This is a genomic window from Planococcus sp. S3-L1 (assembly GCF_030063085.1).
GTDB classification, from domain to species: domain Bacteria; phylum Bacillota; class Bacilli; order Bacillales_A; family Planococcaceae; genus Planococcus; species Planococcus kocurii.
On record NZ_JASISN010000004.1, the window covers coordinates 229,837 to 275,664 of the forward strand.

Genomic DNA, 45,828 nt, shown 5'->3' on the forward strand with positions numbered 1-45,828 from the left:
CAGCGCACGTTCACGGGCACGAGCTTTTGTTAGTCGCTCATGACGCTGAACACCTTCCATAATTTGTTTACCGACTTTCATCGTTGGGTTTAGTGAAGTCATGGGATCTTGAAAGACCATCGAAATTTCCGAGCCACGCAAGTTGGTAATTTGGCTTTTCGACATCTTCAACAAACTTTCACCATTATAAACAATGTCGCCTTTTGTCACTTCGGTAGTAGCTGTTGGCAACAACTGCATAATCGATTTGGCGGTTACGGATTTCCCCGAACCCGATTCTCCTACAATCGCTAATGTTTCCCCTTTTTTCAACTCGAAGTTTACACCTCGTACAGCTGTCAGTTTACCGGTTTGGGTTTTAAACGCTACATGTAAATTATCAACCGTCAAAATAGTATTGCTCATGATGGGCCCTCCCCTACTTTCTCATTTTCGGATCTAATGCATCACGCAGTCCATCACCAAGCAGATTGAAAGAAATCATAATAATGCTGATCACTAACGCCGGGAAAATCAATTTATAAGGAAAATAACGCATCGATTTATAGCCGTCTTCAATCAATACACCAAGCGACGCCAGTGGTGCCTGCAAGCCAAGACCGATAAAGCTTAAGAATGCTTCAAAGAAAATAGCAGTCGGAATGGTGAACATCACGGTAACAATAATTGGACCCATCACGTTCGGCAACAAATGCTTTGAGATCAAACGCGGATTTGAAGCGCCCAGTGTTCGCGAAGCCAAAACAAATTCCTGCCCTTTTAATTGCAGCACTTGGCCACGAACCACACGTGCCATTCCAACCCAGCCAGTGATGACCATCGCCAAAATAATAGAGGTAATGCCCGGTTCTAGCACCAAGATAAAGAGAATGATGACAATCAAGTTTGGAATCCCCATGAGAATTTCGATAATGCGCTGCATCACATTATCAATGCGTCCTCCGTAAAAAGAAGAAATACCGCCATAAATGACGCCAATCACTAAATCCAAAAAGGCTGCCACTAATGCTATAAACAGCGAGATTTGTGTCCCTTTCCAAACGCGTGTCCACAAATCTCGACCAAATTCATCTGTTCCAAACCAATAATTAATCTGGACATCACGTTCGGCATATTGATCGACACCTTGGGAATTCTGACCGTTAAATCCAAGCCATTCCAAGCCTTGCACTTTCGGCGGCATATTGGAATGCACTAAGTTTTGTTCGCGATAGGAAAAGTCATTCATTCCAGGTCCGATTAGCGCTAAAACAATTAGTAATACAAGCATGATCAATGAAATCATTGCACCTTTGTTTTTAATAAGACGCTGAAAAGCTTCTTTCCAAAAAGATACTGACGGTGTACCAATTTCTTCACTTTTTCGTTGATCCAGTGGTGCTTTGACAAATAAGTCTGACGGAATTTCATCATAAGCATACTGGTTTTGCACCTGCAAATCTTGATGTGAGGGGATTTTCGAAGGTTTTTTTGTCATGCTGAATCCCCCTTGTAATTGATGCGTGGATCTAAGAAACTATAAATAATGTCGACCACAAAGACCACAAAAATAAACAGCGCACTGTAGAAAATAGTGATTCCCATAATGACGCTATAATCCAATACCAAAATCGATAACGTAAACTGCTCACCAAGTCCCGGTACAGCGAATATTTTTTCAATAACCAAGGTACCTGTCATAATCGATACGGCAAGCGGTCCAAGCATCGTCACAACCGGAATCAGCGCGTTGCGGATAACGTGCTTGACGATAACTTGTTGTTCTTTCAAGCCTTTCGCTCTGGCAGTAATAATGTAATCCTGACCGATAACTTCCAGCATTTCACTGCGGATAAACCGAGCGACAGTTGCAGTAACCGTTACCGATAAAGCAATCGACGGTAACAGTGTACTGGAATATCCTTCCCACAAGGCAACCGGTAGCCATTCCAATTTCACACCAACATAATACTGCAGCAACGCCGCAAAAACGAATGACGGTATCGACATCCCCAATACAGCCAAGGTCACGGAACCATAATCCAAAATAGAATTATGTTTTAAGGCTGAAACGATTCCGAGAACCAGTCCAACAATTGCACCAAAAATTAATGCTTGTAAGCCAATAAATGCCGATGGACCAATCCGATCGCTGATCATACTCGTCACCGTTCGTCCTTCGTGTTGGAACGAATAACCCAAATCACCTTGAAGTAAGTTTCCAATATACTGTATGTATTGAATGGCGACAGGTTGATCCAATCCATACTTGGCATTTAAAATCGCTAATTGGCTATCCGTTAACTTTTCCGGATTAGTAAACGGTGTACCGGGTAACAGCTGCATCAAGAAAAAAGTCGCTGTCACAATAATGAACAACGTAAGAAGCATAAAGCCAATCCGCTGCAATAAATAACGTTTCATAAGAACACCTCAGTTCTATAATGTGAAAGAAAAGCGCAAGCACCCATGTAGCTCTGCCGGGCATAAGACGCTCTGGCGAAGTGGCGTGTTTTCAGCCGCACAGCTAGAGGGGCTTATGACCCAAAGAGCTGGGTGCTGGAGCTAGACAAGAAAAGCGCAAGCACCCGTGTAGCTCTGCCGGGCATAAGACGCTCTGGCGAAGTGGCAAAGGCGGTAATAACGCCGAAATGCTAAGCAATCTTAGAGCCATTAAAAATACGAGGATGTCCCGTTAATCGGCTACACCCTCGTATCTATAAGCTGCAAACCTGTTTTATTCTTCGATCGTCACCCATTTATAAGAGAATGAAGCTCCCGTTGGATGCACCAATAGATTTTTGATTTTGCTTCTCATTAAGACAGCAGCACCTTCTTGATAAAGTGGTACGATCGCTGCGTCTTCTTCTAATAGAATTTTCTCAGTATCTAATAGCATTTGGTAACGTTTTTCAAGGTCCGTTTCCGTTCTTGCTGCTGCTACTAGTTTTTCCAATTCAGGATTTGAATAATCCATACGGTTAGCCGATCCACCTTCTAACCACATATCCAAATAAGTCATCGGATCGCTATAATCTGGGCCCCATGAAGATAGAGACAAATCGTATTCAATGGCTTTTTCGATTTCCAAACGCTGAGCGAATGGCACTGCTTTGATATCCAATTTAAGTCCTGGAAGATTGTCTTCCAACTGGGCTTGAATGTACTCAGCTACTTTTTTATGGTCTTCTGAATCGGCAATGTTAATCGAGATAGCTACTTCTGTTGCTCCTGTTTCTTCTAACCCTTTTGTCCAAAGCTTCTGAGCTTCTTCTACTGCTCCTGTATTGAAATCTCCATTCAAGTCACGGAAATCTTCACCCGATGGTGACTTGAAAAAGCCTTTTGGAACCACGCCATTTAATGCAGTAGAACCGTTTTTCAAAATAACATCTGTTAAGCTCGCTTTATCAATCGCCATATTTACTGCCTGACGAATGTTTTTATTGCCGAGTACTGGATGATTATGATTAAAGCGAAGGAAAATAATTTCCGGCTCTAAAATCGTGTCAAAGTTCGCGTCGTCTTTGTTTTGATCAACTGCCTCTGAACTCAAGACAATACGATCCACTTTGTTCGTTTCGTATAAGTTAATACCTGCTGCAGGGTCTTTGACAACATAAGCGTTGACTGCATCAAGTTTAACCGTGTCTGCGTCCCAGTAGTCTGCGTTCTTTTCGTATTTCCACCCTTGTTCATGCGTCCAGTCAACTAATGTGAATGGTCCATTGAAAAGGATATTCTCTGCTTCTAGTGCATATTGATCGCCTTGCTCTTCAACAAATTTTTGATTTTGCGGCAAGAATGTTGGGAACGTCATTAGTGACTGGAACAACGGGTTCGCTGCTTCTAATGTAACTTCCAATGTTTTCTCGTCAATTGCTTTAACTCCTAATTCTTCCGCATCCATTTCTTCATTCATGATGGCTTCAGCATTTTTGATTCCAGCTGTTACGAACATGAAGTTATACGGGCTTGCATCTTTCATAACGCGTTTCCAAGCATATTCAAAATCTTGAGCGGTAACCGGATCACCGTTACTCCAATTAGAATCGCGCAAAGTAAACGTATGAACGCTTTGATCCTCGTTCTCTGTGTGATCTGTTACTAACGCTTCAATTGGTTCATTGTTTTCATCTTGACGATAAAGACCTTCATTAACGTTATTCAATACAGTAAAGGCGATTCCATCGTGTGCTTTTGTAGAATCTAAGGTAGGAATGTCTGCTGTGGTCGAAATATTAAGTACTTGTTTAGCTTCTCCTTCTGTTGCATTTTCTTCTTTCGAACTTTCCGAAGAATTGAAATTACACCCCGATAAGAATAAAACAAATGCAATCAGAATCATGAAAATTTGCGCGTTTCTCGTTCTCCCCATTTTCCTACCCCCATTTTTTTGATAATTCTATTTAATCATAATTGTTATTGCATAAATAGGCAACAAGATGTTTAAATTTTCAAAAATATAAATTACGTGGTAATGTTTAGATATGAAAAGAAAGGATCAATACCTATGAATTTCAAAGCTATTTTATTGCTAACGTCATTGAGCATATCAATGCTGTTATCTTTTTTTCTGTATAAAAGTTGGTCTCTCATTAACTGGGCCAATGCTTTGTTTTTGGTTGGACTGCTATTAATTATGATCTATTCGATGATGATTTTAATCGAAGGTCAGTTTTTCACAGCTTTCTTAACGAGTACTCGAAACTTTTTTGCAAAAATAAATAAAAAAGATCAGGTGATTCAAGAAAGCGAAAAACGCTCTCTCATTCCTGTCACTTATCGCAGAGAATTCCCGAACCGAAAATCTTTTTTGCAAATTGGTTTGTTTTTTTGTATTGGCAGTCTGTTGGTTTCCTTCTTTTAATCTCCATGCAAAATCGATGGAGAAAGCGTGTCCGGTCGTATCGGAGAGTTCAACATTATCGGCAACGATTCAATAAAACAGGCGGAGAAAAAGAAGTTCTTTTTCTCCGCCTGTTTTATTTTAGAAGCCTATGAGACAGCCCCATTTTACGGCACAAAAATTTTGTTGGGAACTATTTTTTTAATGCTAGACCTATCTGCTTTATAACCTTCTTCAAATAATCCTGACTGTGCGGAACTAAATCTTTTAAGCCAATCTGCTTCTTAAATCTGCTACTTTTACCCGCAACTGTGACAAATCCTTCGACCTCTACTTCTTCCTTCTTACCCATAACTAATTCAGCCAGTTCTTCAAATTCCACCTTCGCTATGCCAGAAACTTCTTCTGCCTGCAACTCAAACGTAGCGTCATTGTTGTCTTGCTTCCGGTAAAAAAAGCAGTGACAGCGCTCATTGTCGGTAAAGTTCAGCAGGTTTATTTGATCTTTGATCATTCCAAGAGAAGTTAGTTCTGCAAAATCGACTTTGAGTCCAAGTTCTTCCTGAACTTCTCGAACGCCGTCTCGAACCGCTTCGTCCGCCATTAAATGACCCGCTGCCGTAATATCGAATAATCCTGGAAAGTCTTGCTTATCTTTACTACGCAACTGCAAGTAAACGATATCTTTATTATTCTCACGACCTACCACCCAGCAGTGAAAAGTTTCATGCCAATACCCTTTTTCATGCACGGTCTGGCGTGTAGCAACTCCTTGTGCAATTCCATTCTCATCGTAAATACGTATTTTTTCATTTTCCATTTTCATGCTCCCTTTTCTTCATTGTACAATAAAAAACCCGGCCATCTATCGGGCCGGGTTGGTTTAGTTCGCGACAATCGCTTCCACTTTCGATAGAAACTGTTTGGTTCGATCTTCTTTTGGATTTTCAAAAATCTGTTTGGAAGTACCTTGTTCTATAATCAGCCCTTCATCCATGAACACGACGCGGTCGGCAACTTCTTTTGCAAAATTCATTTCGTGCGTCACGATGACCAAGGTCATGCCTTCTTCTGCTAAACTTTTAATAACCAATAGCACTTCACGTACGAGTTCCGGATCGAGTGCTGAAGTTGGTTCATCGAAAAGCATCACTAAAGGATCTAACGCAAGAGAGCGAGCAATCGCTACACGCTGTTGCTGTCCACCTGACAATTGTGCTGGGTAATGATCAGCCCGATCAGCTAACCCGACTTTGGCAAGCAGTTCAATAGCAATCGCTTTGGCTTCTTCAGGACTTTTGCCATGTATAGCAATCGGACCTTCCATAATATTTTCAATCGCTGTTTTATGAGGAAACAGATTAAATGATTGAAAAACAAAGCCTGTTTTCTTACGCAATTCCCTAATTACTTTTTTGCGGTGACGATCAATTTTGCCTCCCGCGTTTACTTTGTATTCGCCAACTTGAATAAGCCCTTCTGTTGGCTCTTCTAAAAAATTCAAGCATCGCAACAAAGTCGATTTCCCTGATCCACTGGGTCCCATAATGACGACCACTTCGCTTTTATCAATGGTTAAATCGATTCCTTTGAGCACTTCGTTAGCTCCAAATTTTTTGACCAGTCCAGTAACTTTTATCATATGCCGATCAATCTCCTTTTATCCCGTCTTTCCCATTAACAGTGAGCAGACTTTGTGCAACCACATGTTATCTGACCAAGTATTTGGATGATCGAATTTCCAAACGATCCAATAATTTCGTGAAAAATGAGATCAATATCCAGTAAATCGCTGCAGCTACTAAATAAATGGTCAGTGGCTCGAATGTTTTCGCTATGATCAAGCTCGACATCTGCAACAATTCTGTCACCGTAATAACAGACACTAACGACGTATCTTTGATTAAAACAATAAACGAATTGGATAATGTCGGAATCGCAATCCGCAAGCTCTGCGGCAGGATAATTCGCTTTAATGCTTGAGAATAGGTCATTCCCATTGACATAGAAGCTTCCATTTGCCCGTTGTCCACTGCCAAAATAGACGCTCTAAATGACTCTGATAAATAAGCGCCTGCATTTAAACTAAGCGCTAAAATACCGGATGAAATCGGATCTAAGGCGATACCAACTTGAGGCAATCCATAATAAATAACGAAAATTTGTACCAATAACGGGGTTCCACGCATTAAAGACACATAAACATTCGCAATTTCGTTTACTACTTTTACTTTTAAAATACGAATAATGGCCGTCAAGAAGCCGATAACTAACGCAATCAGAATTGAAATAGCTGCGAGAAAAATCGTCATTCCTGTCGCTTTGAGCAACGATGGCAATGAATCAATCACAATTGTAAAATCCATAAATCCTCCCATTAGACAAGAAGTAACACGCTATTCCTTTTCAACGAAAGTTTCTTCTTTATACTCAATCTCAATGCCTAATTGGCTCAATTCAGTTAAAAAAGGATGGAATCGTTCCTGAACGATTAAACCTTCGATTGGAATAACGCCTGTCTCTGTTATTTTTTTAGTGGTAATCCATTGTGAAATGAGTAACGCTGGAATAGCAGTCGTTTTAGCCATCGATGTTATTTTCCGTTCGTGATCGTATAAATCAATCATTTCCCACGTATGTTTTGTTGAAACTCCGTGCTTGATGCCGCTTACTTCTACTCTTAAAACAGTAATATCTTCAATTGAATGGCCTGACATTTTTGGTATCAAAACTTTCTGAGCGAATAATTTTGGACTGATGACTGTATCTTCAACAGCAACTGGCGTTTCATCCAGAAATCCGAGTTCACTTAATACCCTCATTTTGTCCCAATGCCCAGGGTACCGAACAGTTCGCTCTACTAGGTTTTCTACTTTTCCTTGAAGCATAAAGGCCGTACTGTGGGCGTCTGTAATGACTGTTTCACATAAACCCACTGGCTCAGAAAAAGTCATTTCTACCAAGTCGGATAGCGGAGCCAATTCCACAATTTTTCCGTTTCGAATGATCGTTGCTGGTTTTGTATAAAGTCCAAGTAGACTTTCTAAACGGTAGACGACCTGATACCCTAAAGGCGGATCCGGGTATCTCGGAATTCCGCCACAGGCTAGCATTGCTTCTTGTGCTTCGTCCAATAGTTCAATTCCTTGTGCCGCCAAGAAATTGGTGATGCCGGGTGCGACTCCGCAACCTGGGACGATTAAAACCCCTGCTTGCTGTGCTTGTTCATGCAACGCCAATTTTTCTGGAAAATGAGATCCCACCAAATCAACTAAATGACATTTTGAAGAAATGGCTGCCTTTATTGCGGGCAAGCTTAACGAGTGAGGAAGGCAGCCAATCGCCAGGTCAGCACCTTTTAGCACTTCAGCAATATCGGCTTCTGTTGCTAATGCGGCTACTTTACCAATTACTTGCGGATCGTTAGCGATAGCTAGACATTTGTCGATGCTTGCTTGGTTAATATCAACAGCTGTGATGGTTTTTACACCAGCATACTTAGCCAATTCTGTTACTACTGTTGTGCCAATCATGCCTGTCCCTAAAACGAAGATATGCATTTCTCCACCCCTCACTTATGGCGCTTATACAAAAAATATCAAAATTTGTGACAAAGAAATTGTTCCAGACAATCAATGAACGTTTAGTTTTCTAACGGTTCTGTTCCAAACCATTTTTTATAAATTTCATCGTATGTCCCATCTTCTTTCATTTCACTTAAAGCGGCATTGGCTTTTTCGATAAAGTCTTCGTTGCCTTTGTTAACGGCCATGCCGATTTCGTCTTTGTTTAAAATATCGCTTGAAATTTTAATCGGAAGATTTTGTTCTTTAATGTTGTAGCTAATCAGTAATTGATCATTGATGATGACATCTAGACGCTTATTCGTTAAATCTTGAATGTAATCGCCTACAGCTTTGTACAATTTCACGTCAGCGCCTTCTACACTATTCGCCACGTCTTCAAAAGTTGTTCCACCACCAACGCCTACTTTTTTTCCTTTGATGTCTTCAAGCTTTGTAATATCATTTGTGTCTTCACGTGTAATTAGCACTGATCCTGAAATTACATAAGGGTCGGTAAAGTCGACACTCTTTTTTCGCTCTTCTGTCACCGTCATTTGGCTAATGATGATATCGAATTTATCCGCTTTTAGTCCACCGATCAAACCGTCCCATTTGGTTGCGATAAAGTTAGCTTTTACACCGAGACGTTCTGCAATCTCATTAGAGATATCAACGTCAAATCCTTGGAATTCATCTTTATCATCGATGAAATTAAAAGGTGGATACGTACCTTCAAATGCTACATTTAATTCTTTAGATTCTTCCATTCGTTCCAGCACTCCGCCAGATTTTCCTTCTGTTCCACTTTCAGGAGCAGATTTTGACGTGTCTTCAGTCCCACATGCTGCTAAAAAGCCAAAAATAAATAAGAAAATAATAGCACTGATCGTCGTTTTTTTCATTTTCATTCCTCCATCTTCAAATTGGCTGTCTCTGTTGATTAGTACATAAACGAGAAGATTAAAGCACGTGCGGTGACAAAACCTGTATACGCATAATTACCCGTAACAATCGCCCTGTTTACTTCCATATTTTAGAAACGATTGTCCTCTTATTATTGTCTTAATAAGGAGTAAAGTCAAACAAATTTCAGATTTTTAAGAATATTTTGCATAAAATAAAAAACTTTCACAACTAAGCTGTGGAAGTTTTAATTTTCTTCATAATGGTCGAATGTTGTCTCATCCGGTGCTACATGTTTGATAAATAGCAAATCTTCTTCTGTTACGTCTGGAACAAAAAACTCTGTTCCCCAATGCTCAGAAGTGAAAACAAGCTGGTCCCCACTGATCAAGAATACTGAAAACCATGCCAATCTCTTTTGGTCTATGAGATGACGTGTCAGCAGAAATTTCATGATATCTGCTGTTAGAAAGCCTGTAAAAATCGTCATACCTTGTTTTTCTTTACTTTCGAACAATCCCATTAAGTCAGAAGTGATCTCTCTTATGGCCGTCACTTCCTCAGTAAAGCAATGAATTTCAAAAGTGTCGGACTTAGCTAAAAAATACTCCATCAGCAAGAGCCAGTAATCGTAATTTTCTGTAGCGGGTATACGCATAAACTCTGGGTCATCTTTAAATTCGGTCAATTCAAATTGCAATTGCTTTTTAGGTATCATGTTTGTGCCACCTCCCGCGTTCTCTCTTCGGTCTATTAGTTCTCTGTATTCAAGCGCCTAACCACTTTGCTGATTTCCTGTAAATGATCAATTTCTCCATCTGCATCCAAGCAGCTCCAATGCTGACTTTTTTTCCAAATCGTTTTCATGCCTATTGCTTTTGCAGCCTGTATATCATTTTTCGGATGATCTCCAATATAGACAGCTTCGTTCGGAGAAACACCGAAACGTGCCAGCGCTTTATAGAAAATAGCTGGATTGGGTTTGGCCATTCCCTCCCATTCAGAAATCAAAAGTTCTTCAAAATACTCCCTAATTTTTAGTGACAGAATATTATCTAACTGAAACTGTCCCCTGCCGTTGGTGATCATCCCTAAACGTAGCGACTGCTTCGCTAAGTTCTTGAGCACCACAGTCAAATTCGGAAACGGTATGCAATGCTTGTTAAAATTGGTTACATAGTCTTCTAATAAGGTTTGCCAAGTTATCCCTTCAATCTCTAACTCTTCAATTAATTGTTGATAAACACAGTCTTTCCAAACGTATCCTTTGGCATCTAATTCGATAAAGCGATTACTAAAAAGAGCCTTAGGTACATGCTTTACGTGTTCATCTAACCGGTTGTACTGTTCATCTACAAACGCTAACAGCGAACTATCCCGGTCCAATAATGTGCCATCCAAATCAAAAATAACCACTTTGATCATTCGACTTCTCCTGTCTCGCTACTTTCTAGATTCAGCTTCTCATAAAACCCTAAAGATGCTAATAAAAATGCTTTATCATACTTTGTTTTCTCATGAATTCTATCTATCCAATCCTCCAGATTTTCTAACGGCTCATCGTGATAAAGTCCCGTGTTTGTACTCAAAAAACTGTTCCAGTTATCAAACTCCCAGTGGCGCGTCTCTCCTTTTTCATACAGCCGAACTTCGACCAACGGCTCAGGAGAGATATGATGTTGAGAATACTCAGCTGCCGCTAAAAACTGGAGACGTTCCACTGGCTTTACCTTGTAGAGTTGACGGGATTGTTTGCCATTGGATCGGTAATAGACCATCTCAACCTCTTGACCAATCGACTTTACTTGCACTTCTGCTCCTGGAAAATACCCAGACAATTGACTGCTTGTAAAATTCTGACTGTCTCCATCTATTAAGATGGGCTGGATCCACTGATCGCCTAAATCACATAGAAATCTGCGTCCATCCCTGTCTTCAGCTATGATAGCTGCGTGAGCATCTACTGTTCCTAGCTTACTGCCTATTGGATAAGCGTTAACCCGTGCGTCTTCAAAAGCTGCTAACAGCCAAATTGCCAAGTCAAAACAATTCCCTGTGATACCGTATTGGTCATGGTGCTGTTTCATGAGCTCGACATCGCGTTGCTTTTGGTCGCCTGATCGCTGATAATACCAAGCTTTTGTCAAAGTCTCCATGGGAAATCCATCAAACTGCTGCCAAATTGAAAGAATCTCTGCGGGTGCTTTTATTTGCTTCACCTTCTTTTTCTTTTTTGTATGCTATTACTTCTCTATATTCTGTAGAAATTCCTGCTGTTAGAAGAACTAAGCTATTGCGAACTCGGTGTGCAAGTTTTCATATCCAGTCGATTGACATCAGCGATTCAGATTCAAGGGCTCTTTTGATCTTTGCTTTCACTTACAAAATGATCTTTTATTTTAGCTCGAAACTAGCTGATGGCATTGAACATCTAGTTGTTCTTCAGTAGGCAAAAGGGGCTATCCCAAAAAGTCATTGCTCATGACCTTTTGGGATAGCCCCTTTTCATCAAGTACTAGAGTTAATCCGTCAGAAAACTTTTTCGGTTGCGGATTTGGTAATGGTTTAGTTGCTTGAATAACTCTGAGGAAGTTCCTTGATCCACAGAAAATTCAACCCCGCATTCTACCACGTCGATACCTGTCGCTTTTCGAACAACAGTCCCTTCTATTAAGAAAGCGCTATCTACTAGTTCAAAACTACAGCGTACGCTTTCTCCCAAAGGAATATTAAGTACAGAAGAAAACACCAACCCTCCGGCACTAACATCATAAATTTCGACCGGCAAAAAACTACCTCCGTAAACTGAAACCTTGCCATTCAAAGCCTGGTTGAAAATAACTCGAAAAAATTCGCGACGATTTTCCGACATTTCACTCTCCCCATCCTCGGTCACATATACAAATTTACAAGCAGACCTTTGATTTCTCCTACTAGATCTAAAGTACCGATTCCTTCTTCTTCATTATTCAATACTTCGTCTTGAATTTCAATTAGTTTTTTATCGATTATTTTGATAATTCGTTGGGGTTTTAAGTTACCGCCTGATGTAAGACTTTGCTCATCTGATAAGTGTAAACCATAACTCACAGATTCTGAGACAAATTGCTTAACAGCTTGCTTATAATTCACTAAATTTTCAAGTGTACGTTGATTGGCTAATTTTTGACCTTGCGTATCCACATTACTCATCAACTGATTTAACGAATCATTTTGCAGCTTTGACTGAGATTTTCTCATGGCATTTGAGAAAAGTTCGTTCGGCTTGTTACCATTCGTTTGTTTCAACAGCCGGTCGTTTTGAATCGTACTCTGACTATCAATACGCATTTACAGCACCTCGTCTTCTTTTAAATTACTGTACTACTTATTGTTCATATTAAGGACAAGCTCTACTTCGCCAAAGTCGGCGTGAAGCACTTTAGCAATTTGTCTCGAAGAAAAACCTTGTCTAGACAGCTGAATGATTTTCTCTGTTTCTACAGTAGACTTTTCGGGACTGTCGATCTGTTCAATCTTGGTTTGTTCTAATCGTTCAACGCGTTCGACGAGTTGGGTTTCGCTGTTCTTTATGTAAGTAGTTAATTTATTGTAAAGTTCATTGTTTTCTTCTTCAAGTTGGGCCACAAACTGGGCCATCTTTTCATGAATTTCAGGTGAGCTGTTATTTATGTGCTGTTTTTTTACTATCAGCATCAGCCGTATATTCATTAGCACTAGCCCCGTACTAACTACTATCAATAGCCATTCCATCCCCATCACCTTAGCCTTCTGTTTGGTAGTTTCACTTCAATAATGATCGTGTACAGATAAAATCGAAGCATGCAGTCGAAGCATAGCTTTTGAGTGAAGCTGTGAAACTCTTGATACACTAACGCCGAGAATTTCGGCAATTTCGGTTAATTTCATTTCTTCAAAATAGCATAATGACACTGTAATTTTTTCTTTTTCAGGCAACCGTTCAATGGCACGAACTAGCGATTCTTTCATCATTCGATCTGATAAATGGCGTTCTGGCGAGCCTACGTGATGGTTGTTCACTGTTCGTCGTTCTTCAAAGTGTTCGTCATCCATTGAAATCATTGTTGATAGCGCTGCTTCTGAAACTGTCTTATTAAGCTCAGCTTTCGTAATACCCAAATACAAACTAACTTCCTCGTCAGACACAGAAGCGCTATTTTGCTGCTCTAATAAAAGATAGGCTTTTTCAATTTTCTTTACTTTTTCTCTAACGGATCGCGGCAACCAATCGCTATGTCGCAGCCCGTCAATAATCGCTCCTTTGATGCGCCAGGAAGCATAGGTTTCAAATTTCAAATCTCTTTCAATATCGAATTTACTTAAGGCATCGAGTAATCCTTCATAGGCATAGCTGCGGATATCATCTTTTTCCACAGTTTTCGGTAAACTGATCATGAACCGTTGAATCACGTAATCAACCAAAGGAAGATATTGTTCAACCAAGTATTCGCCAGCTTCTGGATCTTGGTGTTGTTGCCAATCGCTCCAGCAGGAGAGTTCTTCTTTTGATAATTTGGGATTCAGCATGATTTTTCACCACCATTTCCAAGCGTCAAGCCGCTCTTATTTAAAAAATATTTTCATAATAAACCCTTTCAGTCCCAGTTTATAAGGAACACGGAGATGTAGAAATTCACCCGTTAGTTGACGAATGGCCACTGCCGATTCACTATTCGGATAAACCAGCAGTAGCGGCTGTTGCTTTTTGACAGCTTCTGGCACGTGTAAATCATTTGGGATAGAACCCAAGGCACCAATCTCTTTCCCTAAAAACTGAGCTGCTGCTTGGGTAAAGTTATCAGCTGTTTGTTGTCCTTCTTTGATACTGACGCATTGATTGACTACTAGCTTCATATGAACATTTGGATCTTTGCCATGCACCATCTTGACGACTGAATAGGCGTCAGTAATCGACGTTGGCTCAGGAGTAGTAACTAAGATGACGTCATCAGCGGCTAAGATAAAGCGAAGATTTTCGTAGGACAAACCTGCTCCCGTATCCAAGATGATGTAGTCTACTTCACCCTGTAAAGTGGCCAGTTCCTGAAAAAATTTATGCAGTTTGTGATCATCCATTCGAAACAGTTCGTTAAAACCATTGCCCCCTGAAATGAACAGCAAGCCATTTGGACCTTTTTCAATAATATCCCGAACAGCCAAATCTTTTTCAATCATGGAAGCAATGGTTTCACGTGGAATCTGATCAAGTAACACATCAATATTAGCGAATCCCATATCAACATCAAGAATCAATACCTTTTTATCCTGTTCAATAAGGCTTAAGCCAAAATTTAATGCGAAATTCGATTTTCCAACTCCGCCTTTGCCACTAGCGATTGCCAACACTCGTGTTTTTTTAACGGTTTTTTTGCTTGGCTTATCCGATTGCTTTATCAGCATTTTTTCTCTTAACTGGTTGGCTTGATCAAGCATTAGTTTTTTCTCCCAAGATGAAGTCCGCTACTAATTCCGGTGTGCAGTCCATAATGTCATCCGGTACATTTTGGCCATTAGCGATATAGCGTATCGGAATGTCGTAATGGCAAATCAAATTCACGATAGCGCCCGAAGAACTGGTTTCGTCTTTTTTAGTCAATAGCAGTTCATCCATAGAAATGGAACGGAAATTATTAATTATTTTTTTCATATCTTCGTATTTGGCAGTTAAGCTCAATACTAAGTGAATCTGTACCTTACTATCAGTTGGCAGTAACTGCTTAAGGTCTTCAATATATTGCGTCTGCTGATAATTTCGGCCTGCCGTATCCATTAAGATGATATCGCAGTCATGAAAATCTTCGATTGCTTTCGTTAAATCTGCAGAAGACTCCACTACCTTAACTGGAATATTCAAGATGCTGCCATAGGTTTTTAATTGCTCAACTGCCGCAATACGGTAAGTATCCGCAGTAATCAATCCCACTTTTTTATCCTTTGTAAGCAGATAACCAGCAGCAATTTTTGCGATTGTCGTTGTTTTCCCAACCCCTGTTGGTCCGATAAAACAAATAATTTCTGGTTGTTGTGAAATTTCATCACACTGATGCGAATCCATCATTGCGACCAATTCTTCACGAGCAAAGCGCTGAACACGCTCTAACGTTTGGTCAGTGTTAAATTCATCTCTTGCGATCAATTTTGCTAGCAAGTCTGTCAAAATATCCGGCGCTATTTCTTGCGCAATCAATTGCTTTTTCAACAACCGAAGAGATTCAGGAAGATCCTCTTCTTTCATCTGTTTCATCATAAATTGTTTCATATTCTTTAACTCATGGATCAATTCTGCTGAGGAGTCTTTTGGATTACTCCACTTTGATGGAGATTTCGTTTCAGTTGGCAATCCTTTTTTCGGCGGGATTGGATCAACGCCAGCTGTGATTTCTAATTTTTCTTTCTTGAAAAAACCTAAAAATCCACCTGTCTTGATTTTTTTGGTATTTAAAATCAACGCATCTTCGCCTAGATCCTTTTTAATCATGGGGAGTGCTTCCGCCATCGTGTTGACGATATATGTTTTCAACCTCATGAGACGTTCACCACTCCAACACTTTGAATTTCAATCTCCGGCTCTAGTTCGTTATAGGACAGCACTGGCAGGTCGGGTGCAAAACGCTCGACGAATTGTCTCATGTAAATACGGATAGCAGGAGACGTCAGTAAAATGGGCTGAACGCCGGTTTGCTGCAGTTGCGCCGCTTGTTCTGTGATCTTTTGGAAAATTGTTTGAGAAGATTCTGGATCAATGGACAAGTAATTGCCTTGCTCTGTCCGGTGCACAGAGTCAGCGAATTTCTTTTCAAGACTCGCTCCTGCTGTAATCACTTGCAACGGCTCTTTTGGAGTAGCGTATTGCAAGGTAATTTGACGTGATAGGGATTGACGTACATACTCCGTCAACAAATCTGCGTCTTTTGTTTGCGTAGAGTAATCTGCCAACGTTTCCAAAATGGCCAATAAATTGCGGATAGATACTTTTTCTTTCAAAAGTTTCATTAATACTTTTTGTACTTCACCAATGGTCATTAAATTTGGTACTAACTCTTCGACTACTGCTGGTGCTGTTTCGCGCATATTTTCAATGAGCGATTTTACTTCTTGTCTACCGATTAATTCATGCGCGTGGCGTTTGATCACTTCTGTCAAATGAGTAGACACAACAGACGGCGGATCAACAATGGCGTAACCTGCCATTTCGGCTTCTTCTTTCATGTCCTCATCGACCCATAAAGCAGGCATACCAAAGGCGGGTTCCACGGTTTCAATGCCTTCTACTGATTCGTCGTCAATGCCCGGACTCATGGCTAAGTAATGATCAAGCATAATTTCACCTGATGCGACTTGGTTGCCTTTGATCTTAATCACGTATTCATTCGGCTGCAGTTGGATGTTGTCACGAATCCGAATGACCGGAACGACAATACCTAGCTCCATCGCGCATTGTCGACGGATCATAATAACACGGTCCAGTAAATCGCCGCCTTGATTTTTGTCGGCAATTGGGATTAATCCATAGCCAAACTCAAATTCAATGGCATCCACATGCAGTAAATCAATGACACTTTCCGGACTTTTCATTCCCGCTATTTCTTTATCTTCTTTGCCTATTTCAACTTCCTGCTTTTCCTCAGATTTCAAGGTTTTTTGCATTTGGAAAGCACCATAAGCGATGACACCCGCAATCGGCACAACGAGCATTGGACTGATTGGTGTAAAAACTGCAAACATCACTAACGTTCCGGCTACAATATACAACATCTTTGGATAGGCGAAAAGTTGTTTTGTGATATCTGACCCTAAATTGCCGTCTGATACTGCACGTGTGACGACAATACCCATCGCTGTCGAAATTAATAGCGCTGGAATTTGAGAAACTAAGCCATCTCCAATAGACAGTAGCGTAAACAGCTGCGCTGCTTCTGCAAATGGCAATTTGTGAACCATGACACCGATTAGCAAGCCACCAATGATGTTGATGAGGGTAATAATGATTCCGGCAATCGCGTCTCCTTTAACGAATTTACTCGCACCGTCCATCGCCCCGTAAAAGTCTGCTTCTGAACTTACTTTTTCACGACGGCTTTTTGCTTCTTGATCCGAAATCATTCCTGCGCCGAGGTCGGCGTCAATACTCATTTGTTTACCCGGCATGGAATCGAGCGTAAATCGTGCAGCCACTTCGGCTACTCGCTCGGAGCCTTTCGTAATCACGAGAAACTGAATAATCACTAAGATGAGGAATACCAAGATCCCGATAATGGCGCTTCCTCCAACAACGAACGAACCAAACGTCTCAATCACTTGTCCACCTGTTTGATTGGTCAAAATCGAACGCGTTGTCGAAACGTTTAACCCTAGTCGGAACAAAGTTGTTAACAACAGTAACGTAGGAAAAATAGAAAATTGTAGAGGTTCTTTTGTATTCATAGCCACTAACAAGATCGTTAGTGCCAAACTGATATTGATCATAATTAACACATCTAACAAGAGCGGCGGAAGAGGGATGACCATCATCACCACAATCATGATAACGGCTACCATGATGGCATAATCTCTGAATTTCACGCGGGTCCCTCCTCTATCCGGGTTATCGGATTTTTCCTTTTAATCGGTATATATATGCTAAAACCTCAGCCACAGCTAGGAATAATTCTTCCGGTACAACATCCCCAACTTCAACTTGGGCATACAGTGCTCGTGCGAGAGGTTTGTTTTCCATCGTCACAATTCCAAATTCTTTCGCTTTTTCTTTAATCTTCAGCGCCAAATGATCTTTGCCCATTGCGATGATGACCGGAGCCTCCATCGTTTCGGCATCGTACTTGATCGCGACAGCGTAATGCGTGGGATTGGTGATTAACACATCTGCACTTGGCAGATCCTGTATCATGCGGTTCATGCTCATTTGTCGCTGCTTGTCTTTTATTTTTGATTTGATGAGCGGATCGCCTTCCGCTTTTTTGTATTCATCTTTGATGTCTTGTTTTGACATCTTGATGCCTTTTTCAAATTCGTATTTCTGATAAATGTAGTCTAGGATAGATAAACTCAGCAGGATCAGTCCTGCAATCAAGCCCATTTGGAAAACCAATGAACCGATAAAAGAAAACGAATAGCCAATGCTTTTTTGTGACAGCGTAAATAACTCATCTTTGCCTACCCACAATACGCCAAATGCAGCGCCGCCGATAATGCCGATTTTCAAAAGGGACTTCCCTAACTCGACTAAAGCGCGCATTGAAAATATTCGCTTTGCCCCTTTGATTGGATCTAGTCGTTCAAACTTGGCCATGATGGGGTCTGATGTGAAAATAACACCCACTTGGATAAAGTTTCCGAGAAAGCCGAAGACCATACCAACGAGCATGATAGGCAGCATCAACAAAAAGGCATTCATGGCCATCTGCTCAAACAAGGTACGAATGGTGGCCGGTGTTATTTCCCAGGAAATATATTGCGTAAAGTGAATCCGGTAAATAGCTAAAATTCGGTCCATCATCCAGCCACCGAGCGAATTCAGTAGCACAATCCCCCCGATAATAATCATGGCAGCTGCGACTTCCGGGCTTTTGGCTACTTGGCCCTTCCGCTTGGATTCTTGCCTTTTTTGCGGTGTCGCTTTTTCAGTTTTCTCACCCGCAAAAAATTGCAAATCCAAGGGATATCTAGTTGCCACTTACGTTCCTCCTAACAAACGAATCAGTTGAGCCATACTCACCAAGAGTTTCTCAAAGAGAACCTGCAGGATATAGAAAAACACGGGCATGGTTAGAAAAAGCATGATAAAACCGACAAAAATTTTCAACGGCAACCCGACAGCGAATATATTCAGCTGAGGCACCGTTTTCGCCAAAATACCAAGGGCAATATCCACTAAAAACAAAGCGCCAACGATTGGCAAGGCAATTTGCAACGCAATCAAGAACATTTCTGCAAACAAGCCCGTCATAAATTGTGCGATGTCTTCAGCTTTCACAGAAATAGCTAATCGCTCTACCGGAAACACACGTAGGCTTTGCATCACACCGTCTAACATCAAATGATGACCATTTACAGTTAACAAGAACAACAACGCCATCATGTACTTGAAATGACCGATAATCGGCACTTGCGCACCGGTTTGTGGATCCAGCACATTGGCCATCGAAAAACCCATTTGAAAATCAATAAAAGCGCCTGCAATTTGAACCGTGTACAACACGAGAGCTGCAGTGAAGCCGAGTGCCAAACCCGTCGCCAGTTCTTTAATAATTAACAAAAGATACGTCGAGTCCAAAAGAATCGTTTCGCCCATAGGCAAGGTCGACACAGCGACAAACGCTAAAAATGCTGCGATACCTACTTTGAATTGTGCGGGTACCCCTCGCATTGAGAAAATAGGAGCAATTAGAAAAAAACTGGTTAAACGGACGAGCATGAGTAAAAAATAAGGCAAGATATCAAAAATTTTGTCCATGTCCATTTACCCGATAATTCTTGGCAGCTGCTCAAACAAGTCCCGTGTGTAATCTAGCAGCAAGGTCAACATCCACGGGCCAAAGACCACGAGCGAGATAAAGACCGCCAGTATTTTCGGGATAAATGCTAAGGTTTGTTCTTGAATTTGTGTCATCGCTTGGAACACGCTGACCAATAATCCAACAGCTAACGCAATGAGCAGCATTGGAGCGGATATAAGAATCACTGTAAAAATTGATTGTTCCGCTAGTTTGATCACCATATCTGGAGTCATCGTATTCTTCCTTTCGTCAAAAGCTGACCAGCAGCGATTCGATTATTAAGTACCAGCCATCGACCAACACAAATAGCAATATTTTAAACGGTAACGATATCATGACTGGCGGCAACATCATCATCCCCATTGCCATCAACGTACTGGCGACAACCATATCAATGATTAAGAAAGGAATAAAAATAACAAACCCAATTTGAAAAGCAGTTTTCATCTCACTAATAGCAAATGCCGGAACCAGTGAAGTTAGCGGAATCTCTTCAATGCTGTCAGGTTTTTCTAGCTCCGCGTATTTAAAAAACAAAGCCAAATCTTTTTCTCTTGTATTTTTTGCCATAAATTCTTTTAATGGCACAATAGCGGTATCCAGTGCTTCTTGTTGCGCCATGTCGCCGTCTAAATACGGTTGAAGTGCAGTTTCATTCATTTCTCCTACGATAGGAGACATGATAAAAAATGTTAGAAATAGTGCTAAGCCAACCAATACTTGGTTCGGTGGCATCGACTGTGTGCCGAGTCCAGTTCGCACGAATGACAAAACGATGATGATCCGTGTAAAACTAGTCATCATAATTAGAATTCCTGGAGCTAAAGACAAAATCGTTAACAGGAAGAATAATTGAAGCGTTGTTGAGACATCTTCAGGGGACTCTGCGCCAAAATCAATGCCCGGAATATTAATAGCAGATAAGATTTCCGGAATCATAGCGGACGTCCTTCCGTGTCTTGCGTTTCTTTTTCAAACTCATCTTCAAGCGCTTGTTGTTGGGCTTTTTGTTTATTTAAGCTTTGCTTAAATAACTGATCAAAGCCATTTTTTTGCGCTTTTTTTGAAAAACCTTCCATCTTTTTCTTTGTTAAATCAAACAAGTTTTTCGATAATGCGGGTTGTTGCTGCTCAAAGTCTTTTTCAATGTTGTTAATTTCCACTGCATCTGAAAATTCCTTGATGAGCGTTACTTCATCACCCACGCCAAGTAAGTACATCTGGCTGCCAATTTTCACCACTTGCAGCGACTTATTATTGCCCAGCGGCGTACCACCCATCAGTTTAACAGCTTGGTTCGGTTGCAGGTTTTTCTGACGTGCCGCTAAAAACTTAATAAGTCCATAAATCATCACCACAATCAACAACGTATAAAAGATTAATTGAACAATAATACCGGCTAAGCTTTTTTCTTCTATCGGTGCTCTTTCTACATCATCAACGGGTGTTTTTTCTACCGGATCTTCATTATTTAGCCATTCCACCACATTCGGACTGGCTTGAACAGCTAGTGGCACCGACATTGCGCTCAAAAACAACAGCGCTAATAGCAATGGCATCCACATATAACTTGATTTAGGCACTCTTAGTAAACTCCTTTTATCCATCATTAACGCAGTTTTGAGATGCGTTCAGCTGTGCTCAATACATCTGTTACCCGGACACCGAAGTTCTCATCAATGACAACTACTTCTCCAACTGCAATCAATTTATTATTGATTAGGATATCAACGGGTTCTCCTGCTAATTTATCCAATTCAATAATAGACCCTTGCGAGATTTCCAATATTTCCTTGACTACTCGTTTTGTACGGCCTAGCTCCACAGTAACTTGGAGCGGAATATCCAATAACATATTCAAGTTATTCGGTGCAGATGGCGCTGTTTCCGTATTGTCGAAGCTTGAAAACTGAACATTTTGTACGGTCGGTGTTGCTTGAGCCTGCTCATTTAGCCCATCATCTGATTGCTTTGGCATTTCACTTGTCTCCTTTAGTTCTTGCGGATTAAACGGTGCCGTTAAAATCTCCACCAAGGTTTTTGCAAGTGGTAGAGGCAAACATAAACAAAAACGGATGTTTTGCTTTCCGCTAACATTCAACTGAAATTCCGACTCTGTAAACGACTGCTCTTTCGTAAAGTTAGCTAACGAAAATTCACCCGTTTGATCCACAACGTCCATACCCGACAAGGAGTAAGTAAGCTCGTTTTCTAACAGCGCTGACATCGACTGTGCCACTGAATCAAACATTTTACTAATCAACTCTTGAACCGCTTGAAATTCTGTTTGGTCCTCTGTAGTCTTTAATGCAGCATCCATGTCCTTTTTAGAAACAGCAAGAACCTGCATTCCGCTAGCTGAACCCGTATATTCACCAAGCGCCACATAAAACGGTGCGCCGATCGAACCAAATACAGCATCTCGACCGGTCACAGTTAGCGTTGGAGAAGTGACAAAAACCTGTTCTGCAAGCAACGACGTTAGTAGAGCCGCCGAACCTCCTAGAGACGTGTTCAATAATTCGATGATAGCTTCTGTCTCTGTTTTTGATAATGCGTTTTCAGGCATCGCCTTTCCTCCTGTCTTCTGGTCATCCGAAGAATTTTTACGTTTTTCTGGAGAATGATGATCAGTCGTCATCAAATTGAACTCCTTGAATCGATAGTTCTGTTACTTGTACAGCCATCCGACCTTTTGAAACACCAGGTTGGGCATAAAATTTTAATTTGTTATCTACTTGAAGCGTGACAGGTGACTCGTAAGATTCGTCCAAACGAATGACATCGCCATTTTTCAGGTTCAGGAAATCTCCAAGTTCGATCGTTGATTTTCCCAGTACCGCTTTGATTTCCATTTTGGTGCTTTGCAGCTTTTCTTCTAACGCTTCCATTTCATGTGTTTCAACAGCCTTTTTTTGGTTTGCCAGCCAATGTTTCGCTGACAGCTTCGGCAAAATTTGCTCGAGCACTGTATGAGGCAAACAGATATTGATGATGCCTTCTGCGTGTCCAATTTTTGTTTGCAACTTGATTAAAATGACCGTTTCGTTTGGAGGAGAAGTAGTCAAGAATTGTGAATTCACTTCAATCTCTTTGAGTTCTGGAGACAGTTTCACTACAGATGACCAGGCTTCTTCAAAACAATCCAGTGATTTTGAAAACACCCGTTCAATGACGCTGATTTCAATTTCAGTCAACTCACTGTCTTTCTGCAAGAGATTGCCTTGCCCGCCCAGTAGCCGGTCAAACATGACATATACCACCTCTGGAGAAAAATCCATCACCATGCTGCCCTGCAGCGGTGTTGCTTCGAAAACGCCCAACATCGATTTTTTTTGGACATTTCGAACAAACTCTTGATAAGAAACCTCTTCAACTTTTTCAACGGTCACTTGAACAAATGTTCGAAGCTGTGCCGAGAAATAAGAAGTCAACAAGCGCGAAAAATTCTCATGGATACGCGATAAGGTACGGATTTGATCTTGTGAAAAACGTAACGCTTTTTTGAAATCATATGCTTGAACATTTCTTTTTTTATCAATCACTTTCGGTTCTTGATTGCCCATTGCCGAAAGGATGGTTTCGATATTTTCATTTGATAAAACGTCTGTCAACTTGATTGCCCCCTCATTCGTCTAGGTTCGGCTCATGCAAACGAGGTAAAATGTTCAGCTTCCGGTAATAGTCGGTTACTTTGTCCATAACTTCCTCTACAGTTTCCAGTACATGGACTTTCTTACCGGTTGTTAACGTCACCACTGTATCCGGTGTCGATTCTAGTCGCTCGATATAGATGGCGTTTAATACGATAGATGAACGGTTTAACCTAGTTAAGTTAATCATTTCGATGGACTAAGCTCCTTCCATTAACGTTTTAGGTTCATAATTTCCTGTAAAATTTCATCAGAAGTGGTAATGGTTTTTGAGTTAGCTTGGAACCCGCGTTGCGCTATAATCATTTCTGTAAACTCTTCCGTTAAGTCAACGTTAGACATTTCGAGCATGCCCGAACCGATTTCTGTATTTTTCTCTGTAGCTGTTTGGATATTCAAGCCGCCCGCACTCGCTATTTCCGTCATCTCGTATAGTGAGCCACCAAACTTGCGAAGACCTGAAGGATTTTCAGGTTTTGATACGCCGATAGAAGAAATAGTTGTTTCATTTCCATCCGCCGCTTTACCAATCACTTCACCCAATCGATTAATACTAAATGATTCATAGGCTTTCGCATCAATGTTAATCGCTTTTCCAGCATTGTCCAAAACCTTATACCCTTGAGCTGTTACTAAGTCACCAGCAGCAGTTACTGTGAAATTTCCTGCACGCGTTAAGTACCGTCCTGCCGTACCAGTAGCTTCTGGGTCTTGCACAACGAAAAAGCCGTCTCCCATAATGGCAAGATCAGTTCCCACGCCCGTAGACATTAATGAACCTGCATTGTGATTGACGTTGATGGAAGAAGTTACCGAACCTAGACCCACTTGCATCGGATTCGCACCACTACTCGACATATTCTGGCTTAACAAATCTTGAAAATTAATGGTGCTTTTTTTGTAGCCGACTGTATTAACGTTAGAAATGTTATTCCCGATAACATCTAACTTTGTTTGGAAGTTTTTCATACCTGACACACCTGAGTACATTGAACGTAACATTTAATTTTCCCCTTTCAAGAACCGCGTTTCATCCACCATGGATTACACAGTTTCTTGTTTATTAGCTGGTGCTGTCGTTTTTTCAATATGAATGATTGAGTTGATTGGCACTTTTACATCTGATCCTTCAAGCTCTGCCATTACTTCTCCGTTTTTACTGGACAAGGCTTTGACAATTCCTTCACCTGACGCTGTTTCGGACTGCCACTTAACCGATGTTCCGATTAAATGCGCATAATCTGCCAATGACGAATTTCCTTGATTGTTGACGAATTGCGTCATCGTTTTATTTAGATTGGTCAATTGTTCGAGGCTTGTAAATTGAGCCATTTGGCCAATAAATTCGGTGTCCTTTAACGGCTCCATCGGATCTTGGTGTTGCATTTGAGTCACTAGAATTTTAAGGAATGCATCTTGTCCAAGTGCATTTGTTGGTGCCGTCTTGGCCACTGGTGCTGCGGCAGTAGCCGCTCCCGTTGTCGCTGTCGAAATGTTCATCCAAACACCCTTTCTTCTATACGGTGTAATCTACTTTTGGTAAGCCTTCAGGCAATGGCTTTGTTGTTTCTTTAACTACGTCTTCTTCAGACTGAAAATAGCTATGACCACTACGCGAATTTTTACTTTGTTGTTGCGTAAACCGTTGTTCTGCATGAGGTTGTTGCTGATTAAAAGGCTGCTGTGGGCTTTGTTCGAGCACTTCAATTTTTTCAACTTCCACACCCTGTTGAATCAATGAAGTTCTCAACTGATTTAGCTGAAGTTCAATCGCTTCTTTTGCCATTGGTGTGCTTGCCATAATTTGAGCGGCTAGTTTGCCATTTGTTGATGTCAATAAGATTTCAAGGTGTCCCAAATGTTCCGGGAAAATATTAACACGCATTTTCAGGCCTTCTTGGCCGTCGACTAAGCGCATTGAACTTTTCAACATCCCGCCGAGGTCTTCTAGAAGATGGGGTAAACGTACCAATGGAACTGGCTGTAGACTGGCTTCTGCTTTCACAAGAGTCCCGGCAACCTTTCCAGCATCTGCTGTCATCGTTAAAGGCTGCGCAGCTAGATCTGGAGTCGCTTTCACTTCTATGGATTCTTTGGGAGTTTGAAGTTCTTCTCCACTTTGGAGCTTCGGAACAACCTTACCTTCTCCTGCTTCAAGTTCTTTTAACGCCTTTTGCATTTCAACAGACACCTTAGAACTGTTGCTCACTGGCTTCAGTAATTCACCAACAAGTGTGGGAATATCCTTTACCGCACGACTTTCTTCACTAGATGCTATAACCGGCTTTAGTTGAGGACTCGTAGCGATTAGAGCTTGTTGTTTTTCAAGCATCCCCAACAAATCATCGAGTTGTTTAGAAAGTTGTATTAAGCCATTAACGCTTGTCTTATTCGCTTTTCCTTCTACTTCGTTCAGCATCGGGGATTTCACAGTTTCTCCAGCTGGTTGTTCGACTAAAATTTGGAGCTGCTGTTGTATTTTCTGAAGCAGTGAAACGAGTTGACTAGGATCTTCTGATGCATTCGCAGCTACCTGACCGGGCGCTGGCAAACCAGTTGGCTTGTTGTCAGCCTGCAGTTGTTGCAACTGCAGAATGGCGTATTGAATTTCCTGCTGCTCAGTTGTTGGCTCTTCAACTAGTAGTTCTTGTAAAGACGCTAGCACAGATTCCACGTTTTCCAACAGGTTTTCTGTAGGTGCTTGTTGTTCGCTAACAGGTGGAAGTGCCAATGATTCCAGTAAAGAAGCAAATGCCGCTTGATTCACAACAGGTTTCGAAGTTGTTTTCGTGACAGGGCTAATGGTTTGTTGAAACGTCGGCTTTAAAGCTTCCATACGTTCAAGTCCCTTCCGCCAAGTTATTTGCCTTAGCTAAGCGATAAAACCGCGTACTGGCCATTTCGTCAAAAAAGCTTTGTTCGGCCGCTTTGTTTTCTTCTTGGAAATGTGTTAACTTTTGTTGCTTCAAGTTTTCCCACGTTTTTTCTTCTTTCGCTTTTTCTTGCAATACACCTTGAGACGCTGAAACTTTTTTCTGTAAATGTTCCAATTCTCTTTCGGAAGAAAGCGATTGACCTTGAAGCTGATAAATATAGTCTTCTAACATGCGAAGTTCTGAAATGTTGACGCCACTTTGCTGTTTGGCATTTTTTAATAACTCAGCATCTGAGATTTTCTTTTGAATCATTCTTTTTTGCTGATGTCCTACTTCATGTTGTTTGATAGCTTCAGCCATTTGGATCTGCGCAAAGCCCTTTTCATTTTCTTTTAAATCCAATATCTTTTGAAATCGAAAGTTGAATTGTGTCAGTTTAAATCCCTCCAAATTGTGCGGATAGCCGTTCAACACTTTCTTCTATTTTGGCTTTCTCGTAAATGTCTTGCTGCAAATATTCTCGGATCAATGGATACGCTCGAATGGCGTCATCAATCTCTTTATTTGCACCACTCTTGTAGGCTCCGATATTAATCAGATCTTCAGAAGTCTCGTAAGCTGCTAACAGACGTTTGAAATCTCGTGCGGCTTGTTGATGTTCTTCTGATACCACTTCGTGCATCACCCGGCTAACACTCGCCATTACGTTGATCGCTGGAAATTGACCTTTTTGAGCAATTTTTCGGTCCAATACAATATGTCCATCTAAAATTCCGCGCACCGCATCGGCAATCGGTTCGTTCATATCGTCTCCGTCTACTAAAACGGTATAAAAAGCGGTGATCGTCCCTTTACTGGAAGTACCCGAGCGTTCGAGTAATTTCGGTAACAATGCAAAAACGCTTGGTGTATACCCTTTACTCGTTGGTGGTTCGCCTACTGCGAGCCCCACTTCACGTTGTGCCATCGCAAAACGCGTCACCGAATCCATCATCAACATGACATTTTTTCCTTGATCCCGGAAATATTCAGCAATCGCTGTTGCGGTTAGTGCGGCTTTAATGCGCTGCATGGGTGTTTGATCGGAGGTTGCTGCTACGACGACGGATTTCTTCAGCCCTTCAGGACCTAAATCACGTTCAATAAAGTCACGAACTTCACGGCCACGTTCTCCAACGAGCGCAATGACATTAATATCTGCTTCTGTATTGCGAGCAATCATGCCCATCAACGTACTTTTCCCAACACCACTTCCGGCAAATACCCCAATGCGTTGACCTTGGCCAACAGTTAGCAAACCGTCAATGGCACGAACTCCGACTTCTAAAGGTTTATCGATTCTCGGGCGCTTTAACGGGTTCGGCGGGGCATTATTAGTAGAATATTTTTTCAACCCCCGAGGCAATAAGCTTTCATCAAGTGGCATCCCCGTTCCGTCCAAAACTTTCCCTAAAATAGAAGGCCCCACTTTAATCTGCAGTGGCCCTCCCGTGGCGACGACTAAACAACCGGGTCCAACTTGCGAAAGATCCTGAAGTGGCATGAGCATGATTCTGTTTTCTTTAAATCCAACAACTTCGGCTTCAATCGGTGGCTCGTTGCGATTTGGGTAAAGCAAACACAATTCACCAATTTTTGCATTAGGTCCTCGTGATTCAATCGTCAAACCAATTACTTGAATCACTTTCCCGTGCTTTTTGATCGGTTCAATGTCGCTCAGCAATTCCAGGTATTCATCTTCCCACAAGTTCATCGTTGGTTTTCTCCTCACAGTAAGCGAGCAATTGATTTTTGATTTCTTCTAGTTGATGATCAATCATCGCGTCATAAGATCCACTCGCTGTATGAATTCTGCAGCCACCTGATGTCAGATTCGCTACAGGAACTAGTTTTAATTCTGAATCGGCTTTGATATAGGTTTTTAACTCCTCTAAAAAGGGAATAATGACCGAGTAATCTTCGGGAGAAACTTGCATCGTGACGTCTTCAGCTTCTTCTACTTGCTTTAATGCGTGCTGAATAATGCTCAATAACTGCTGTCTATCTTGTATCAGTTCGTTGTGGATCACTTTTTCGGCAATCGTCACACTTAGCGACAGCAAGAAAGGTTCGGCTTGCTGAATAATAGTGGCCTTTTCTTCATAGGCTGTTTCCAGTAAACGAGTCATTTCTGCTCGTTTTTCAACGCTGTCTTGCTCCACTTGTTCCAGTCCTTCTGTAAATCCAGCCTGAAACCCTTGTTGCTTTGCTTGTTGTTCAACTCTTTGCGCATGCTGTTGTGATTCTTGTTGCTTTTCTTGCCACCACTCATCGATTTCTCGTTGTGCATTTTGCTGATCGTTTACGAGTTGAGCCTGCAATTGCTCTCTCTTAGCTTCCAATTCATTGATTTCTTGAAGCAACTGCTGTTGCTGTTGTCTCGGATCTATTTTGGGATCAGTAAAAACAGGTTTTTGAGTCTCAATTTTGCGTGTCTGAATAATTTTCATTTCTTCAGAAAGAGGCTGAGAAAGTCGAATAATATTAGACAATTATTTCTTCTCCTCCTCCACGCGATACATCAATTTCTCCTTTTTCTTCCATACTACGAATCAAGCCAACAATATTTGTTTGTGCATTTTCTACATCTTTCAGTTTTACTGGACCCATAACTTCGATTTCTTCATTGATAGCCTCTGCTCGACGTGTCGACATATTTTGATAAATGCTGTTTTTCACTTCTTCGCTTGCTACTTTCAATGCAAATGTCAAATCAGCGTCGCTAACTTCACGGACAATTCGTTGAACAGAACGACTTTCAAGTTTGACGATGTCCTCAAAGACAAACATCCGTTTCTTGATTTCTGAAACCAGTTCGGGATTGTCTTTTTCAAGTTCGCCCAAAATGGATTTTTCTGTACTGCGGTCAACATTGCTCAACACGCGAACAATGGCTTCAACTCCTCCAGTCGCGGTGTAATCTTGGCTGCCAGTCGCAGTCAGCTTACGCTCCAAAATTTGCTCGACTTGATGGATAACGTCTGGGGAAGTGCTTTCCATTAAAGCAATACGTCTTGCAACTTCCGCTTGTTTGCTACTTGGTAGCTCAGACAAAATTTTAGAGGATTGTTTCGCATCTAAATAAGACAGCACTAACGCAATGGTTTGCGCTTGTTCGTGTTGAAGAATGTTTAAAATCTGATTAGGGTCCGCTTTTCGAGCAAAACTAAACGGTTTTACTTGAAGTCGGTTCGACAAACGACTAATCGTGTCCATCGCTTTGTCTTTCCCTAGCGCTTGTTCGAGAATGTTTCGGGCATAAACCAACCCACCCTCATTCATATAATCCTGCGCCAAAATCATTTCATAAAATTCATTAATGACTCTTTCCGTTTGGCTGTTTTTCAACTGCCGAACATTGGAAATTTCCATCGTCAGTTGATCAATTTCTGGCTCGGTCAATTGCTTGAATATCTCAATAGAAACTTCAGGTCCTAAACCAACCAATAAGATGGCTACCTTTTGAATCCCTGTCAAATCATGTATTCCTCTAACCATTAGACACTCTCCTAGTCATCTGCCATCCATGACCGCAACAATTTCGTAAAGTCTTCAGGTCGTCCTTTGGCAAGCTTTTCAATCGTTTTTCGCTTCGGATTGGATCGATTACTAAACTCAGACAAATCGATTTCTTCCTCTTCGGGTTCTAGTAAATTTGATTTGGCTAATGCCTGTTCGAACCCTTCAAAACTATATTCTTCTTCTATATCCACTTTTTTCTTTCTACGAAGTAATAACAAGGCAACAATAATCACAATTACCAGCACAATTGCCGCTCCAATTACTAGCAGAAGATTATTAGGAATACCAGCGAAAAATGTCGCTTCTGGCTTTTCATCTTCAACAGCTGGACGTCCTTGGAATTCGGTTGCAAAAACGGAAATTCGATCTTCCAACTCAACATCTGTCGCTTGAAATTCATTCATGCTTAGCGATGTACTCACTGCATTTTTCAATAAATTACTGATATCCGCAATGTTTTCTTGCGTCAAACTTGCCGGGTTATCCGGAATCGGCGGCTCTACACCAACGTTGATTGTAATGTCATCAACGACATATGGGCTCTTTTCAATTTGGCGATTGATTCGGTTGACTTCGCTGTTAATGCGCTCTTCTGTTCGTTCAGATTCACTGTTTCCAGCACCGTCTACACCTGGATAATTAGCCACTTCCGTTTCCCCGGTTCCCGCTGCATCTTCAATAACTGTTCCTTCACTTGAATACGTTTCAACAATTCGTTCGACACTAATATCCAAGCCTTCGTTATTTTCAACATCAACCGGTTCCACTAATTGTTCTTCTCGTTTTTCTTTAGTGAAATCAATATTCGTCATAACAGAAACAACCACTTTATCCTGACCTAATAATAAGCCAAGCATTTGTTGCAACTCGCGCTGAATATCTTGTTCAATGCCTTTTTGAATTTCACGATGCTGCTGGTAAACCGACAAATTGGTATCTGCTTGATTGGCATCTTGCACTTCAAACACTTGGCCGTTTTGATCCATAATCACAATTTGTTCTGGCGGCAAACTTGGCACCGATTTACTGATTAAATGATACAAGCCATTAATTTGCTTTTGATCCAACTGCAAAGTCGAATCACCTTGAACCACAATCGAAGCCGTTGACGTTTGCTCTTCGTCGGTAATCCAAATATTTTCTTTTGGCAACGTAATCATGACATTGGCTTCTGTCACTCCGTCAATTTGCTCAATCAAATACGCTAACTCATTTTGCATCGCATCCCGTTCAACCACATCAAAATGACGATCGGTCATCCCAAGTCCCATATTTTCACTAAACGTACCGTAATTGACATTGCCGTTTTTCGGAATGCCTTCAGCTGCTAAACTTACTTTCAAATTAGCCAAATGCTCTTCAGGCACACTGATCGTTTTACCATCTGCCGACACTTCCACAGGAATTGCTTGTTCTTCAATCGCCGTCTTGATTTCACCAGCTTCGGCCGCCGTCAAATCAGAATACAATACAGAAAAATTAGATTGATTGCTAAAGAAAACGAAGATTCCTAAAATCATTAATGTGATAAAAAAAGAGCCGATAACAGACCATTTCGTTACAGGAGAAAAACTGGTCCATGATTCGCTCATTTTCGTTTTGAATACTAAAAGCTTTTCTTTCATTTCATCATCATCCTGCCGGTTTCAATCATACTTGCATTCTCATCACTTCTTGATAAGCTTCAACCACTTTATTTCGTACCTGCATCGTCATTTGCAACGACAAGCTGGCCTTTTGCGAAGCGATCATTACTTCATGAACATCCTGAACTTCTCCTGTCACCAATTGATTGGTCAATTTATCTGATTCGTTTTGTGCTTTGCTTACTCCTTTTAATGCATCTTTGAATATTTCCCCGAACCCTTCAACTTTGTTGTCCGGCTTCACTTTGTCGAATAATTGGTTTTGAATAAAAGGCGTTTGAATCCCGCTGATTTTTTCCATGGTGCCTCCTAGGTAGTTATAGTAGGATAATTTTTTATATACCGCTTCGGCCGCTCTGGGCATGGCTCTCGTAAGAAGCCAGGCAAAGAACGCCTGTCTTCTTACTTCGCCTAGCCCGTGGACGCGCCTACGCTTAAAAAGTTGGTGAATTAAAAATCGAACTTTCAATTTCGCACTACTTCATAAAGACTTATAGCAAACTAACTCTATGTTTCACTAGTTAAAATCAATAGTTTCTTCTTATTATTTCACGACTCTTAGAAGAAAAAGCGGAAGGCGGCGACTATTTTAAGTAGGTGCTACTAGGAAACCGCTGCTCCTGCATCGCTGCGCTAGCTTCGTCGCAAAGAGATGGTCCAAATTCCTGTGGACCATCTCTTTGAAAGCGTCCGCCTGGAGCGATTTCTTTCACCTTAAGTAAAGTGGATTATTTGCCGATTTCCAAAGCTTTCATAAACATGCTTTTTGATGCATTTAATGCCGTGACGTTTGCTTCGTATGAACGAGTTGCCGACATCAAATCGACCATTTCTTTTAGTGGATCCACGTTGGATGAACGAACATAGCCGTCTTCTCCAGCATCTGGATGTTCCGGATCATACGTTAGTGTAAAAGGCGTCTGGTCTTCTCTAATTTCCGACACGTTAACACCTGTCACTGCAGTGTTTCCCCTGTTCATTGCCGACTGCAATTGATTGGCAAAAGGCGAGGTTCCACTTTGAGACAACTCAACTGATTTTCTGCGGTACGGCACCCATTTCCCGTCCACTAATTCGGCACGGTTCGTATTGGCGTTTGCGATGTTCGCAGAGACCACATCCATGCGCATTCGGTTAGCCGTCAGCCCCGAAGCACTAATATTAAATCCGCTAAATAAACTCATTTTTGTTATCTCCCTCCATTAATAACAGAGCTAAGACTGTTGAGTTTGCCGTTGACCCGTTCGGTTACGGCGTTGTACCATAATTGGTTTTTTGCCAGTTCAGCCATCTCGACATCCATGTCGACATTATTGCCATTGTTATTATATTGGGTTGAGTTGTTTGTTAAGATTTTAGTCGATCCTACAGTAGCTTCATTGCTAAACGACAGGTGGCGATTGTCTGTTTTATAGCTTGAAAGACTTTGCTGATTCATCGCTGTATCGAGCGCTGCTTGGAAATCTACTTTTTTGCTTTTGTAATTAGCCGTATCTACATTGGCGATATTCGCTGAATGAACTCGCTGTTTAAGTGTAGAAGCCGATAAAGCTTGTTCCATGGTCTCTAGAGATTTAGGGAATATATTCATCGATAAACTCCTTTTTTTTACAATCAATATGCTAATAAAAATCCACTTTAAAAAAGTGGATTTTTATCAAATATACCACTTAGGTAACCCGGCTACCTTGTACACTGTGTATTTAGGCCCGTAGCTTTGCGTCTTTACCTTTCGAGTAAGTTTGCCATTTTCATTATGATATTCTATTATTTTTTTATTAAACTCATCATTTTGTACTATTTTCAAAAATTAATAACAAAGTGATAGTATCATGTTTCAATAATTTTGTATATTTTTCTTTTTATAAATATAAAATGATATTTCTTCCATATTAATCAATAAGACACTATTTTTATTCATTCGTTAATGTTATGCTACGCGATATCTATCATTATGTTAATAAGAAGGAGAAAAACCTATGTTTCGCGGATTATATACTGCTACATCAGGGATGATGGCCAATAATAGGAATCAACAAATATTGACAAATAACCTATCAAACGCCAATACTCCAGGATTTAAAGAAGACAAAGCAGTCTTACGAGCATTTCCAGACCAACTCATCGTAGCGATCGAAAATGGAAAAAAAGGTACAATAGTCCCCCAAAATATCGGTAGTTTGACTACAGGAGTATATACACAGGAGGGTATTCCGTCTTTTCTTCAAGGTCCGTTACGAGAAACTGGAAATTCAACAGATATGGCGTTGTTGGATGAATTATTACCACTAAACACGGATACCCAACAAAAAGGGACGATGGTTTTCGCAGTGACTGCTGAAAACGGTGAGATGCGTTACACAAAAAACGGCTCTTTCGCAGTAAACACTGAAGGATTTTTAACGACTAGTGACGGCTTTCCTGTTCTCGGCGAAAACCAACAACCCATTCAAGTTGGTTCAGCCGATTTTACTGTCCAAGACAATGGCCAACTTATTCTAGCAGATGGTACACAAGGCGATCGCTTGTGGATTGGTCACACGGACAACCCACAGCAATTTGTAAAAGAAGGTCAGAATCTTTTACGCTGGACGGGAGATGCAGAAGCTGCTCCTCAGTTTATCGATAATGTTGCTCGACTTGCTGGCACAAACAGCTTTTTAAAACAAGGGTTTATTGAACAATCGAATGTGGACTTGACCAAAACCATGACAGACATGATGACGACATACCGCGGCTTCGAATCCAACCAAAAAGTAATTCAAGCATACGACCGCAGCATGGAAAAAGCCGTCAATGAAATCGGACGCGTTTAGGAGGAAGTGAACCATTGAATATCCAAATGAATACTGCGAGTAACACGATGAGTGAACTGCAAAAGAAAATCGACTTGATTGGCAACAATATCGCCAACGTCAACACCAATGGCTATAAACGGCAAGAAGCGAGTTTTTCAGATGCACTCGTCCAGTCTATCGAAAAACAAGTCGGCCAACAAAATGAAATTGGACGAACCACGCCTTACGGTTTACGGATTGGCGCCGGCGCGATTCTGTCCCAAACCGCTGTTCGCAATGAGCCAGGTTCGATTCGCCAAACCGATCGCCCTCTCGATTTTATGATCCAAGGAGAATCCGCCTACTTCCGCATTGCCGCTGAAGGCAATACTTTTTATACAAAAGATGGATCTTTTCAAGTTCAACCAGTTCCCAACTCCAATCAAGTGAGTTTGGTTACCTCGAACGGGGATGCGGTACTCGGAGCTACCAATCAGCCCATCGTTTTCGATGCTGATTATAAGGATATTCGGTTAAGCGGGAATGGCACTTTGGAAATTTCTTATACCGATGCCACTAAGCAACCTACTGAAATCCAAATGGGTGTTGCCCAGATAAACCGGCAAGGCTCACTCGAAAAAATAGGTGGCAATCTTTTCCGCCTGACCGGTACTGAAGCTGAACAACTCGCAAATGGCAATTTACAGTTAATCGATTTGTCCCAGCAAACGGATGGAACGATTGGCATCAAACAAGGCGCGTTGGAAATGTCCAATGTTGATTTGACTGACGAGATGGCGGAATTGATTTCCACGCAACGGCTATTTCAATCACAAGGAAGAGCGATTTCCTACGCAGATGACATGATGGGATTAGTTAATACCATTAAGGGATAACAAAAAAAGAGCAGGCACCCCGCGGGGTGCCTGCTCTTTTTTAAGAAGTTAAAATGTGGCTTTGATATTCCACAAAATAGCTACGCTTTCCTGCGGGCTTGCGCCGAACTAACTCGGGCTCACGGCCCGAGTGGATTTCGGCACTTCGCTATCCCGCGGGAGTCTCCGCTATTTTGCTCCATATCCTACTAGTTAAGATCAATAATTTTTTATTGATTCATGTCTTTTAGAAGAAAGAGTGGAAGGCGGCGACTCCTGGGGGAATAGCGCGAGCTGAAGACCCTGGACTGAGCGCAGCGAGGGAAGCGGCTGAAGCCGTGCCCCCCAGAAAGCGTCCGCCTGGAGCGATTTCTACTTACTTCTTATCTCAAAAAGTCCATCAAACTTGGCTGGATGATTTTTGATGTTGCGGCGAGGCTGGCTTGGTAGATACTTTCTTCGCTCTTTAGCTTGATAACAGCTTCTGCGTAATCGATATCTTCCACTCTTGACAACATCGATTTGATTTCAAGATTGCTGGCAAGCAAGCGATTTTCAACGGCTTCTAGACGATTTTGTCGTGCACCGTTTTCAGCGCCCACTGTCAACAACCGGTCAATTCCGGCATCAATTTTTTCCAAATCGATGGCAGTTCCAGCCTTTAAATTGGCGGACATGCTTTCCAATGTGTTAAAGAGGTTCGCCGCATCAGCTGAAGCGCCAAACAACTGCTCGGGCAAAACACTCGATTGAATACTGATGCCTTCTCCGATCGTAAAGGTTTTAGCGACTAAGTCCGCACTACTTGGCGTCATGTCTCCTTTTTCAGGGAAAGGCAGTTCGCCGGTTTTTTGACCATTGAACAAGGACTTGCCATTGACTTTAGCATTTGCCAGTTGCCGCATGTGCTCTGTCAATTCTTCTATTTCAGCGGCCATTGCTGTCTGATCCAGCTCTGAATACGTACCATTATTTCCTTGAACCGCTATTTCGCGCACCCGCTGCATGGCATTGACCATGGAGTCGATGTTTTGACCGGTTTCGTCCATCCACAGTTTGGCTTCGCCTGTGTTTCGCTCGAATTGTGCATTGGTGGCAAGCGTACTTTTTAGGTTCATCGCTTTACTGACACCATTGGGGTCGTCCGATGGGCGGTGAAGCAGTTTGCCACTCGCTACTTGGTTATTGATTTTTTCAAAGCGGCTCAAGTTTTGGCTCATATTGCGTATGGAATTCTGGTTTAGCATCTGTTGCGTGACTCTCATGTTTTCCCCTCCACGTTGCTTCTGCTATTAGCTACCCATTCGGTTAATAATGGTATCCAGCATTTGATCCGTCATTGATACTAACCGCGCTGCCGCATTATAGGAATGCTGGTACTTGATCAAATTGGCCATTTCTTCATCGAGCGAAACACCCGTTACGGATTGTCTGCGGTTTTCTGTCGCTTGAAGTGCTGCACTATGATTGGCAACCGAGTTGGTCGCTGATTGACTTTCTGCACCGAGTTGACTGACAAGTTTTCTGAAATCACTTTGTGCAGTGGCGATTGTTTTTCCTGTTGCTGCTTGTTGTTCCAAAGGATCTGCTTCGTAATTCACTTTTAGCTCAGACAGTTTAAAGTTTGCGGCATCGCCAATGAATAAAGCTTGATCCTTGCCACCCGTTCCCGACATGCCATTTGCTTGGACAAAATCGCGAACTACAGTTGTTAAGTTTGTCTGATATTTTGTTGCAGTATTTAAGGATTCGCCCAACCCTGCTAATTTCCCACCAAATTTTTGAGGGGTATTCGTTGCATCCTCGGCTGTGATTTCAGAAACTGCTTCACCTGTGACCAGCGCTTGGTTGTTGGAAGCGAGGCTAATCGAGTAACTGCCATTTGCTTTTTCTTCTACTTTTACAGACATCAATTTCGAAAGATCTTCTACTAGCGCGTCCCGTTTGTCTTTTAAATCATTTGATTGACTGCCATCGCGGACGATGCTTTTGTTGAGCTCAGCGATTTGTTTTAAATAGCCGTTTGCTTCGGCCACTGTTTCGGTAGATTGTTGTGTCAGTTCACTTTTCAAACTGTCTAGTGATTTGTTCATTGATTGTGCTACGTCGATAAAGCCTTGTGCACGTTCTTTTACAACGGCTTGTGCAGATAAACTATCCGGTTCGTTAGCTAAGTCTTGCCACGCGTTCTTCAATCCGTCCATCGCGCTACTTAAGCCGCTATCACTCGGTTCATTGACGATCGTTTCTAAGCGGTCCAATGTTGTTTGCTTGGCTTGCCACTGTCCGAGTGTTTCGGAATGATCGCGTACTTGCTGATCGAGAAAACGGTCTCTTACACGTGTAATCGAATCAATCGTGACACCGGTTCCGAGTTGGCCTGTATGAGCACCTTGGCCTGTCCAAATATCTAAAGATGGCGACGAGCTTGAGTTGACTTGTTGGCGTGAATAGCCTTTTGTATTAACATTGGCGATATTCTGTCCAGTCGTCGCAATGCTTGCCTGGCCGACGGATAATCCGCGTTTTCCTAATTCTAATCCGTGAAATGTTGAAACCATAATTCTCCCCGCTCTCTAACAATTCCTAAGCTCTTGTATCAAAAAAGCCTTGATTGTTCGTTGGTGGTTTTTGCTGACTTGCCGGTGATTGATAATTAAAATGCTGTTGTTTTGATTTTGTTACTTGGGTAATCATATGTTGAACAAAGCTTACCGAGTCTTCAAGAATTTTTTCGTTCGTTTTGTTTTTTGCTTGAAGCTCGGTCAACAGCATTTGTAACGTTGTCAATTGTGAGTAGAGCTCTTGTTTTATCTCTTCATCTGGAATTTGTTCGGCAAACTGGCTAAAGGTTAAACCCGGATGCTCTTCCAACACGTCGGCTACGAGTTGCTGCCGTTCGTCTTCTAATTGGCCAAGTTGTTTGACTAGCTTGGTTTCTTCTTTTACAAGCTCGGTTAGCTCATCGACTTTTCGTTCGATCAACACCGTCTGCTTGCGTTCGGCATAACGGATAAGCTGTTTTTGTATGCTGATTAGTTCGTCCAGCGTATTTACTACTAAATTCAGCATCCGTCTCCTCCTCTTTTACGCGCTTTACTTATTTATCAAACCAGAATTGATGCACTTTATCTGCTACTTTTTCTGCATCTACCTGATACTCACCTGATGCCACTTGAGCTTTCAGCAACTGAATTTTTTCTTGTCTTTCAACGTCCACACTGGCATTTTTTTCGAACATGGCTTTTGCCTCATTTGAAATTTGCAGCTCGTCTTCTTTTTGCAATGGCTTTGTTTTTGCAACAGGAGCCACTTGCATTTTTTGGTAAGATTGAATAAAGGAAGAACTATTGGTCTTATCGATATTCATTCCTTCACCACCCTCTAGTGTAATTTAGTTTCGTTCGATCACCGTATTTTCCAATACTGTGCGTTGACCTTTGGCCTGACTCGTTTTCTTCCGGTTTCTTCTAAGAATTTATCATTTTTTAATGTCGCATCAATTTTCTTTGAAAAATCCTCGAAACAGTCACTACACAGGATCTGCCTTTTGATTACTTTACCACAATGCTTGCACGGGTAACCCAAATTGGCGAAGTCCTCTGCGTAAATACGGCCGTCACGAATAAATTCGGCAATTTGTTTGACAGAGACCGTCGTCGACTCGCTGACTTCTTGAATATCCGCAAAGCGATTGGCTTCGATTTTCAAAAAATTGTTGACCAACTTGAATTCTTCTTCGATTTCCTTGTAGCAGTCCAGGCAATAGTCAGTGTAGTCTTTAAAGAATAATGTACCGCAAATTCGGCAATTATCCAGCTGATTTGCTTTCATATGCACCCACCTGACCTTCTCTATAAATTTATATCGGCAGATTTCACAAAATGTTTAGCGGAATTCGTGATTATTGCAATTTAAATTCAGTCACTAAGACACGTTCGACTGTACCTTTTTCAAAAACTTCGGTTAACCGCTTTATGAGTTCTTCCTCGATCATCGTAATGCCGCTTTCTCCGATCAATTCTTCCTTCGTAAAACTGGCAACTGTTGCAATAATAGCCGCGCGTACTTCGGCTGTCCGTTTTTCAGCTTCTTTTTTTGTGTCCTTATCACTCAGTAAAATATTAAACTGCACCACTCCGAAATTTCCGGAAGATGCTAGGTTGGTCGTAATAATGTCGGTATCAATGCTTAGTTCTGCTATTTCTTCAGCACTTAACGACGTTTCTTCTTCGGCTCCAGCATCTTTTTGCAGGAAGTAAAATGCGGCTCCGCCTCCGATAACGATGGCAATAATCAGCACACCCATAATTTTCTTTAGTTTTCCCATGTCACACCTCTTACTCGTCAGTTTCTTTTTCATAAGGTGAAATCAGCACTTCCACGCGGCGGTTTTCCGCTCGTCCTTCAGGTGTATCATTTGAGGCAACTGGATGGTATTCACTATAGCCAGAAGCGCTGAATTTCTGCGGGTCGAGCTCATCGTTTTCAAGCAAAATCCGCATGAAATTAACAGCGCGTGCAGAACTCAATTCCCAGTTGGTTGGGAACTCTTTTGTCCCTGCCGGAATATTGTCTGTGTGTCCTTCGATAAAAATCATCCGCGGCGGATCGGAAATCAATAAATTTGAAATCTCACTCGCAATTGCCTCGGACCCGCTTCGCATATCCGAACTGCCCGACTCAAATAACACGCCTTCTTTAATCGTAATCATCAAGCCTTTCACGGTCATTTCAGTTTGGAGACGAGGGGACAATCCTTTTTCATCAATATAAGCGTCAATTCTTGTTTGGAACTCTTGCAGTTCCTGTTGATCTTTAGCGGCTAAAATTTCTTCTGAGCTTTCGCCTGATGGCGGATCTTCAATTAGCTCGGCTGTTGGCGATGTATCAAAACTTTCAACGGGTGCTTGCTCATCGAGTACGCCGGTACCGCCTTGCAGTTCGCTGTTAAACGATTTAGCAATAGCACTTAGTTTTTCAGCATCGACTTGGCTAGACGCAAATAATACGATGAACAACGCCAAGAGGAGCGTCAAAATATCGGCATAAGGCAAGAGCCAAGCTTCATCGACATGTTCTTCATGCTTTTTTTTACGCTTCAACTTGAACACCGCTCTCCTCTTCAGATTCAAGTACACGGTCTTTCGTCGGTAAGTACGTTAATAGTTTTTCTTCTACCGTACGGACAGGCAGGCCTTCTTGCACAGCGAGCAAACCTTCTAGCATAATCATTTTTGTTTTCACTTCTGACTCTGATTTCCGCTTGAGCTTATTGGCAAATGGATGCCACAGCACGTAGCCTGAGAAAATCCCGAATAGCGTGGCGATAAAGGCGGCGGAAATTGATTTACCGAGAAGCGCTACGTCGTCTAAGTGACCGAGTGCCGCAACGAGTCCGATAACGGCACCGAGTACACCGAGTGTCGGGGCGTATGTACCGGCTTGCGCGAAAATTTTCGCACCCAGTTCATGGCGTTCTTCCATCGCGGCGATTTCTTCTTCCATCAAGTCCCGAATGTGTTCTTGCGACTGGCCGTCCACGACCATTTTCAAGCCGCGCTGCAAAAAAGCATCTTCTACTTCTTCTGCTTTTTCTTCGAGCGCCAGCAAGCCTTCTTTTCGTGCAAGCATCGCCCATCCCGTGAACATGGGAATCATTTCTCTGATCGACACTGATTTTTGATCGCTGAAAATTACTTTGAACAGGCTGGGGATTTTCTTGATTTCGTCCATCGGAAAGGCAACGAGCAGACAGGCGACGGTGCCGGCAAAGATGATGACGAGTGCCGCTGGATTGTATAGGGCGATCGGGTTTGACCCTTTCAAGATCATCCCACCGATCAACACAACAAATCCCATTATGACTCCTATCCATGACGTCTTATCCACGTTTATACCTCATTTCTTTTACAGGTGTAGTTGGTTTAGAAGAATTCGCTGCAGACGGACGCTTTCCGCGGGCACGGCTTCTGCCGCTTCCCTCGCTCTGCTCAGTCCAGTGGCTCCAGCTCGTGCTATTCCCGCAGGAGTCGCCGTCTTCCGCTCATTCTTCTAGTTTTTGAATATAATAAATTTCTTTTTTAGTTGGGGTGAAATTTTAAAAGAATTATTTTAGACGTATGCTTTCGGGCCCACAGGATGTGGGTCATGCAACTGACGCGACAGGACGTCGCGGTACCAGTTGCCAAGGGCTTGCGTGGAAATCCCGCGGGAGTCTCCGTTGTTTTGCTCCATATCTTATTTCTAAAAATCGGAATTTTTTTGCGGTTGATTTATCAGGTAGCTAGTGGAGTTCATTTCTTTATGAAAGCACTGAGAAACTGCTCTAGCTTTACATTCACTCTAGTACTAAGCGTCGACCCGTCCAGGAGCTAAGCCCAGAGCGGCCGATGTGGATTAGAAGTTAGTTGCTTTTGGCCAACGCCATAGCTTGCTTCCAGGTGCTGCGCATGTCTGTCATGAGCGTTTCTACTTCTTCTAATGCTTCTAAATCGTTTTTCATGTTGGCTTCTAGTAGACGGCTATACATGTATTCGTACATTTGCTCAAGATCTCTTGACATGTCGATGTCTGCGTTTAAGGTGCTGCGTAGTTCTTGGATGATGTTTTGAGCTTTGATGATGTTGGTGTTTTTTTCTTGGAAGTTCTTGTCGTTCATTGCTCGTTTTGCTAGTTTTATGAATTTTACAGAGCCGCTGTAAAGCATTAACGTTAGTTCCTGAGGTGATGCTGTCATGACTGAGTTTTGTTGGTAGGTTTGGTACGGATTGATGATTGCCACTCTTTTTCCCCCTTGCTTAGTTGCGCCTGTCGATAAATGAACCGGCGGTAGCCATCCCCTGATAAGCACCGCTGTATTTTTTGGATATTTCTTTTGTTTGTGTAATGCGCTTGATCTGCGTAAAAAAAGATTGGTGCAGGTTATTGATTAGCGGTTGGAGCTGTTGATCAATTTCTTTTAACTGGGCAATAATCGAAAGTTCTTCTGCTGTCCATTTAAAGTTTCTTTGCTTCATGAATATCTCTAATTGACGAATTGATTCTTGCCTGTTAGCAAATAACATTTCGAGCGACTCAACGATTCCTTCTTCGTTTGCTTCCATGCGCGAATTGATCTGCTGTGCTTTTTCATAAAGATCGTATGTTTGTTTCAAAAAAGCATACATAATCGTTTTGGACGTCATCATTACGCGCCACCGAATAAGCTTTGTTGCATCCAGGTGCTTTGTGAGTTCATCTGGCTTAATGCTTTCTCCATGGCTGTGAACTGTTTCCAATAACGATCTTCAACGCGCGTCAGACGATCTTGCCAGCGGCTGATTTCTTCGTCCATTTGTTTGATTTTTTTGGAAAGTGTACTGTTGTCGATAGAACTTGAAGAGCTGCCCGCTTTTTCGCTGAGGTTCTTAACGACGGCGTTCAAGGTATCGTAGACACGAACGCCGACTCCGTTGCCCGCAGCGTCTCGTGTCGTGAATAACGCCATCACTTCATCGGGTTTATTCGCCAACGCTTCGCTCAGTTTTTTTTCATCAATGAACAACTTACCGCCTTCTGTATAAGAGCCGGTGTTAATGCCAATCTGCGACAAGTGATTGATGTTGCCATCTGCAATACCGGATACTTTGTCCATAAATGCTCTACGCAAATCTTGCATGGCACTTTTTAACACTGGATCGTTGCGAAGCAAGCCACTGCGCGCTTTTTCTTCCCATAATTCGATTTCCTTTTCCGTTAAATCCTTTTTCTGTTCGTCAGATAAAGGTTGGAAATCGGGATAGCGTTTTTCAATGATTTGCTTTTGCAATGTCTCGATGGATGCATTGTATTTATCGACAAAATCTTTGATCATGGCTAATGGCTTTTCAGGGTTCGACTGGACGTTAACGATTGTTTCCGCACCTTTTTGCAGAAGGTTGACCGTAATTCCATTCACTACGGTTTGATTGGTTTTTAAATTTTTAATTTCAATGCCGTCAAACTTGATCAAGCCATCTGTAGCTCCATCTGCCGTTGCTGTAGCGGTACCGTTATTAATAATTTTGTCGGCCAGTGCGGTACTGGCTGCTCCGTTCGCGTCCGTAAATTCCATTGTAAAAGCTTGTTCACTGCCCATTCCTTTTGTAGCGATAAAAAAACGGGATGTCGTGTTATCGAAACTTGCCCGAAGCGCTGGTACGGATGCTGCTGTGGCATCCTGAAGTTTTTTAGCAACGCCTTCAAACGTATCCGTACTCGCTACTTCAATTTCAATGGTGCCGACTTTTATTTTTCCGGCTACGCCGATTTGGTCTGTCGATTTTGCTGGATTTACTTTGCCATCAGCGGCTGTTGTACTGACGCCAAGGGTTGAATTTAACTTCCCCGCACTCGCAACATTCACGACTTCCACTTTATACGAACCGCTCATCGCAGTTGGTGTTGTAGCGACTGTGAAACTTGTCGGGTTTGATGACGTTGCACTGTATGAGTTGAACGACGACTGAAGTCGCATATTGCTCGCACTCGTCCGGAGATTCGACATCGACAGGTTGGTATCGCGAAATGCTTCTTGCTGCCACTCCGTGAATACTTTTTGTTGCATTAATTTATCTAAAGGAAGTTTTTGGACTTTCATCATGTCTTTCACAATTGATTCGGTGTCCATTCCTGATGCTAATCCACCAACACGCATAGTGTAGTCACTCCGATCTTATAGTTTCTCATCCACCATGAGGCCTGCCATATCGGCCATCGAGGCATACATATCTAAAAATTTCTTGTTTGGAATTTCGCGTAAAATTTCCTCTGTTAACGAATTTATTACTTGAACGTAATAAACATTCATTTCTTCATGAAACTGAAATTTCACATTGGTCTGAGCTGATTCTAAAAATGTGTTCATGCTGTCGACTTTATCGGTAATGGCTTCTTTCGTAATGGGTTGATCCGCTTCTTAGTGTTGGTTTTCTTCTGGAGCGATGGGTTGTTTCGGTACTACTGGGGTTGGTTCGCTCACTCTCAGAAATTCTATCGAAGGCAGTTTTGTTATTTCCATGTCGGTACACTCCTCGTCCTTCAGATTGACTAAAGGGTTCTATATAGTAGTTATCGGCAGAATAGCAGATTTTTTTAGTAAAAAAGCAAAAAAAAATAAGACAAGCTTGTGAAAATAAATCCGAGCTGGTCGCTTTGGGAACAACTCCCGCAAGAAGCCAGGAAAATCACCCTTCTTCTTGCTCTGTCTACCTCGTGGGTGCGCCAACGCTCGCGTCTAGGTTAAAGAACACAAAGAAGAGGTAGTGGAACAAGTTCGTCCCAATACCTCTGTTGTCTATACGCTTCACGTTTTAAACCCAACTTATTTTATGTCAGTTTGGAATAGTGGTTGCTGACACCTTGTGTCCAGTGGTTGTTTAATCCTGTCGGGTCGTTTGCGGCTCCAACTGGCGCGTATTTCGCACCGATTTTCGCAATCGTATCTTTGCCTTCATTCAAATAATTTTGACGTAAATTGCGCGCCATGTCGAAAATGCTGTCTTCTACAGAAGCATAGCTCCGCAAGCCATTTTTGCCCATCATGCCGGCGACATTGTTTTTGTCGTTAACTGCGCGCGATGAGCCATTGCCCGTTTCGTGAATGGCAATCGCTGACAATAAATTCGGATCCAAGTCGTATTTTTTCCCCGCATTGATAAAGTGAGCGGCCGTGTCACTCAGTTTGCCGTCTAATGTATTATCTAGTTTGATAAATTGCGTCGGTTTAAATTTCAAGTCGCTCGTATCTGTCGCAGCGGTTGGCACTTCTTGCGTATTGAGCGGCAGAATTGAATTGGCCGGATTATAAGAATTGGCGAGTGGTGCCGTTAACGGTGTTGTCAAAGTAGGCAGTGAAACTTGAGCGCCTGTTTGTGGTGTCACACCCGTATTTGTTTGTTCCATATTTTCCATCATCGCGTTCATCAGCATCGCAAAAAACGTACTCGGACTTGTCGAACTGCCGATAGAACTGCTATCACTGTCACTTTGTCCCATAGCCGGCATCGATTTCGCCATCGTCGCGATCGTGTTATATAAAAATAAATTAGAAGAAATTGGACTAGTCATTCAGTTGTCACACCCTTTGCTCGAGTTAATCTTGTTTAGTGTACAAGATTATGAGTGAAAAAAGAATAGGATAATTGTGGGAGAGAACGAAATATTTTTACAAATCCGTTTGTCAATTTAAGCTAGACAGACCCATTCCATTTAGGTGACTCAAAAATGCCTCCAAGGGTGTGCGATAATCCAGCGACTTCCGTGGGATGTTATTCCGTTTGTCAGCCACTGAGGAAATGAACGTTTGGTCCACCTGGTTGAAGTCCATTTCCTTTGGCAGGCCGTCTTTTCGCAAGAGGCCGTTGGAGTTTTCATTCAAGGCGCGCTGGGATGGCGTGCCGGGATCCGCAAAGTAAATCGAGACGTCGTGCTGGTTGCACAGCGGTTTCCAATTGGAGAATTCCTTCCCACAATCAAATGTGATGGATTTGAACAGATTTTTTGGGATTCCTTGAAACCACTGGTTCAAAGCGGTTTCGATATCGCACGCCTTGCGTCCTGCAGGCTTGATGGCGATGATGACTTTCGTCAGCCGTTCTACCAGTG

The 45,828-nt window shown here is 42.0% G+C and carries 55 protein-coding genes and 1 riboswitch (1 of these 56 only partly in view); of the genes, 3 read left to right on the forward strand and 52 right to left on the reverse strand.

Annotation, left to right across the window (positions count from 1 at the left end; translation table 11 throughout):
• The 4 genes from QMF37_RS06605 to QMF37_RS06620 form a co-directional block, all read right to left on the reverse strand.
• A protein-coding gene (locus QMF37_RS06605) for an ABC transporter ATP-binding protein (RefSeq protein ID WP_071154114.1) crosses the window boundary here: on the reverse strand, positions 1-405 show its start. 627 nt of this gene lie to the left of the window's left edge; 405 of the gene's 1,032 nt are visible here — the first part of the coding sequence; it begins with the start codon at positions 403-405; the stop codon falls past the left edge of the window.
• Between the two features lie 13 nt (positions 406-418).
• Positions 419-1,477, reverse strand: coding sequence for an oligopeptide ABC transporter permease (gene opp3C, locus QMF37_RS06610; protein ID WP_058386638.1), 1,059 nt, complete (start codon positions 1,475-1,477; stop codon positions 419-421).
• Entirely contained in the window at positions 1,474-2,403 is a 930-nt protein-coding gene (locus tag QMF37_RS06615) for an ABC transporter permease (RefSeq protein ID WP_058386639.1), read from the reverse strand. Before QMF37_RS06615 ends, opp3C begins: the two co-directional genes overlap by 4 nt.
• A gap of 313 nt (positions 2,404-2,716) precedes the next feature.
• The gene (locus tag QMF37_RS06620) at positions 2,717-4,357 is read right to left on the reverse strand and encodes a peptide ABC transporter substrate-binding protein (protein WP_283477361.1); all 1,641 of its coding nucleotides are present in this window, start codon (positions 4,355-4,357) and stop codon (positions 2,717-2,719) included.
• A gap of 135 nt (positions 4,358-4,492) precedes the next feature.
• On the opposite strand from QMF37_RS06620, the gene QMF37_RS06625 reads away from it, so the two are divergent.
• A complete protein-coding gene (locus tag QMF37_RS06625; RefSeq protein WP_283477363.1) occupies positions 4,493-4,849 on the forward strand; it encodes a DUF3899 domain-containing protein in 357 nt (118 codons plus the stop codon).
• Between the two features lie 172 nt (positions 4,850-5,021).
• Here QMF37_RS06625 and QMF37_RS06630 read toward each other — a convergent pair whose 3' ends face one another.
• From QMF37_RS06630 to flgB, 34 genes are all read right to left on the reverse strand, one after another.
• The gene (locus QMF37_RS06630) at positions 5,022-5,648 is read right to left on the reverse strand and encodes an NUDIX hydrolase (RefSeq protein WP_283477365.1); all 627 of its coding nucleotides are present in this window, start codon (positions 5,646-5,648) and stop codon (positions 5,022-5,024) included.
• 63 nt (positions 5,649-5,711) lie between these two features.
• A complete protein-coding gene (locus QMF37_RS06635; protein ID WP_071154109.1) occupies positions 5,712-6,470 on the reverse strand; it encodes an amino acid ABC transporter ATP-binding protein in 759 nt (252 codons plus the stop codon).
• A 67-nt stretch (positions 6,471-6,537) separates the two neighbouring features.
• Entirely contained in the window at positions 6,538-7,194 is a 657-nt protein-coding gene (locus tag QMF37_RS06640; RefSeq protein ID WP_058386644.1) for an amino acid ABC transporter permease, read from the reverse strand.
• Positions 7,195-7,224: 30 nt separating this feature from the next.
• Positions 7,225-8,388 carry a saccharopine dehydrogenase family protein gene (locus tag QMF37_RS06645; protein WP_283477368.1) on the reverse strand — a complete coding sequence of 388 codons (1,164 nt, stop codon included), beginning with the start codon at positions 8,386-8,388 and terminating at the stop codon, positions 7,225-7,227.
• Positions 8,389-8,471: 83 nt separating this feature from the next.
• Positions 8,472-9,296 (reverse strand): transporter substrate-binding domain-containing protein, encoded by an 825-nt coding sequence (locus tag QMF37_RS06650; RefSeq protein WP_283477371.1) that lies wholly within the window; start codon positions 9,294-9,296, stop codon positions 8,472-8,474.
• A gap of 248 nt (positions 9,297-9,544) precedes the next feature.
• The gene (locus QMF37_RS06655) at positions 9,545-10,015 is read right to left on the reverse strand and encodes a hypothetical protein (protein WP_283477373.1); all 471 of its coding nucleotides are present in this window, start codon (positions 10,013-10,015) and stop codon (positions 9,545-9,547) included.
• A gap of 35 nt (positions 10,016-10,050) precedes the next feature.
• Positions 10,051-10,722 carry an HAD family hydrolase gene (locus QMF37_RS06660; protein WP_283477374.1) on the reverse strand — a complete coding sequence of 224 codons (672 nt, stop codon included), beginning with the start codon at positions 10,720-10,722 and terminating at the stop codon, positions 10,051-10,053.
• Complete coding sequence (locus QMF37_RS06665; protein WP_283477445.1) at positions 10,719-11,507, reverse strand: hypothetical protein; 789 nt, start codon at positions 11,505-11,507, stop codon at positions 10,719-10,721. The genes QMF37_RS06660 and QMF37_RS06665 overlap by 4 nt, the downstream gene beginning before the upstream one ends.
• A gap of 311 nt (positions 11,508-11,818) precedes the next feature.
• Positions 11,819-12,169, reverse strand: a complete 351-nt coding sequence (locus QMF37_RS06670; protein ID WP_283477376.1) for a PilZ domain-containing protein — start codon at positions 12,167-12,169, stop codon at positions 11,819-11,821.
• Between the two features lie 20 nt (positions 12,170-12,189).
• On the reverse strand, positions 12,190-12,627 hold the full coding sequence (locus QMF37_RS06675) for a YaaR family protein (RefSeq protein WP_071154105.1): 438 nt from the start codon (positions 12,625-12,627) through the stop codon (positions 12,190-12,192).
• A 33-nt stretch (positions 12,628-12,660) separates the two neighbouring features.
• Complete coding sequence (locus QMF37_RS06680; protein WP_283477379.1) at positions 12,661-13,056, reverse strand: DUF6115 domain-containing protein; 396 nt, start codon at positions 13,054-13,056, stop codon at positions 12,661-12,663.
• Between the two features lie 30 nt (positions 13,057-13,086).
• Entirely contained in the window at positions 13,087-13,845 is a 759-nt protein-coding gene (locus QMF37_RS06685) for a FliA/WhiG family RNA polymerase sigma factor (protein ID WP_283477380.1), read from the reverse strand.
• 36 nt (positions 13,846-13,881) lie between these two features.
• Positions 13,882-14,751, reverse strand: coding sequence for a MinD/ParA family protein (locus QMF37_RS06690; protein ID WP_058386651.1), 870 nt, complete (start codon positions 14,749-14,751; stop codon positions 13,882-13,884).
• Positions 14,744-15,844 (reverse strand): flagellar biosynthesis GTPase FlhF, encoded by a 1,101-nt coding sequence (gene flhF, locus QMF37_RS06695; protein ID WP_283477383.1) that lies wholly within the window; start codon positions 15,842-15,844, stop codon positions 14,744-14,746. Before flhF ends, QMF37_RS06690 begins: the two co-directional genes overlap by 8 nt.
• The gene (gene flhA, locus QMF37_RS06700) at positions 15,841-17,880 is read right to left on the reverse strand and encodes a flagellar biosynthesis protein FlhA (RefSeq protein ID WP_283477385.1); all 2,040 of its coding nucleotides are present in this window, start codon (positions 17,878-17,880) and stop codon (positions 15,841-15,843) included. The genes flhF and flhA overlap by 4 nt, the downstream gene beginning before the upstream one ends.
• Positions 17,881-17,902: 22 nt before the next feature.
• Entirely contained in the window at positions 17,903-18,991 is a 1,089-nt protein-coding gene (flhB, locus tag QMF37_RS06705) for a flagellar biosynthesis protein FlhB (RefSeq protein WP_283477387.1), read from the reverse strand.
• Positions 18,992-19,771 carry a flagellar biosynthetic protein FliR gene (gene fliR / locus QMF37_RS06710; RefSeq protein ID WP_058386655.1) on the reverse strand — a complete coding sequence of 260 codons (780 nt, stop codon included), beginning with the start codon at positions 19,769-19,771 and terminating at the stop codon, positions 18,992-18,994.
• 6 nt (positions 19,772-19,777) lie between these two features.
• Positions 19,778-20,047, reverse strand: a complete 270-nt coding sequence (gene fliQ, locus QMF37_RS06715) for a flagellar biosynthesis protein FliQ (RefSeq protein WP_049693911.1) — start codon at positions 20,045-20,047, stop codon at positions 19,778-19,780.
• A gap of 16 nt (positions 20,048-20,063) precedes the next feature.
• Positions 20,064-20,753 carry a flagellar type III secretion system pore protein FliP gene (gene fliP / locus QMF37_RS06720; protein ID WP_283477392.1) on the reverse strand — a complete coding sequence of 230 codons (690 nt, stop codon included), beginning with the start codon at positions 20,751-20,753 and terminating at the stop codon, positions 20,064-20,066.
• On the reverse strand, positions 20,750-21,397 hold the full coding sequence (locus QMF37_RS06725) for a flagellar biosynthetic protein FliO (protein ID WP_071154100.1): 648 nt from the start codon (positions 21,395-21,397) through the stop codon (positions 20,750-20,752). The genes fliP and QMF37_RS06725 overlap by 4 nt, the downstream gene beginning before the upstream one ends.
• 26 nt (positions 21,398-21,423) lie before the next feature.
• Entirely contained in the window at positions 21,424-22,455 is a 1,032-nt protein-coding gene (fliN, locus tag QMF37_RS06730; RefSeq protein ID WP_283477394.1) for a flagellar motor switch protein FliN, read from the reverse strand.
• A complete protein-coding gene (gene fliM, locus QMF37_RS06735) occupies positions 22,445-23,428 on the reverse strand; it encodes a flagellar motor switch protein FliM (protein ID WP_283477396.1) in 984 nt (327 codons plus the stop codon). Before fliM ends, fliN begins: the two co-directional genes overlap by 11 nt.
• Before the next feature lie 13 nt (positions 23,429-23,441).
• Complete coding sequence (locus QMF37_RS06740; RefSeq protein ID WP_058386660.1) at positions 23,442-23,657, reverse strand: flagellar FlbD family protein; 216 nt, start codon at positions 23,655-23,657, stop codon at positions 23,442-23,444.
• 23 nt (positions 23,658-23,680) lie between these two features.
• Positions 23,681-24,469: a flagellar basal-body rod protein FlgF gene (flgF, locus tag QMF37_RS06745; RefSeq protein ID WP_283477400.1), complete on the reverse strand. Its 789-nt coding sequence runs from the start codon at positions 24,467-24,469 to the stop codon at positions 23,681-23,683.
• A gap of 42 nt (positions 24,470-24,511) precedes the next feature.
• Positions 24,512-24,967 (reverse strand): flagellar hook assembly protein FlgD, encoded by a 456-nt coding sequence (gene flgD, locus QMF37_RS06750; RefSeq protein WP_058386662.1) that lies wholly within the window; start codon positions 24,965-24,967, stop codon positions 24,512-24,514.
• Positions 24,968-24,983: 16 nt separating this feature from the next.
• Positions 24,984-26,303, reverse strand: a complete 1,320-nt coding sequence (locus QMF37_RS06755) for a flagellar hook-length control protein FliK (RefSeq protein WP_283477403.1) — start codon at positions 26,301-26,303, stop codon at positions 24,984-24,986.
• 4 nt (positions 26,304-26,307) lie between these two features.
• Complete coding sequence (gene fliJ / locus QMF37_RS06760) at positions 26,308-26,814, reverse strand: flagellar export protein FliJ (RefSeq protein ID WP_262499782.1); 507 nt, start codon at positions 26,812-26,814, stop codon at positions 26,308-26,310.
• The gene (fliI, locus tag QMF37_RS06765) at positions 26,780-28,096 is read right to left on the reverse strand and encodes a flagellar protein export ATPase FliI (RefSeq protein ID WP_058386664.1); all 1,317 of its coding nucleotides are present in this window, start codon (positions 28,094-28,096) and stop codon (positions 26,780-26,782) included. Before fliI ends, fliJ begins: the two co-directional genes overlap by 35 nt.
• On the reverse strand, positions 28,077-28,874 hold the full coding sequence (locus QMF37_RS06770) for a FliH/SctL family protein (protein ID WP_071154097.1): 798 nt from the start codon (positions 28,872-28,874) through the stop codon (positions 28,077-28,079). The genes fliI and QMF37_RS06770 overlap by 20 nt, the downstream gene beginning before the upstream one ends.
• The gene (gene fliG / locus QMF37_RS06775) at positions 28,867-29,880 is read right to left on the reverse strand and encodes a flagellar motor switch protein FliG (protein ID WP_283477407.1); all 1,014 of its coding nucleotides are present in this window, start codon (positions 29,878-29,880) and stop codon (positions 28,867-28,869) included. The genes QMF37_RS06770 and fliG overlap by 8 nt, the downstream gene beginning before the upstream one ends.
• A gap of 11 nt (positions 29,881-29,891) precedes the next feature.
• Positions 29,892-31,529, reverse strand: coding sequence for a flagellar basal-body MS-ring/collar protein FliF (gene fliF, locus QMF37_RS06780; RefSeq protein WP_283477409.1), 1,638 nt, complete (start codon positions 31,527-31,529; stop codon positions 29,892-29,894).
• 25 nt (positions 31,530-31,554) lie between these two features.
• Positions 31,555-31,851 carry a flagellar hook-basal body complex protein FliE gene (gene fliE / locus QMF37_RS06785; protein WP_058386668.1) on the reverse strand — a complete coding sequence of 99 codons (297 nt, stop codon included), beginning with the start codon at positions 31,849-31,851 and terminating at the stop codon, positions 31,555-31,557.
• A gap of 427 nt (positions 31,852-32,278) precedes the next feature.
• Positions 32,279-32,734 (reverse strand): flagellar basal body rod protein FlgC, encoded by a 456-nt coding sequence (flgC, locus tag QMF37_RS06790; protein ID WP_283477412.1) that lies wholly within the window; start codon positions 32,732-32,734, stop codon positions 32,279-32,281.
• A gap of 5 nt (positions 32,735-32,739) precedes the next feature.
• Positions 32,740-33,141 carry a flagellar basal body rod protein FlgB gene (gene flgB / locus QMF37_RS06795; protein WP_071154093.1) on the reverse strand — a complete coding sequence of 134 codons (402 nt, stop codon included), beginning with the start codon at positions 33,139-33,141 and terminating at the stop codon, positions 32,740-32,742.
• Between the two features lie 79 nt (positions 33,142-33,220).
• Positions 33,221-33,307: riboswitch (cyclic di-GMP riboswitch) on the reverse strand.
• Positions 33,308-33,529: 222 nt separating this feature from the next.
• On the opposite strand from flgB, the gene QMF37_RS06800 reads away from it, so the two are divergent.
• Complete coding sequence (locus tag QMF37_RS06800; protein ID WP_078080050.1) at positions 33,530-34,366, forward strand: flagellar hook-basal body protein; 837 nt, start codon at positions 33,530-33,532, stop codon at positions 34,364-34,366.
• Positions 34,367-34,380: 14 nt separating this feature from the next.
• Positions 34,381-35,223, forward strand: coding sequence for a flagellar hook-basal body protein (locus QMF37_RS06805; protein WP_283477414.1), 843 nt, complete (start codon positions 34,381-34,383; stop codon positions 35,221-35,223).
• Positions 35,224-35,585: 362 nt separating this feature from the next.
• Here QMF37_RS06805 and flgL read toward each other — a convergent pair whose 3' ends face one another.
• From flgL to QMF37_RS06875, 14 genes are all read right to left on the reverse strand, one after another.
• Positions 35,586-36,467, reverse strand: coding sequence for a flagellar hook-associated protein FlgL (flgL, locus tag QMF37_RS06810; protein ID WP_071154092.1), 882 nt, complete (start codon positions 36,465-36,467; stop codon positions 35,586-35,588).
• A gap of 27 nt (positions 36,468-36,494) precedes the next feature.
• A complete protein-coding gene (gene flgK, locus QMF37_RS06815) occupies positions 36,495-37,763 on the reverse strand; it encodes a flagellar hook-associated protein FlgK (protein ID WP_071154091.1) in 1,269 nt (422 codons plus the stop codon).
• A gap of 25 nt (positions 37,764-37,788) precedes the next feature.
• Positions 37,789-38,274, reverse strand: coding sequence for a flagellar protein FlgN (locus QMF37_RS06820; RefSeq protein WP_058386675.1), 486 nt, complete (start codon positions 38,272-38,274; stop codon positions 37,789-37,791).
• Between the two features lie 28 nt (positions 38,275-38,302).
• Entirely contained in the window at positions 38,303-38,572 is a 270-nt protein-coding gene (flgM, locus tag QMF37_RS06825) for a flagellar biosynthesis anti-sigma factor FlgM (RefSeq protein ID WP_058386676.1), read from the reverse strand.
• A gap of 38 nt (positions 38,573-38,610) precedes the next feature.
• Positions 38,611-39,036 carry a flagellar protein gene (locus QMF37_RS06830; RefSeq protein ID WP_071154088.1) on the reverse strand — a complete coding sequence of 142 codons (426 nt, stop codon included), beginning with the start codon at positions 39,034-39,036 and terminating at the stop codon, positions 38,611-38,613.
• 70 nt (positions 39,037-39,106) lie between these two features.
• The gene (locus tag QMF37_RS06835) at positions 39,107-39,532 is read right to left on the reverse strand and encodes a flagellar basal body-associated FliL family protein (protein ID WP_149456510.1); all 426 of its coding nucleotides are present in this window, start codon (positions 39,530-39,532) and stop codon (positions 39,107-39,109) included.
• Positions 39,533-39,542: 10 nt separating this feature from the next.
• Positions 39,543-40,307 (reverse strand): flagellar motor protein MotB, encoded by a 765-nt coding sequence (motB, locus tag QMF37_RS06840; RefSeq protein ID WP_283477447.1) that lies wholly within the window; start codon positions 40,305-40,307, stop codon positions 39,543-39,545.
• Positions 40,297-41,094, reverse strand: a complete 798-nt coding sequence (gene motA / locus QMF37_RS06845; RefSeq protein ID WP_283477422.1) for a flagellar motor stator protein MotA — start codon at positions 41,092-41,094, stop codon at positions 40,297-40,299. The genes motB and motA overlap by 11 nt, the downstream gene beginning before the upstream one ends.
• 514 nt (positions 41,095-41,608) lie before the next feature.
• Positions 41,609-41,986, reverse strand: coding sequence for a flagellar export chaperone FliS (gene fliS / locus QMF37_RS06850; protein ID WP_283477423.1), 378 nt, complete (start codon positions 41,984-41,986; stop codon positions 41,609-41,611).
• A 16-nt stretch (positions 41,987-42,002) separates the two neighbouring features.
• Complete coding sequence (locus QMF37_RS06855) at positions 42,003-42,392, reverse strand: flagellar protein FliT (RefSeq protein WP_283477425.1); 390 nt, start codon at positions 42,390-42,392, stop codon at positions 42,003-42,005.
• Positions 42,392-43,879: a flagellar filament capping protein FliD gene (gene fliD / locus QMF37_RS06860; RefSeq protein WP_283477427.1), complete on the reverse strand. Its 1,488-nt coding sequence runs from the start codon at positions 43,877-43,879 to the stop codon at positions 42,392-42,394. The genes QMF37_RS06855 and fliD overlap by 1 nt, the downstream gene beginning before the upstream one ends.
• 18 nt (positions 43,880-43,897) lie before the next feature.
• On the reverse strand, positions 43,898-44,125 hold the full coding sequence (locus QMF37_RS06865) for a flagellar protein FlaG (RefSeq protein WP_283477448.1): 228 nt from the start codon (positions 44,123-44,125) through the stop codon (positions 43,898-43,900).
• A 425-nt stretch (positions 44,126-44,550) separates the two neighbouring features.
• Entirely contained in the window at positions 44,551-45,291 is a 741-nt protein-coding gene (locus QMF37_RS06870) for a glucosaminidase domain-containing protein (protein ID WP_283477429.1), read from the reverse strand.
• Between the two features lie 112 nt (positions 45,292-45,403).
• Positions 45,404-45,828 (reverse strand): IS30 family transposase (locus QMF37_RS06875; protein WP_283477431.1); only part of this gene is annotated, 425 nt, incomplete at its 5' end.

Bases quoted from the DNA above. Each gene is read 5' to 3' on its own strand.
- QMF37_RS06660 (WP_283477374.1), bottom strand. From the start codon at position 10,722: ATGATCAAAGTGGTTATTTTTGATTTGGATGGCACATTATTGGACCGG.
- QMF37_RS06630 (WP_283477365.1), bottom strand. From the start codon at position 5,648: ATGGAAAATGAAAAAATACGTATTTACGATGAGAATGGAATTGCACAA.
- QMF37_RS06650 (WP_283477371.1), bottom strand. From the start codon at position 9,296: ATGAAAAAAACGACGATCAGTGCTATTATTTTCTTATTTATTTTTGGC.
- QMF37_RS06820 (WP_058386675.1), bottom strand. From the start codon at position 38,274: ATGCTGAATTTAGTAGTAAATACGCTGGACGAACTAATCAGCATACAA.
- QMF37_RS06620 (WP_283477361.1), bottom strand. From the start codon at position 4,357: ATGGGGAGAACGAGAAACGCGCAAATTTTCATGATTCTGATTGCATTT.
- QMF37_RS06800 (WP_078080050.1), top strand. From the start codon at position 33,530: ATGTTTCGCGGATTATATACTGCTACATCAGGGATGATGGCCAATAAT.
- QMF37_RS06835 (WP_149456510.1), bottom strand. From the start codon at position 39,532: ATGGGAAAACTAAAGAAAATTATGGGTGTGCTGATTATTGCCATCGTT.
- flgF (WP_283477400.1), bottom strand. From the start codon at position 24,469: ATGTTACGTTCAATGTACTCAGGTGTGTCAGGTATGAAAAACTTCCAA.
- QMF37_RS06855 (WP_283477425.1), bottom strand. From the start codon at position 42,392: ATGATGACGTCCAAAACGATTATGTATGCTTTTTTGAAACAAACATAC.
- QMF37_RS06740 (WP_058386660.1), bottom strand. From the start codon at position 23,657: ATGATTAACTTAACTAGGTTAAACCGTTCATCTATCGTATTAAACGCC.
- QMF37_RS06640 (WP_058386644.1), bottom strand. From the start codon at position 7,194: ATGGATTTTACAATTGTGATTGATTCATTGCCATCGTTGCTCAAAGCG.
- flhF (WP_283477383.1), bottom strand. From the start codon at position 15,844: ATGAGGTTGAAAACATATATCGTCAACACGATGGCGGAAGCACTCCCC.
- fliI (WP_058386664.1), bottom strand. From the start codon at position 28,096: ATGAACTTGTGGGAAGATGAATACCTGGAATTGCTGAGCGACATTGAA.
- fliQ (WP_049693911.1), bottom strand. From the start codon at position 20,047: ATGACTCCAGATATGGTGATCAAACTAGCGGAACAATCAATTTTTACA.
- QMF37_RS06870 (WP_283477429.1), bottom strand. From the start codon at position 45,291: ATGACTAGTCCAATTTCTTCTAATTTATTTTTATATAACACGATCGCG.
- flgB (WP_071154093.1), bottom strand. From the start codon at position 33,141: ATGAATATATTCCCTAAATCTCTAGAGACCATGGAACAAGCTTTATCG.
- opp3C (WP_058386638.1), bottom strand. From the start codon at position 1,477: ATGACAAAAAAACCTTCGAAAATCCCCTCACATCAAGATTTGCAGGTG.
- QMF37_RS06635 (WP_071154109.1), bottom strand. From the start codon at position 6,470: ATGATAAAAGTTACTGGACTGGTCAAAAAATTTGGAGCTAACGAAGTG.
- QMF37_RS06645 (WP_283477368.1), bottom strand. From the start codon at position 8,388: ATGCATATCTTCGTTTTAGGGACAGGCATGATTGGCACAACAGTAGTA.
- QMF37_RS06830 (WP_071154088.1), bottom strand. From the start codon at position 39,036: ATGAAAGCAAATCAGCTGGATAATTGCCGAATTTGCGGTACATTATTC.
- QMF37_RS06755 (WP_283477403.1), bottom strand. From the start codon at position 26,303: ATGGAAGCTTTAAAGCCGACGTTTCAACAAACCATTAGCCCTGTCACG.
- fliF (WP_283477409.1), bottom strand. From the start codon at position 31,529: ATGAAAGAAAAGCTTTTAGTATTCAAAACGAAAATGAGCGAATCATGG.
- fliP (WP_283477392.1), bottom strand. From the start codon at position 20,753: ATGATTCCGGAAATCTTATCTGCTATTAATATTCCGGGCATTGATTTT.
- flgM (WP_058386676.1), bottom strand. From the start codon at position 38,572: ATGAATATCGATAAGACCAATAGTTCTTCCTTTATTCAATCTTACCAA.
- flgC (WP_283477412.1), bottom strand. From the start codon at position 32,734: ATGAGTTTATTTAGCGGATTTAATATTAGTGCTTCGGGGCTGACGGCT.
- QMF37_RS06625 (WP_283477363.1), top strand. From the start codon at position 4,493: ATGAATTTCAAAGCTATTTTATTGCTAACGTCATTGAGCATATCAATG.
- fliG (WP_283477407.1), bottom strand. From the start codon at position 29,880: ATGGTTAGAGGAATACATGATTTGACAGGGATTCAAAAGGTAGCCATC.
- fliD (WP_283477427.1), bottom strand. From the start codon at position 43,879: ATGCGTGTTGGTGGATTAGCATCAGGAATGGACACCGAATCAATTGTG.
- QMF37_RS06670 (WP_283477376.1), bottom strand. From the start codon at position 12,169: ATGTCGGAAAATCGTCGCGAATTTTTTCGAGTTATTTTCAACCAGGCT.
- fliN (WP_283477394.1), bottom strand. From the start codon at position 22,455: ATGACGACTGATCATCATTCTCCAGAAAAACGTAAAAATTCTTCGGAT.
- flgD (WP_058386662.1), bottom strand. From the start codon at position 24,967: ATGAACATTTCGACAGCGACAACGGGAGCGGCTACTGCCGCAGCACCA.
- QMF37_RS06675 (WP_071154105.1), bottom strand. From the start codon at position 12,627: ATGCGTATTGATAGTCAGAGTACGATTCAAAACGACCGGCTGTTGAAA.
- QMF37_RS06615 (WP_058386639.1), bottom strand. From the start codon at position 2,403: ATGAAACGTTATTTATTGCAGCGGATTGGCTTTATGCTTCTTACGTTG.
- flgL (WP_071154092.1), bottom strand. From the start codon at position 36,467: ATGAGAGTCACGCAACAGATGCTAAACCAGAATTCCATACGCAATATG.
- QMF37_RS06690 (WP_058386651.1), bottom strand. From the start codon at position 14,751: ATGCTTGATCAAGCCAACCAGTTAAGAGAAAAAATGCTGATAAAGCAA.
- QMF37_RS06680 (WP_283477379.1), bottom strand. From the start codon at position 13,056: ATGGGGATGGAATGGCTATTGATAGTAGTTAGTACGGGGCTAGTGCTA.
- QMF37_RS06655 (WP_283477373.1), bottom strand. From the start codon at position 10,015: ATGATACCTAAAAAGCAATTGCAATTTGAATTGACCGAATTTAAAGAT.
- flgK (WP_071154091.1), bottom strand. From the start codon at position 37,763: ATGGTTTCAACATTTCACGGATTAGAATTAGGAAAACGCGGATTATCC.
- fliE (WP_058386668.1), bottom strand. From the start codon at position 31,851: ATGGAAAAAATCAGCGGGATTCAAACGCCTTTTATTCAAAACCAATTA.
- QMF37_RS06685 (WP_283477380.1), bottom strand. From the start codon at position 13,845: ATGCTGAATCCCAAATTATCAAAAGAAGAACTCTCCTGCTGGAGCGAT.
- fliR (WP_058386655.1), bottom strand. From the start codon at position 19,771: ATGGACAAAATTTTTGATATCTTGCCTTATTTTTTACTCATGCTCGTC.